The following is a 57,282-nucleotide window of genomic DNA, read 5'->3' as shown; positions in this document are numbered from 1 at the left end:
AGCGTTCAGGCCTGAAGCTGAATGGCCGTGGTAGCTGCTTCTGTGGCGAGGGAGCTTGCTCCCGCTCGACTGCGAAGCAGTCATGAAAACTGAGTCCGCGTTACTTCCGGGCAAACGCGGCCGCTGATTTGGGGTCGCTGCGCAACCCAGCGGGAGCAAGCTCCCTCGCCACAGAGTTTAATGATCGTTGCCACTCAGAGCGTAGGAACGATCAGAGGATAAGATATGAGCCGCGCCCCAGACACATGGATTCTGACCGCCGATTGCCCCAGCGTCCTCGGCACCGTGGACGCGGTCACGCGTTTTCTGTTCGAACAGGGCTGTTACGTCACCGAGCACCACTCGTTCGATGATCGCCTCTCCGGGCGCTTCTTCATTCGTGTGGAATTCCGTCAGCCCGACGGCTTCGACGAACAGTCCTTCCGTGCAGGCTTGGCCGAGCGCGGCCAGGCCTTTGGCATGATCTTCGAGCTGACCGCGCCTAACTACCGGCCGAAAGTGGTGATCATGGTGTCCAAGGCCGATCACTGCCTCAACGACTTGCTCTACCGCCAGCGCATCGGCCAGTTGTCGATGGACGTGGCGGCGGTGGTGTCCAACCATCCGGATCTCAAGCCGCTGGCCGACTGGCACCAGATTCCCTACTACCATTTCCCTCTCGACCCCAACGACAAACCGGCGCAGGAGCGTCAGGTCTGGCAGGTGATCGAAGAGGCCGGTGCCGAACTGGTGATCCTCGCGCGCTACATGCAGGTGTTGTCACCGGAGCTGTGCCGCAAGCTCGACGGCAAGGCGATCAATATTCACCACTCGCTGCTGCCGGGCTTCAAGGGCGCCAAGCCGTATCACCAGGCCTACAACAAGGGCGTGAAACTGGTCGGCGCCACCGCGCACTACATCAACAACGATCTGGACGAAGGACCGATCATTGCCCAGGGCGTCGAGGCGGTGGATCACAGCCATTACCCCGAGGATCTGATTGCCAAGGGGCGGGATATCGAAGGCCTGACCTTGGCGCGAGCGGTTGGATATCACATTGAGCGCAGAGTGTTTCTCAACGCCAATCGCACGGTCGTTCTTTAGATCGCCATCGCGAGCAGGCTCACTCCTACAAGGGGTACGCATTCCAAATGTAGGAGTGAGCCTGCTCGCGATAGGGCCATAACTGACAACGCAAGACCAACAAGCAATACCCGAGCACTCAACGCGCTGCCCAACCGGGGCAACGCAGTTCCATAAAAACAACAGCGAGGTGAAAGCATGTCTGGCAATCGTGGTGTGGTGTATCTCGGCGCTGGCAAGGTCGAAGTACAGAAAATCGACTATCCGAAAATGCAGGACCCGCGCGGCAGGAAGATCGAGCACGGGGTGATCCTGCGTGTGGTCTCCACCAATATTTGCGGCTCCGACCAGCACATGGTACGCGGCCGGACCACGGCGCAGACCGGTCTGGTGCTGGGCCATGAAATCACCGGCGAGGTGATCGAAAAAGGCTCCGACGTCGAAAACCTGAAGATCGGCGATCTGGTCTCCGTGCCGTTCAACGTAGCTTGCGGGCGCTGCCGTTCCTGCAAGGAGCAACACACCGGCGTCTGCCTGACCGTTAACCCGGCCCGAGCCGGCGGCGCTTACGGCTATGTCGACATGGGCGACTGGACCGGTGGCCAGGCCGAGTACGTGCTGGTGCCATACGCCGACTTCAACCTGCTGAAACTGCCGGATCGCGACAAGGCCATGGAGAAAATCCGTGACCTGACCTGCCTCTCCGACATCCTCCCGACCGGTTACCACGGCGCCGTCACTGCGGGCGTTGGCCCGGGCAGCACCGTCTACATCGCAGGCGCCGGCCCGGTCGGTCTGGCCGCTGCTGCCTCCGCACGTCTGCTGGGCGCGGCAGTGGTGATCATCGGCGACGTCAATACCATCCGCCTGGCCCACGCCAAGGCCCAGGGTTTTGAAATCGTCGACCTGTCCACCGATACCCCGCTGCACGAACAGATCGCCGCTCTGCTGGGCGAGCCGGAAGTCGACTGCGCAGTCGACTGCGTCGGTTTCGAAGCACGCGGCCACGGCCACGACGGCGTCAAGGCCGAAGCCCCGGCCACCGTGCTCAACTCACTGATGGGTGTGGTGCGGGTGGCCGGCAAGATCGGCATCCCGGGCCTGTACGTCACCGAAGATCCGGGCGCCGTGGACGCCGCCGCGAAAATGGGCAGCCTGAGCATCCGCTTCGGCCTGGGCTGGGCCAAATCCCACAGCTTCCACACCGGCCAGACGCCAGTGATGAAGTACAACCGCCAGTTGATGCAGGCGATCATGTGGGATCGCATCAACATTGCCGAAGTGGTCGGCGTGCAAGTGATCAGCCTCGATCAGGCGCCGGAAGGTTACGGCGAGTTCGATGCCGGCGTACCGAAGAAGTTTGTGATTGATCCGCATAAGTTGTTTAGTGCGGCGTAACGGAACAAGGTGACAATAAGGGCGGCCGAAATGCCGCCTTTTTCATTTCCGCTAATCGTTATTCATTCGTGCTAAAGGAGCACTGAGTTAACGAAGCAGTGCATTGACCGGTTTTCGTCCAATCGCTGGATGTTGATTCGAAGTGAGCGACATCTGCTACCAAGGCAATGTTTCCATAACGACAACTTATTTGATTGACCAGGATTGGACCGGTTTCGTCTTCGTCTTCGGTAATGTGCGTAACGCTTTCAAACTCAGTGCCCCTGTTGATTTTTAGCTCGTTCGGATTCGCCACCTTCCAGATTCTACCGAAGTTGTCCTTGAGCTCAGAACCATCCCTGGCCTCTTGCATGCCTGAAAGCACGGGGCAGGTGTCTGCCTGTGCGAGGCCTGCAGTAACAGCTAAACAGAGCGGCGTGAATAGTCTTGCGATACGCATGATTTCATTTCCTTGGCGAGTTGAAGGTCAACCATGCCCCGGAAGCATTGCGACGGCTACTGTCATATATGACAGTTTATGAGAACCATTAGGAATGAATCGGGTGGGTTTTTATCGCGAGCAGTGGTCGGCCGGACTAATATCATTTCCCGGTTCTGGAACAGCTCATTGAGTCTCAGGTCAAAAGGCGCAGCTCCGCCTGTTGATGGAGCCCAAGAAATAAGAGGATGTCTGAATGAAGATTTCACGCGGTTTTGCCCTGGCATCGCTCCTGACGCTGGCCGCCGGGCCGGTGTTTGCCGGTTTCAGTCTGAATGACGTGGCCGGTGCGGTATCGGGCATGCAGGGTGGTGACAAGGCGGCGGCCGCCGCGCCGACTTCGGAGACCGCCGGTTTGCTCAGCGCACTGAGTGCACTGGATGTCACGCCGGAGCAAGCCGTCGGCGGCACCAGTGCGATGCTCGGGCTGGCGAAGAATCAACTGAGCAGCACCGACTATTCGCAGTTGGCCAAGGAAGTGCCGGGCATCGACAAGTTGTCCGGTGGCGGCGGTAATCTGGCGGCCCTGGGCGCCTTGCTCGGTTCGTCCGGCAAATCCGCAGGCCTTGAGAATGCGCTGGGCAACGTCAAAGACAGCAACGACCTGAACAACGCGTTCAGCGCGTTGGGCATGGACAGCGGCATGATCGGCCAGTTTGCTCCGGTGCTGCTCCAGTACCTCGGTCAACAGGGCGTCGGCGGTTCGCTGTTGAGTAGCCTGGGCAGCATCTGGGGCACGGGTACCGGCAGTTGATTCAACGGCGCTCGTCGCGCAGTTCGGCGATGCGCTGGTCCTTCTCGGTCCAGAGCTGGTTGACCCAGTTCTGGACGCGCTCGCGAAACGCCGGATCTTTCTCGTAATCGCCCTGCCACAGCGCCGGGTCGAGTTCGCGGGTTTTGATGTCGATGATCACGCGTGGCACGTTGCCGCTGATCAGGTCCCAGAAGCCCGGGATTTTCTCCTGCGGATAAACCACGGTGACGTCGAGCATTGCATCAAGCTGTTCACCCATCGCCGCCAGCACAAACGCCACGCCGCCGGCCTTGGGCTTGAGTAGATGGTTGAAGGGGGACGACTGCTGCGTGCTTTTCGCCCGGGTGTAGCGGGTGCCTTCCAGATAATTCACCACCGTCACCGGCTGGCGCTTGAACAGCTCGCAGGCCTGTTTGGTGATTTCCAGATCCTTGCCGGCCAGTTCCGGGTTTTTCGCCAGAAACGCCTTGGTGTAGCGCTTCATGAAGGGGTAATCCAGCGCCCACCACGCCAGGCCCAGAAACGGCACCCAGATCAGCTCTTTCTTGAGGAAGAATTTGAAGAACGGCGTACGCCGGTTGAGCGTCTGGATCAGCGCCGGAATATCGACCCAGGATTGATGATTGCTGACCACCAGATACGAGGTGTCGCGACGCAGATCGTCGCCACCGCGAATGTCCCACTGCGTCGGAATGCAGAGCTTGAAGATCAGCTTGTCGATTTCGGCCCAGGTCTCGGCAATCCACATCACCGCCCATGATGCGTAGTCACGCCAGCGCCCGGGTGCGACCAGCTTGAGCAGGGCGAACACCATCAACGGCCCGATCAGGATCAGGGTGTTGAGCAGCAGCAGCAGGGTGACGAAACAGCCGGTGAGCAGGCGGCGCATAAGCAACTCTTTGAAGTCCGGTGGGCGGGCCATGATAAGCAGCTTCACGCAGCAGGCCAAATCGGCGCTGACGAATGTTTCACTTTTTGCCGGGTATGCTTCGCTCAAGTGTTGTGTTGACTGAGTTGGCCCCTTCGCGAGCAAGCCCGCTCCCACAATTTGAAATGCGTTCACCCTGTGGGAGCGGGCTTGCCCGCGAAGGCGGCCGATGGCGAACGAATGACTTCGCTGGTGTCTAAAATCTCGCGCCTGCCGCCCATAAATTTTTCCAAGGAAGCCCCCTACGTGAAATCCCTCCTTGCTCTGTTTGCCCTTGTCGCCCTGCCGGTCATGGCCGCCGAGCCGACCCTGTACGGGCGTTACGAATACATCGCGCTGCCGGAAATCGGCGGCGAAGTGCTCAAGGCCAAGATGGACACCGGCGCGCTGACCGCCTCGCTGTCGGCCAAGGACATCGAGACCTTCACCCGCGACGGCGAAGACTGGGTGCGTTTTCGCCTCGCCACCAAGGACGCCAGCAACAAGGTCTTCGAACACAAGGTGGCGCGCATCAGCAAGATCAAAAGCCGCTCCGACGAGGACGATGAAGAGCGCGACGCCAGCGATGCCGCCAAGCGCCCGGTGGTCGATCTGGAATTGTGCCTGGGCAACGTCAAGCGCACCGTCGAGGTCAACCTGACCGATCGCAGCCACTTCAATTACCCGCTGCTGATCGGTGCCAAGGCCTTGCGCGAGTTCGGCGCGGCAGTCAATCCGGCACGGCGCTACACCGCCGACAAGCCTGACTGCTAAGTGGTCTGATTGACGTAGCGCCGGGCTTGGGGCACCGTTCGCGCATTACCTGCCACGGGCTCGGACGCCATGCCGCACATTCTCATTGTCGAAGACGAAGCGGCGATTGCCGACACGCTGATATTTGCCTTACAGGGCGAGGGGTTCACCACCACGTGGCTGAGCCTCGGCGCGGCGGCGCTGGAGCATCAGCGGCAGACCCCGGCCGACCTGATCATTCTCGACATCGGCCTGCCGGACATCAGTGGCTTCGAGACCTGCAAGCAACTGCGGCGCTTCACCGAAGTGCCGGTGCTGTTCCTCAGCGCCCGCGATGCCGAGATCGACCGCGTGGTGGGGCTGGAGATCGGCGCTGACGATTACGTGGTCAAGCCGTTCAGCCCGCGCGAAGTGGCGGCGCGGGTCAAAGCCATCCTCAAGCGCATCGCGCCGCGCCCCACCGTGGAAACCGGTTCCGCGCTGTTTCGCATCGATCCCGAACGCGTGCAAATCAGCTATCGCGGCCAGGCACTGAGCCTGACCCGTCATGAGTTCCGTCTGCTGCAATGCCTGCTCGAACAACCCGAGCGGGTTTTCAGCCGCGAGCAATTGCTCGATGCGCTGGGCGTTGCCGCGGATGCCGGTTACGAACGCAGCATCGACAGCCACATCAAAAGCGTACGTGCCAAGCTGCGCCTGGTGCGCGCCGACGCGGAGCCGATCCAGACCCATCGTGGCCTCGGCTACAGCTACAGTCCGGGGCATAGCTGATGTCGTTGGGCCTGCGCATTTTTCTGGTGTACGTGCTGTTTGTCGGCCTGACCGGTTATTTCGTACTGAACACGGTGATGGAGGAAATCCGCCCCGGCGTGCGTCAGTCCACCGAAGAGACACTGGTCGATACCGCCAACCTGATGGCGGAAATCCTGCGCGACGATTTCAAGGCCGGCACCCTCAGCGAGAACCGCTGGCCGCAATTGCTGCGTGCCTATGGCGAGCGCCAGCCGCAAGCGACGATCTGGGGACTGCCGAAGAATCAGGTCAACCATCGCATCTATGTCACCGACGCCAAAGGCATCGTCGTGCTCGATTCCAGTGGCGTGGCGGTCGGTCAGGATTACTCGCGCTGGAATGACGTCTACCTGACCCTGCGCGGCGAGTACGGCGCGCGCTCCAGCCGCAGCGACGCCGATGATCCGGGTTCGTCGGTCATGCACGTTGGCGCGCCGATCCGTGACAACGGCAAGATCATCGGCGTGGTCACCGTGGCCAAGCCCAACAGTTCGCTGCAGCCATATGTCGATCGCACTGAACGGCGCCTGCTGATTTACGGTGCCGGCCTGATCGGTCTCGGTCTGTTGTTCGGCGCCTTGCTGTCGTGGTGGCTGAGCCGCGCGCTGCATCGCCTGACCGGTTATGCACAAGCCGTGAGCGAGGGGCGGCGGGTGGAAGTGCCGCACTATCGCGGCGGTGAACTTGCGCAACTCGCCACGGCGGTCGAGCAGATGCGCACGCAACTGGAAGGCAAGGCCTACGTCGAGCGCTATGTACACACGCTGACCCACGAACTGAAAAGCCCGCTGGCGGCGATTCGCGGTGCGGCGGAGTTGCTGCTGGCGGAGATGCCAACGGTTCAGCGCCTGCGCTTTGTCGGCAATATCGACAGCGAAAGTGCGCGCATGCAACAGTTGATCGAACGCTTGCTCAACCTGGCGCAGGTCGAACAACGCCAAGGCCTGGAAGAGCGAGTGGCGGTGCCGCTTTCGGTGTTGGTCGAGCAACTATTGAGCGCCCAAGCGGCGCGGATCGAGGGGAAACAACTGCGTGTCGAGCAAGCGATCGGCAGCGATCTGCTGCTGATTGGCGAGCCGTTCCTGCTGCGCCAGGCCTTGGGCAATCTGCTGGAAAACGCGCTGGATTTCACCCCGGCGCAAGGCGTGTTGCGCTTCAATGCCGAGCGGGTCGGCGAGCAGATCGAATGTCGTCTGTTCAACCAGACCGCGCCGATCCCCGATTACGCCTTGCCGCGTTTGACCGAGCGGTTCTACTCGTTGCCGCGCCCGGACACCGGGCGTAAAAGTACCGGGCTGGGGCTGAATTTTGTCGAGGAAGTGGTCAAGTTGCATGGCGGGGGGATGCGCATTGCCAATGTCGAGGGCGGGGTTGAAGTGGTATTGCGCCTGCCCTGAGACCGTGTCGCTGCCTTCGCGAGCAAGCCCGCTCCCACACGGATTGGTGAACGACGCATAACCAATGTGGGAGCGGGCTTGCTCGCGAAGGGGCCGGAACATCTCCACACAATCTCCATATTCCGCTCACATTCCCACCACAGCGCATGACCAGACTCCCCTCATCCAAACAGGGAGAGTCCCATGAACAAGAATCTGACCATCAAGCTCGGCGCCATTGCCCTGCTGATCCTGCTGTTGCTGATCCCGTTGCTGATGATCGACGGCGTCATCGACGAGCGTCAGCAACTGCGCGACGGCGTGCTCGAAGACATCGCCCGCAGTTCCAGTTATAGCCAGCAACTGAGCGGGCCGGTGATGGTGGTGCCGTATCGCAAAGTGATCCATAACTGGAAGACCCACGATAAAACCAACAAGCGCTATGACGAACCGACTGAGGAGCGCGGTCGTCTGTATTTCCTGCCGGAGCGCTTCGAGCTCGACGGCCAGGTGCAGACCGAGCTGCGCGCCCGGGGCATTTATGAAGCGCGGCTGTTTCACGCCGATAACCGCATCAACGGTCATTTCTCGTTACCGGCGCAGTTGGGGATTAAAGAAGACTTCAGCGATTACCGTTTTGACGCGCCGTTCCTCGCGGTCGGTATCAGCGACATCCGCGGGATCGAAAACGCACTGCAACTGGAACTCGACGGCCAGCGCCTGGACTTCGTTCCCGGTACTCAGGTCGGCTGGCTCGGTGAAGGCGTTCGCGTGACGCTGCCGCTGTTGGACACCGGCAAAACCACCGAACTGAGCTTCGGTTTCGACCTGCGCCTGCAAGGCACCGGTTCATTGCAGGTGTTGCCGGTGGGCAGGACCAGCAGCGTCAGCCTGACTGCCAACTGGCCGCACCCCAGTTTTGTCGGCAACTTCCTGCCGGGCAAACGGGAAATCAGCGACGCCGGTTTCAGTGCTGACTGGCAGACCACATTCTTCTCTACCAACCTGCAAGACGCCATGAGCCGTTGCGTCAATAGCAACGAGTGCGAGGCGTTTACCGGCCGCAGCTTCGGCGTGAGCTTCATCGATCCGGTGGATCAGTACCTGAAAAGCGATCGGGCGATCAAATACGCGCTGCTGTTTATCGTCCTGACGTTCGCCGGTTTCTTCCTCTTCGAAGTGCTCAAGAGCCTCGCGGTGCACCCGGTGCAATACGCCTTGGTCGGCGTGGCGCTGGCGTTCTTTTACCTGTTACTGCTGTCGTTGTCGGAACACATCGGTTTTGCCCTGGCGTACGTGCTGTCGGCCAGTGGCTGCGTGCTACTGATCGGCTTCTATGTCAGTCATGTGCTGCGCAGCGCGTGGCATGGCTTGAGTTTTTCGGCGGGGCTGGCGGCGTTGTACGGCCTGCTTTATGGCTTGCTGAGCGCCGAGGATTACGCGCTGTTGATGGGCTCGCTGCTGCTGTTCGGCTTGCTCGGAGTGTTCATGGTGCTGACGCGCAAACTGGACTGGTACGGGATTGGGTTGAAACCGGCCAAAGCGCTTGAGTTTGATGTGGAGGCGATGGGATGAGCGGGTTAAGAGATGAGCGGAGGGAAGTCGCGGTTTTGCTGACGCTGATTGTTGCAGCGCTACCGCCGGAACCGAGGGGGTGCATTCGCGAGCAGGCTCGCTCCCACATTGGATTCGGGTATGGCACCAATCCTGTGGGAGTGAGCCTGCTTGCGATAGGGGCCGAGCAAGCGCCGCAGAATCAGGGCTTGGGCATTGTCGCAACCATGGACGGTCGCTGACTCACCTCAAAATACCAGTTGGCCAGTTGCGGGTTGGCCGCGCGCCAGTCCAGGTCGGGGAAGCGCAGGTCGAGATAACCCAGCGCACACGCCACGCTGATCGCCGCGACATCGAAATGGCTGGTCAGCTCGGCAATCGCATCCTGTTCCAACACGGCCAGGGCGCGGCGAATCTTGTCGCGCTGGGCGTCGAGCCATTCGTCCCAGTGCTTCTCTACCGGGCGTAAAACGGTTTCGTATCGCACCATCACCGAGGCATCCATGATCCCGTCGGCCATCGACGCCAGGGTCAACCGCCGCCAGCGCGCCGCGCCTTCGCGGGGGATCAGCGGGTTGCCGACGTGCTGCTGGTCGAGGTATTCGAGAATCACCCGGCTGTCATGGATGACATTGCCATCGGCCAGGCGCAGGGCGGGGATCTTGCTCAGCGGGTTGTCGGCGATCAGCGCCGGGTCCGGGCTGACCGGGCTGAGCACACAGTCCTGCAGGGCGACGCGATCCTGCTGACCGGTTTCGTGCAGCAGCACCATGACTTTGCGGACGAAGGGCGACAGGGTGTTGTGGTACAGGGTCATGCTGGGGGCGGACATGGGCAAGGTCTCGATCAGGACAATGATCGGGCAGCATAGCCTGTTACCGATCCCTTGTAGGAGTGAGCCTGCTCGCGATGACGTTGGGTCAGTCAACATCGATGTTGAACATTAGTCCGCTATCGCGAGCAGGCTCACTCCTACACGGGATTTCAGCTTCGCCGCATTAATCCCTTTATGGCCAAGACCGCCGGCACGCCAAGCCCGACCCAGCTCAACGCATCCCAGAGTCCATCCCCGAGCAACGCCGCAAACAACCCCCCGGCACTGAGCAGCGCAATCACAATCGGCGTGCTGAAGACTTTCCAGAAACTCGACTGACGCGGTTTCATGCCGAAGCCTCCGCGGTTTCCAGCACCGGTCTGGCCGCTTTACGCCGCACCACCCACAGATACACGCCGCTCGCCAGCACGATGATGGTCAGCACATCCAGCGTCGCCCAAAGGATTTTCATCGGCATGCCGCCGTAATCACCGAAGTGCAGCGGCTGCGACATGCCCATGGCGTCCATGTACCACGGGCGTTCGGCCACGGCGGTGACTTGCAGGGTCGTGGCATCGATCAGCACCGGCGTCAGCAGGTGCGAGGTCAGGTGCGTGCCGCCCTTCATGAACACCGAGTAATGGTGTTCGCTGGAAAATCGTGTGCCGGGGAAAGCGATGAAGTCGGGTTTCATGCCCGGTGCCACTTCAGCGGCGATATCGAGCAGGCGCGTGGCCGGTGCCAGTCTGGTTAGCGGCGGTGCATCGCGATACGGCGCGATCAGCGTGGTCAGCGCGTCGTTGCGCCACGCGGCGATCAGCAGGTCGGCGCAGGCGCTGATCACCCCGGTCACGCCCACCACCAGGCACCACGTCAGGGTCACGACGCCAATCAGGTTATGCAGGTCGAGCCAGCGCAGGCGTGTGGATTTGTCCTGGCGCACGGTGCCGAACTTCAAGCGGCGCATGAACGGCAGGTACAGCACCGTTCCGGAGACAATCGCCACGACAAACAGCAGACCCATGAACGCCAGCAGCAGCTTGCCAGGCAATCCGGCAAACATGTCGACGTGCAGGCGCAGGATGAACAGCATCAAGCCGCCGTTGGCCGAAGGCGTTTCCAGCGCTTCACCGGTGCGTGCATCGAGCATGAACGTGTGGGAAGCGTTCGGCTCGGTGCCCGCGGTTTTCGCCATGATGGTCAGCACGGCGTTCGGCTCATCGTCGTCGAAGCCGAAGTACTGCACGACATCATCGGGGCGATGTTTTTCAGCCGCCGCGACCAACTGTGCCAGATTCAGCCGCGGTGTGTCGGCCCGCATCTCGCGCACTTCAGGTGCATCGCCGAGCAGGTGCTCGATCTCGTGATGGAAAATCAGCGGCAGACCGGTCAGTGCCAGCATCAGCAAAAACACGGTGCAAATCAGGCTGGTCCAGGTGTGGATGAACGACCAGCGACGAATTGTTTTACTTTTCATTTCATGACCTTCAAAAGCACCAAAGCCGTCCACGGAGGACGGCCTGGTAACAGGGCCTGTTTCAGCTCACTGGCTTACCACTTGTAAGTCGCGCTGGCGACCACGCTGCGCTGGTCGCCGTAATAGCAATAGAAGCCGTCGCAGGTGGAAATGTAGTCCTTGTCGAACAGGTTGGTCGCGTTGACTGCCAGCGACGCGCCTTTGAGGCTGTTGTCCAGGCGGCCGAGGTCGTAATGCACCGAAGCGTCGAACACGGTGTAGGCGTCAGCCTTGCCCAGCCAGGTGTTGGCCTTGTCGCCGTAGGTGTTGCCGGTGTAACGCACGCCGGCGCCCACGCCGAAACCGTCGAGCACGCCGGTGTGCCAGGTGTAGTCGGTCCACAGCGAGGCTTGCTGGTTTGGCATCAATTGCAGGCGGTTGCCCTTGTCGACGCCGTTCTGCACTTCGGACTTGGCCAGGGTGTAGGCGGCGATGACTTTCAGGTTGTCGGTCACGTCGGAGACCGCTTCCAGTTCCAGGCCCTTGACCTTCACTTCGCCGGCCTGGCTGGTGATCGAGACATTGTTGACGAAGGTGTTGACCGACACGTTCTTCTGGGTGAGGTCATACACGGCGGCGGTCAGCAGGGTTTTGCTGCCCGGTGGCTGGTATTTGATACCCAGTTCCCACTGCTTGCCTTCGGTTGGCTTGAGCGAACCGGTCGAGGTGGCGTCGGCACCCGTGGTCGGCTGGAAGGATTCGGCATACGACAGGTACGGTACAAAGCCGTTGTCGAACACATAGCTGAGCGCGGCGTTGCCGCTGAATTGTTTGTCGCGCTGGGTATTTGTCGCATCGCCCTTGTTAAAGAACTCAGTGCTGGTGTGCACCCAGTCTTCACGACCGCCGAGGGTCAGGCGCCATTGGTCGAGGGCCATCTGGTCCTGAACGTAGAGACCGGTCTGGAAGGTTTTCTGGTTGTAGTCGTAAAACGCTGTGGAGCGCGCCGGGCGCACGATCGGCTGGCCGTAGATCGGCGTGATCACGTTGGTGGTCAGGCCATCGCCGAAGATTGAGGTGTAGTTGGTGTTGCTGCGCTGGTGGTCCAGGCCCAGCAGCAGGGTGTGGCGGATATCACCGGTAGAGAAGTCGGCCTGGAAGTTGTTGTCGACGGCGAACTGGCTGATGTCCTCGTCGACGCTCGTGCTGGTGCGGCCGACGTTGCCCTGCTCATCCACGGTCGTGAACGGGTAGGAACCGGGCGTCAGCGATTGGAACGACAAATCCGACTTGGTATAACGCAGGTTCTGCTTGAACTGCCAGACATCGTTCAACCGATGCTCAAAGGCGTAACCCAGCGCGTAGTAAGTGCGGTCGTAATATTCCCAGTCCGGATCGCCGAGATTTTTATGGTGAGAAATATCACCGAACGGCGATTTGATTTTGGTGCCCTGGATCGGCAAAAACTGGCTGGTGATGCCGGTGTCGTCGCGGGTGAACTGGCTCAGCAGGGTGAATTTGGTGTCGTCATCGATATTCCAGGTCAGGCTCGGCGCGATGTTGTAGCGCTTGTTGTCGACATGATCGACCTGCGTGCCGCTGTCGCGCACCACGCCGCTGATGCCGTAGAGAAACTGCCCGGCGTCATCGATCTTGCCGGTGCTGGCAAAGTTGATCTGGCGGTGATTGTCGCTGCCGTATTGCAGCTGGATTTCGCTGCTGGCTTCGGCGCTGGGACGCCGGCTGACCATGTCGAGCAGGCCGCCCGGCGGGGTCTGGCCGTACACCGACGAGGCCGGGCCGCGCAGCAGGGCGAGGCGGTCGAGGTTCCAGGTTTCCTGTTTCGGGTTGGCGTACACGCCCTTGGGCAGCGGCAGGCCATCGAGGAACTGGGTCGGTTCGAAACCGCGTACACGCAGCCAGTCAGCGCGCGTGTCGCTGCCGTAGCTGCTGGCGGTGATACCCGGCATGTAGCGCACGGCGTCATCGAGGCTGTGCACGCTGCGGTCGTCCATTTGCTGACGGGTGGCAACGGAAATCGAACGCGGTGCTTCGACCAGTGCGGTGTCGGTCTTGGTACCGGCGGCGGTGCGGGTCGCGGTATAGCCCTCGACCGGGCCCCAGGCACTTTCCAGGTTTTCCACGCCGATGATCGCGGTTTCCGGCAGGGCCATCGTGCCGTCGGGCACGGCCACCAGGGTGTAGGTACCGGCGCTGCTTTGTTCCAGTTGCAGACCGGTGCCGCGCAGCGCTGCACGCAGGGCGCCGGCAGGGTCATATTGACCGTTGACCGGCGCCGAGGTCTTGCCGGCCGCCAGCGACGGGTTCAACGACAGCGCGAGGCCGCCCTGGCTGGCGATCTGGTTCAGCGTGGTCGACAGCGGCGCCGCCGGCAGGTTGTAGGCGCGCACGCTGGACGCTTGTTCAGCAGCGAGCAGCGGGCTGCTGATCAGCGGTGTCCCGCAAGCAATGGCAATGGCAAGCAGACTGGGACGCAACAAGGTGTCTAGCGAACGGGACATACGGCGGCTCCTGAATGGAAATATTTCTCAATTGCCTGTGTGCCGGACGAGATTCGAAAAGTGATAGGGCTGGGTGGAAATTATTTCGGTTTACCGGGGCTGCCGATATCTGGGTTGAGCCTGTTTCTGGTGCTGTGGCTAACGGCCCATTCGCGAGCAAGCCCGCTCCCACAAGGAGAATGCGTTTCAAATGTGGGAGGGGGCTTGCTCCCGAAGGCGGCCGCTCAGACGCCGCATTACTCGGGTTTGGTCTCAGCCTTCGCCACAGTCACCCAATACTCTGTGTGCCGCTCGATCTGCACCGGCAGGGTCGGCAGCAATGCGCTCAGGGCTTTGTCGGTGTCATGCAACGGGAAGCTGCCGGTGATGCGCAGGTCCGCCACGTCCGGCGCCACGCCCAGATGGCCGCGCCGATAGCGTCCCAGCTCCTGCACCAGATCCCCTAGCCGCGCGTTATCCACCACCAGCATGCCGCGCGTCCACGCATCGGCGCCGGGGTCGAGCGCGACAATTGAGCCCAGCCCGTCGCTGCGCAGCAGCACTTGCTGGCCTTCGCGCAGAATCTGTTCTGCCGGGTTGCCTTGCGCCTGTGCGGCGACCGCCGACTGCAACACGCTCAGGCGCGTGCCTTGCTCTTCGCGCTTGACCAGAAACCGTGTACCCAGGGCGCGCATGCGGCCTTCGCGGGTTTCGACGATGAACGGCCGCGCATCGCCATGGCCAGTCTCGACGAGGATTTCGCCTTCCTGCAGCACGACCAAACGGCGCTGCTCATCGAAGCGCACATCCACCGCGCTGTGGGTGTTGAGATTGAGCAGGGTGCCGTCGGGCAAGCGCAGGGTGCGCTGTTCGCCGGTAGCGGTGCGCTGATCGGCGAGCCAGTAGTCCAGCGGCAGATAACGCTCACTGACAAACAGACCCAGACCGGCCACCAGCAAAACGCTGGCGAGTCCGCTGCCCAACTTGCGCACGCGCCGGCGAATGCCTTCGCGCGATTGCAGCAACGCACTGCGCGCCGGGCCCTTGGCAACGCTGAAGCGCTGATCGAGCATGCCCAACTGGCGCCAGGCGCGGGCGTGTTCTTCATGGGCCGCGTGCCATTTGGCGAACTCCTCACGTTCCAGCGCCGTGCTCGAATCGAGGGTCAACTGCCAGGCAATCGCCGCGTCCAGCACATGGGCCGGCACCGGCCTGGAACTGGCCGGGCTCATGTCGGCTCACCGTACAGCGCCACGTAACACTGGCGCATGCCTTGCGCCAGATACTGCCGCACGCGCGGCACCGAGACGCCCAGCTTGTCGGCGATTTCGGCATGGCTGAGGCCATCGAGGCGGTTATAAAGGAAGGCGGCGCGGGCCTTGGTCGACAGCTTGCCGAGCAGGCGGTCGATGGCCTTGAGGTCGTCGAGGATCATCTGCTGTTCCTCCACCGACGGTTGTTCGCCTGCGGGGATCAGCATCAACTCGGTGAGGTAGGCCTGTTCCAGCGCGGCGCGGCGGAAATAATCGAACAGCAGGCCTTTGGCGATCGCCACCAGAAACGCCCGCGGTTCGCGTGGTGTCAGCAGTTCGTCGCGGTTGAGCAGGCGCACGAACGTGTCCTGGCTCAAGTCCTCGGCGCGTTGCGGGCAGGCGACATTGCGCCGCAACCACGCCAGCAGCCAACCGCGATGGTCGCGATACATCGCACCGACGAGCTCACTGCGGGGACTTGGGACTGACGACACCGGACATCACCGATTGGGAAATATTAACTAACGCGAATTGTTCGCGATTCTGGCAGAGGTGGGAATGGTTAGCAATTGGCCACTGGTCAGGTGATATGAGGCAACGCGCTGCCTTGTGGGAACGAGCCTGCTCGCGAAGGCGGTCGGACAGGCGTCGAAAAGCTAAAAGGACGGTGCCTGCTGCCGTCGCTTCCACTGACCCAGCCGCTGCTGCAGATTCAACGGACTGTGAATCTGCTGCGCCCGCGCCCGGCTGAACAGAATCAACGCCAGTTCCGCCGTGGCCAGCGCATCGGCACCCGCGTTATGCCGCTCGAACACTTCAAGCCGGAACCACTCGATCCATTCATCGAGGCCGGCTTCGCGAATGTTCGCTTGTGGACACAGCAATGGCGCGATATCCGCCACGTCCAGAAACACATGCTGCAACTTATGCCCCAGATGTTCCTTCAACGCGCGCCCGAGCATGTGCTGATCGAACGGCGCATGGAACGCCAGCAACGGGCTGTCGCCGACAAACTCCATGAACTCCAAGAGGGCCTCGGCCGGGTCACTGCCGGCGGCAATCGCATTTGGCCCCAACCCATGAATCAGCACGCTTGGGCTGACCTTCAACTCACTACATTGCAAGGTGCGCTCGAACTGCTGGCTGAAATCGATCGCGCCGTCCTCGATGGCCACCGCGCCAATCGACAGCACGCGGTCCTTGTTGATATTGAGGCCGGTGGTTTCCAGATCCAGCACCACCCAACGCTGCTCGCGCAGGCTGCATTCGCTCAGCCCGGTGATGACTGGCAACTTTGCCAGACGCTGTTGCAGCGCCGCCGGCACTACAGGACTGGCCGGGCGCAGCCAGGAAAACAGGCTCATAGCTGATACCGCAAGGTCAGGCTGCTTTGCAGACGCTGCGCCTGGCGCAGGGATTCACGCAGGATGCGCCGGTCCAGATGATTGAGGCTGTCGGGATCGACGCGGTTGGAGTACGGCAGATTCTCGCGGGTCTGTAATTGATGCTGTTGCATCCGCGTTTGCTGAATGAAGTGATAGGCCTCTTCATACGCCGCGCCGTCTAGCGGTTCGATCACCTCTTTGTCCACCAGTTGGCGGAAGCGTTCGAGGGTGTTGTTGGCGTCGATGCCGTTGGCCAGCGCCAGCAATCGAGCGCCATCCACGAACGGCGTCAGGCCCTGGATTTTCAGATCCAGCGTGGCTTTCTCGCCATTCTTGCGTGCCAGCACGAACTCACGGAATCGGCCCACCGGCGGGCGATTGCGCAGCGCGTTTTCAGCCAGCATGCGCTGGAACAAACGGTTATCGCCGACCTGCTCGAGAATGCCTCTGCGCAATTGCTCGCAGCCTTGCTCATCGCCCCAGACCACGCGCAGGTCGAAATAAATGCTTGAGCCCAACAGGTTCTCTGGCGTCGCTTCTCGAATAAATGCCGCGAAGCGCCGCGCCCATTCGGCCCGCGACAGACACAGCTCGGGGTTGCCGGCCATGATGTTGCCCTTGCACAGGGTGAAGCCACACTGCGCCAGACTCTGGTTGATCTGCTGGGCAATCGGCAGCAACTTGCCGCGAATCTCCGCTGCGTGCACCGCATCGCGGGCGTCGAACAGGATGCCGTTGTCCTGATCGGTGTGCAGCGTTTGTTCGCGGCGACCTTCGCTGCCGAAGCACAACCAGCTGAACGGCACGCCGGGATCGCCTTTTTCGGCGAGGGTCAGTTCGATCACCCGGCATACGGTGTGATCGTTGAGCAAGGTGATGATGTGAGTGATCTGCGTTGAGGATGCGCCGTGGGCGAGCATGCGTTCGACCAGTTGGCCGATCTCACCGCGCAGGATTACCAGTTGTTCAACCCGCTGGGCACTGCGAATCGTTCGGGCCAAGTGGACCAGATCGACCCGTTGCAGACTGAACAGGTCGCGCTCGGAGACCACGCCACACAGGCGCTGATCCTTGACCAGGCAAACGTGCGCAATGTGCCGCTCGGTCATGGCGATCGCTGCGTCGAATGCGCTGTGATCCGGTGACAGATAGAACGGTGCGCGGGTCATGTGCTGTTCGATGGCATCGCTGAAATCGCCGGCACCTTCGGCCACCACATGGCGTAGATCGCGCAGCGTAAAAATCCCCAGCGGCGCCTTGTGCTCATCCACCGCGACGATGCTGCCGACCTGTTGCTCGTGCATCAGCTTTACCGCCTCGCGCAATGGCGTGTCCGCGCTGCACGTTACCGGATGCCGCATCGCCAGCTCACCCAGACGGGTGTTCAACGAATATTGCGTGCCGAGGGTTTCCACGGCTTTTTGCTGCACCTGCTGGTTGACCTGATCGAGCAGGCTGCTGACCCCGCGCAAAGCGAAATCACGGAAGGTGCTGGACAGGGCGAACAGTTTGATGAACGCCAGTTTGTTCAGTTGCAGGCAGAAAGTATCTTCGCCCGCCAGATGTTCGGTGCGTGTGGCGCGCTCACCGAGCAGGGCCGCCAGCGGAAAGCATTCGCCGGTGGTGATTTCAAAGGTGGTTTCGGTGCCGGGTTTGGTGATGTGCTGGCGTTCGCCGACCACGCGACCCTGCTTGACGATATGGAAATGTTCGACCGGGCCGTCGGCGGGTTTGATGATGCTCTCGCCCTGGGCGAAAAAACGCAGCTGACATTGCTCCACCAGATAAGCGAGGTGGGCGTGTTCCATCTGATTGAAGGGCGGGAAGCGCTGGAGGAATTGCAGGGTGCCCTGAATATTCTGCAAAACCGCGGTTTTCCCTGCCTGGGTGAAGGCGTCCGCTTTACTCATAACCATTACCGCAGTCTTTTTCGAATTGTTGTTGTCGGATCGTGGCAACCATGGTCTTCCCCCACAGGCGGGGTGCCCATTGGACGTAAGTCTAGGTTTTGCCACCATTGGCAACATTTCGGAAATACCCTACGCAAAAGCCCGGAAAAGCGTGCCGTTGCCCCTTGGAAAAAAATCCGACGAAGTGCACATTGAAGCGCTGTCTGGCGATGTCTGACGACTTGCCAGATGATTGTTTGGAACACTTAGAGAACGCCATGTCCGACCACGATATTTTGAGCGATGCCGAGCGTGAAGCGCTCAGCGCAGTGATGCTCGAACCCGATCTGCCGCCGCAGCGTGTCTTGATCGTCGATGACGACAAGGATGCCCGGGAACTGTTGTCGGAAATTCTCGCGCTGGACGGGATTCGCTGCATGACCGCGGCCAGCGGTGAAACCGCGCTGAAAATGCTCGACGAAAAGCCTTCGATCGGGCTGGTGATTACCGATCTGCGCATGGGCAACGTCGATGGCCTGGAGCTGATCCGGCAGGTTCGCGAGTCGGTGCGGGCAGCGATGCCGATCATCATTGTCTCCGGCGATGCCGACGTGAAAGACGCGATCGAGGCGATGCATCTGAGCGTGGTGGATTTTCTGCTCAAGCCGATTGATACGCAGAAGTTGCTGGGGTTGGTGAAACACGAATTGGGCATTGAACCCTGACATTGCGAACCAACGAAAATCCAATGTGGGAGCGGGCTTGCTCGCGAATGCGGACCGGCATTCAACATTGATGTCGACAGACAGGGCGCTTTCGCGAGCAAGCCCGCTCCCACATTGGCTCTCGAGTGATAGTGGAATTTCGGTTCTCCAATGAAAAAGGCCCTGATCTTCCAATCAGGGCCTTTTCATTTCCAGCATCAACGCACGTTACAGACCGTTGGCCTTCTTGAACTCACGACGACGACGGTGCAGCACCGGCTCGGTGTAGCCGTTCGGCTGTTTGGTGCCGTCGATCACCAGTTCGACCGCCGCCTGGAAGGCGATGTTGCGGTCGAAATCCGGGGCGAGCGGACGATACAGCGGGTCGTTGGCGTTCTGACGGTCGACCACCGGCGCCATGCGCTTGAGGCTTTCCATGACCTGGTCCTGGGTGACGATGCCGTGGCGCAACCAGTTGGCGATGTGCTGGCTGGAAATACGCAGCGTCGCACGGTCTTCCATCAGGCCGATGTCATTGATGTCCGGCACTTTCGAACAACCGACGCCCTGATCGATCCAGCGCACCACGTAGCCAAGAATGCCCTGGGCGTTATTGTCCAGTTCGTGCTTGATCTGCTCTGGCGTCCAGTTCGGGTTCACTGCCAGCGGGATGGTCAGGATGTCGTCCACCGAGGCGCGGGCGCGTTTGGCCAGTTCGGCCTGACGGGCGAACACGTCGACCTTGTGGTAATGCAGCGCGTGCAGCGCAGCGGCGGTTGGCGATGGCACCCAGGCGGTGTTGGCGCCGGCCAGTGGGTGAGCGATTTTCTGTTCAAGCATCGCAGCCATCAGGTCCGGCATCGCCCACATGCCTTTACCGATTTGCGCGCGACCTTGCAGGCCGGTGCTCAAACCGATATCGACGTTCCAGTTCTCATAGGCGCCGATCCACTTCTCGGCCTTCATGTCAGCCTTGCGCACCACTGGGCCGGCTTCCATGGAGGTGTGGATTTCGTCGCCGGTGCGGTCGAGGAAACCGGTGTTGATGAACACCACGCGCTCGCTCGCGGCCTTGATGCAGGCCTTGAGGTTGACCGTGGTGCGGCGTTCCTCGTCCATGATCCCGACTTTCAGGGTGTTGCGCGGCAAGCGCAGGACATCTTCGATGCGCCCGAACAGCTCGTTGGTGAACGCGGCTTCTTCCGGGCCATGCATTTTCGGTTTGACGATGTAGACCGAACCGGTGCGGGTGTTGCGCCGCGAAGTATTGCCGTTGAGGTTGTGCACCGCCGCCAGGCAAGTGATCAGGCCGTCGAGGATGCCTTCCGGCACTTCGTTGCCGTGCTTGTCGAGGATCGCGTCGATGGTCATCAGGTGACCGACGTTGCGCACGAACAACAGCGAACGGCCGTGCAAGGTGACTTCACCGCCATTGGGCGCGGTGTAGGTGCGATCCGGGTTCATGGTGCGGGTGAAGGTCTGGCCGCCCTTGGCGACTTCTTCCGCCAGGTCGCCCTTCATCAGGCCGAGCCAGTTGCGGTAGATCACCACTTTGTCGTCGGCATCGACGGCGGCCACGGAGTCTTCGCAGTCCATGATGGTGGTCAGCGCCGCTTCCATCAGGATGTCTTTGACGCCGGCGGCATCGGTCTGGCCGACCGGGGTGCTGGCATCGATCTGGATTTCGAAGTGCAGGCCGTTGTGCTTGAGCAGAATCGCGATCGGCGCGTTGGCGTCGCCCTGGAAACCGATCAGCTGAGCGTCATCGCGCAGGCCGCTGTTGCTGCCGCCCTTCAGCGTTACCACCAGTTTGCCGTCAGCGATTTTGTAGCCGGTCGAATCGACGTGGGAACCGGCAGCCAGCGGTACCGCTTCGTCGAGGAAGGCCCGGGCGAAGGCGATGACTTTGTCGCCACGCACCTTGTTGTAGCCTTTGCCTTTGCCTTTTTCGGCGCCACCTTCTTCGCTGATCGCGTCGGTGCCGTAGAGGGCGTCATACAGCGAACCCCAGCGAGCGTTCGAGGCATTGAGTGCGAAGCGAGCGTTCATCACCGGCACCACGAGTTGCGGGCCGGCGGTACGGGCGATTTCATCGTCGACGTTTTGCGTCGTGGCCTGGAAATCAGCCGCTTCTGGCAGCAGATAACCGATCTCTTGCAGGAAAGCCTTGTACGCCACGGCGTCGTGAGCCTGGCCGGCATGCTGCTGGTGCCAGGCATCGATGCGCGCCTGGAAGTCATCGCGTTTGGCGAGTAGGGCTTTGTTCTTCGGCGCCAGGTCGTGAATGACCTTGTCGGCACCGTCCCAGAATTGTTCGGCGGTGAGGCCGGTACCGGGAATGGCTTCGTTGTTCACGAAGTCGAACAGGACTTTGGCGACCTGCAGGCCACCGACTTGAACGTGTTCAGTCATTGCTTGCCTCACTCTGCTCAGCTATTTCGCTTTTCAGCTCTTCAATTTGGCAATGAAGCCTCGGGCCATTTAAACCACAAACCTGCCGACCAGTACATGCCATTGCGGGCGGCTGGGCTGGGACCCATCAACGGCTTGGGGGCCTTGCTGACAGGGCTTTCAGGGTTGCGGACGGGCCTTGGGCAGACATCGATCCAGCGTTATGTAGTGCGCGCTGCGGCATACTACATGATGAGTTGCGCTTGTGAAAATCAGACTAATTACGTCGTTCTGCGACCTCATGTCGCATTGCGGTCACATCGCGGAACGGGATGTTCTCAAAAAACTGTTGGATTGTTCCAGCTAAATATCGAAAGTTGTACACATAAATGCTGTTTGGCTGCTATGGCGCAGTTTTGGCGTCTCCACCTTTGGGGTGAGGGAATCTGTGGCGAGGGGATTTATCCCCGTTGGGTGGCGAAGCCGCCCCTGCGCTCTGGCAGGCAGACCCAATTGGCAGGATTTGCGACTGCTGCGCAGCCGGACGGGGATAAATCCCCTCGCCACAGGTCATCGTCTGCAGATGGTTTCCAATTCCAGCACCGGGTCGGGCTGAATCAACGCCCTTGCCTATACTTGCCCTTCGGTAACAAAAGTCATGACAAGAGGGCTGCGCCATGGACCATCTCGTACTCACGGTTTTCGCCCCGGACAAGCCCGGGCAGGTCGAGCGCATCGCCCAGTGCATTGCCGAGCACGGCGGCAACTGGCTGGAAAGCCGCATGTCGCGGATGGCGGGGCAATTCGCGGGGATTCTGCGTGTGGGTGTGCCGGCGGAGGCTTACGACGAATTAGTCGATTCCTTACAGGCGCTGGCGGCGCACGGTATCCGCGTGCTGATCGCCGAGAGCGGTGTCGAGCAATCCTGCACCTGGAAACCGATCGCCATGGAACTGGTTGGCAATGATCGCCCCGGCATCGTGCGCGACATCACACGGTTGTTGAGCGAGCAGGGCGTGAATCTGGAAAGGCTGGTGACGGAGGTGCGTCCGGCTCCGATGAGCAGCGAATCGCTGTTTCACGCCGAAGCAACACTCGCGGTGCCGCTGACGTTATCGCTGGACGTGTTGCAAGCGCGGCTGGAAACCCTGGCCGATGACCTGATGGTCGAGTTGGTGTTACGCACAGACGTTTAACGGCCGTTGAGGTTATCCAGTTTTAACGTGCACCTGCCTGTGGATAACCTGTAGAGACAGCCCGCAACCCCATAGTGGCCGTGGCTTTGCCAAGGTTGATCAAAAAACCGCCAGTTATCAGTGAGTTGCACACAAACGGCGGGGATCACGCTGTGGATAACCTTGGGAAGGAACGGTGCAGGCCACGAGAACCGTGGCCTGTGGAGGTTTGTGCGTTTTTTGATCAGCTGCGCCGGCGCAGACTTATCCACGCATCGACGCTGTAAACGGCCAGACCGGCCCAGATAAACATGAACGCCACCAGCGTGCTGGACGACAAGTGCTCGCCGAACAGCAGCACAGCTTGCAGCAGCACCAGCGTCGGCGCGATGTATTGCAGGAAACCGATGGTGGTGTAGGGCAGATGGCGGGTGGCGGCGTTGAAACACACCAGCGGCACCAATGTCACCGGCCCGGCGGCCACCAGCCACCAGGCCTCGGAGGTGGTCCAGAATGCCGGTTGCACGCTGGTCGCGGTCTGGTTGAACAACAACCAGGCGATAGCGATCGGCACCAGCATCCAGGTTTCCACCACCAGCCCCGGCAATGCCTTGACCGGCGCCTGTTTGCGGATCAGCCCGTAGAAACCGAACGTCAGCGCCAGGGCCAGCGACACCCACGGCAAACTGCCGACCTGCCACACCTGCTGCGCCACGCCAACGGCCGCCAGGCCGACCGCCACCCACTGCATGCGCCGCAGACGCTCACCGAGAATCACCATGCCCAACAGCACATTGACCAGCGGATTGATGTAGTAACCCAGGCTGGCCTCAAGCATGCGGCCGTTATTCACCGACCAGACGTAGGTCAGCCAGTTGGCCGCGATCAGCGTGCCGCTCAAGGCGAGAATCGCCAGACGCTTGGGATTGTCGAGCAACTCGCGCAGCCAGCCGGGGTGCTTCCACACCATCAGCAACAGCGCGCCGAACAGCGCCGACCACAGCACTCGATGAATGATGATCTCGACGGCCGGCACTTCGGCGATGGCTTTGAAATAGATCGGGAACAGGCCCCAGATGATGTAGGCGCTCAGGCCCAGAATGTACCCGCGACGCGGGTTGGCGGCTTGCATGCAGAATCCTTGCTCAGGCAACTGACAAAGGAGGGATTGTAAGGAGATTTGTCTGCAAATGTCGTAGCCCAATGTTCATGGAATCGTGACACCGGAAAATGTGGGAGGGGGCTTGCTCCCGAAAGCGGTGTATCAGCCAACATCAATGTTGAATGTCGACCGCTTTCGGGAGCAAGCCCCCTCCCACATTAGCCAAGCGTTGAATCAGAACAGTTTCAGCGGCTCTTCATTGAGCGCCGACAACTGCTCACGCAGCGCCAGCACCTGATCGCCCCAATACCGTTCCGTACCAAACCACGGAAAGCTGTGCGGAAACGCCGGGTCATCCCAGCGCCGCGCCAGCCAGGCGCTGTAGTGCATCAGGCGCAGGGCGCGCAGCGGTTCGATCAGCGCCAGTTCGCGCGGGTCAAAATCGTGGAATTCGTTGTAGCCGTCCATCAACTCCGACAACTGCCCCAGACATTCCTGACGATCGCCAGCGAGCATCATCCAGATGTCCTGCACCGCCGGACCCATGCGGCAGTCGTCGAGGTCGACGATGTGGAACATCTCGTCGCGGCACATCATGTTGCCGGGGTGGCAGTCGCCGTGCATGCGGATGTTCTGGTGCGGCGTGGCGGCATAGACGTCTTCGACGCGCCTGAGCAGGTCGCGGGCGACGGACTCATAGGCCGGCAGCAGGCTTTTCGGAATGAAGTTGCCTTCGAGCAGGGTCTTCAGCGAAGCATGACCGAAGTTCTGCACGGCGAGGGCTTCACGGTGTTCGAATGGCTTGGTGCCGCCCACCGCATGCATGCGCCCGAGCAACTGACCGAGACGATAGAGCTGATCGAGATTGCCCGGCTCCGGCGCGCGGCCACCACGGCGCGGGAACAGAGTGAAGCGGAAACCGGCATGTTCATGCAGGGTTTCGCCGTTGTGGATCAACGGCGCCACTACCGGAATATCGATGTCGGCCAGTTCGAAGGTGAACTGGTGTTCTTCGAGGATGGCTTCGTTGGTCCAGCGCTGCGGACGATAGAACTTGGCGATCAGCGGCTCGGAATCTTCGATGCCGACCTGGTAAACGCGATTCTCGTAGCTGTTGAGCGCCAGAATGCGTGCATCGCTCAGAAACCCGATGCTTTCAACGGCATCGAGGACGAGGTCGGGTGTGAGGGTTTCAAACGGGTGGGCCATGCTGACTCCTGCGCGCAGCAGGCTGCTGCGTCCGGCCCGGCATGGTAGCGCAGACTGTAGCGGTTGAGGGTTTTGCCTTGGATATGGACTACCCGCCAAGGCCTCTTCGGGAGCAAGCCCCCTCCCACAATGGATCTGCAGTGTGCCAATCATCTCATTCACACTGGTGATCAAATGTGGGAGCGAGCCTGCTCGCGAAAGCGATCTGTCAGGCGCCGACGATCCCGCCATCCTCACGGGTAATTGCCATCACCGACGAGCGCGGCTTGCCATTGGGCAGATGCTCGGGGAACGTCGAACCACCGTTTTCGCCCGGATGCTGAATCCCGACAAACAGGGTTTTCTGATCCGGCGAGAAGCTGATGCCGGTGACTTCGCAACCTACCGGCCCGACCATGAAACGGCGAATTTCACCGGTCTTGGGATCCGCGCAAAGCATCTGGTTGTTGCCCATCCCGGCAAAGTCGCCGGCGTTGCTCGAATCACCGTCAGTAAGAATCCACAGCCGCCCCGCCTTGTCGAAACCGAGACCATCGGGGCTGTTGAACATGTTCTGCGGGGTGATGTTGGACGAGCCAGCCTTTGGCGTCCCGGCATGTACGCCCGGGTTGCCGGCGACCACAAACAGGTCCCAGGCAAAGGTCTTCGAGCCATGATCGTCGCGGTCGGTGCGCCAGCGCAGGATCTGCCCGTAGACGTTTTTCGCGCGCGGGTTCGGTCCGCCCACCGGCTGCCCGTCTTCGCCGCGCTTGGCGTTGTTGGTCAGGGTGCAATAGACCTGCCCATCCTTGGGACTGACGACGATCCATTCCGGGCGGTCCATGCGCGTCGCGCCCACTACGCTGGCGGCGAGGCGTGCGTGAATCAACACTTCGGCCTGATCGGCAAAACCGCTGCTGGCGTCGATGCCATTCTTGCCGTGGGTCAGTTCGACCCACTGGCCCTGGCCTTTCGGGTGATCAGGGTTGTTGTCGCCGGCATCGAATTTCGCCACGTACAAGGTGCCGTGATCGAGGATGTCGCGATTGGCCTTCTGGTTGCGGTGGTTGATGCGGTCGCGGCTGACGAACTTGTAGATGAACTCGCCACGCTCGTCGTCGCCCATGTACACCACGGCGCGACCGTCGCTGGTCTCGGCCAGTGCGGCGTTTTCGTGTTTGAAGCGGCCCAGTGCGGTGCGCTTGACCGGGGTCGATTGTGGATCGAACGGATCGATCTCGACCACCCAGCCATGACGGTTGAGTTCGTTGGGGTTTTTGGCCATGTCGAAGCGCGGATCGTGCGGGTGCCAGTTGATGTCTTTGCTGGTGGCAACGACGCCGTAGCGTTTTTGCGCGGCATCGAATTGTTGTTGCGCGTTGCTGCTGCCGAAACAGTCGGTGAAGTTTTCTTCGCAGGTCAGGTAAGTGCCCCACGGCGTCTTGCCGTTGGCGCAGTTCTGGAAGGTGCCGAGGACTTTTTTGCCATGCTTGTCGGCGGCGGTTTTCATCAAGTCGTGGCCGGCGGCCGGACCGCTGATGCGCAGCGGCGAGTTGCCGTGGATGCGGCGGTTGTAGCGCGAGCCCTGAACGAACTGCCACTGGCCGTTCCTGCGCTGTACTTCGATTACCGACACGCCTTCGCAGGCCAGCGCCTTGCGCACGTCTTCGGCTGATTGCGGCATGCCGCCGTGCGGGTACAGATAACGGTAGTTGGTGTATTCGTTGTTGATCGCCATCAACGCGCGGTTTCGGTCGTCAGGGAAAGCGAACAGGCTCATGCCGTCGTTGTTGTCGCCGAACTGTACTTCCTGCGCGGCGGCCGTGCCGTTGCCGCTCGGATCGAAGGCCGGACCGTTCTTGTGCAGCGGCTGGCCCCAACTGATCAGCACCGAGGATTTGTAGCCCTTCGGCAGGCTGATGGCGTCAGTGGTTGCCGCCGGGATGCTCTCGAAACCGAGCAAGCGGCTGGTACCGGCACTGACGCTGGCGGCCAGCGCGCTGCGGCTCAGCAGGTTGCCGCCAAGAAACATCGCCGCGCCGCACAAGGCACCGGCGCCGATGAAGCCGCGACGGCTGAGGCCGACGATTTTTTCCAGATCGGTGGATTGGTTTTCTTCTAACAGGCTCATCTCAGGCTCCCTGCATGGTTGTGGCGAACACCTTAATGCGGGGCGATGACGTTTTTGTTGCAAGGCCGGATCAGAGCGGCGTGCCGATCAGTACGTTGGACGGCGAAAACTGCACCTGCGCGGGTTGCCCGATGGCCAGGCCCTGACGATGCAAATGCAGCGGTTCGGCCAAGGCGCAAAGAGTGTGGCCGTTGGGCAAAGAAATGCGAACCTCGCTGGGGCCGTCCTCGGCATCAAGGACCGCTTCGATGATGCCGCGCAGGACATTGTGTCCGGGCGCTGCCGGTTGGTCGTTGCCCAGCAATTCGAGCCAGCCGGCCTTGATCAGCGCTACCACTTCCGTGCCGTTTTGCAATTCCAGATGCACGGTGCTGTCGTGGGTGATCTGCGCGTCGAGGCCCAGCCCTTCAGCGAGTTCGAGGCGAATCAGGTCATTGCGACCCTGTGCCTGAATCGACACGACCCTGCCATGCAACTGATTGCGCGCACTGGTCCGGAGCATCAGCCGCCCGAGCAAATCGAGATCGCTGGCGTCTTCCGCCGCTTCCAGCACCTGCGCCTGCAAGGCTTGCAGCTTCTGATACAGGCGCAGCACACGCTCGCCCTCAAGGGTCAGCCTGGCGCCGCCGCCACCCTTGCCGCCGACGACACGTTCGACCAGAGGTTTCTGCGCAAGGTTATTCAGCTCATCAATCGCATCCCATGCCGCTTTGTAACTGAGCCCGGCGCTCTTCGCCGCACGGGTGATCGAGCCCTGTTCGGCGATGTGTTGCAACAGAGCGATGCGCTGCGGGCGGCGGACGATGTGTTGGGACAAGAGAGAAAGCATGGACATATCTGCGGCGCTTTTGACTTGGGCGGTGAATTGGACGTTGGCCACTTGCAACGCATGAGTCAAGCCGAACACAAAACCTGTAGGAGTGAGCCTGCTCGCGATGACGGTGGATCAATCAGCATAGATGTAAGCAGTGCCGACGCTATCGCGAGCAGGCTCACTCCTACAGGGGATATTTTGGGCTTCAGGCGCCGGGTTTCGGCGTGCGGGCGAGGCAATACACATCTACCCGCGCCGCACCTGCATCCCTCAACAACCGCGCCAGCGCCTGAGCAGTCGCACCGGTGGTCAGCACATCATCCACCAACGCCCAATGCCGTCCCTTCACATCGGCATCGGGCGCCAACGCAAAGGCGTTGCGCAAATTGCGTTGGCGCGCCTTGGCATCCAGATCCTGCTGCGCATCGGTGTCCACGATCCGCCGCAAAATCTGCTCTTCATACGGCAAGTCCAGCGAAACACTCAACCAGCGCGCCAGCATCGCCGCCTGGTTGAAGCCGCGTTGACGCAGGCGTTTGCGCGCCAGCGGCACCGGCAATAACCCGTCAGGACGAGGCAGGCCTTCATCGAAGCGATGTTGCAGGTATTGCCCGAGAACGTCGGCGAGCAAGTGACCAAACGGCCATTTCGCGTTGTGTTTAAAGCGGGTGATCAGGCTGTCCACCGGGAAGCCATAAACCCAGGGTGCGGCGACCTGTTCAAAGGCCGGCGGCTCTAGCAGGCACTCTGCGCATGTCAGCCCGTCTGCGGCCAACGGCAAAGCGCAGCTCTGGCAATGGCTACCGAGCCAGGGCAGTTCGCTTTCACACGCCACACACATTGGCATTTGTGCTTCGGCGGGCTCATCGCAGAGCAAGCAGGTCTGTATGTTTTTTAAACAGATGTAAACCGTACCTTCGTAACGTGGTTGACAGTGCATGCGTCTTCCTTAAATATGCCGAACATCCGTGTAGCGCCTGTGGGTATTCCATTCCCGCAGCGCCAGCCAAGCATAACCAAGGAACTCCCCATGAGCGCGAGCACCACCGCCACCCTGCGTCACGACTGGTCACTGGCCGAAGTCAAAGCACTCTTCGTACAGCCATTCAACGACTTGCTGTTCCAGGCGCAAACGGTGCATCGAGCCCATTTCAACGCCAACCGCGTACAGGTCTCGACCTTGCTGTCGATCAAGACCGGTGCCTGCCCCGAAGACTGCAAGTACTGCCCGCAGTCCGGGCACTACAACACCGGTCTGGAAAAAGAAAAGTTGATGGAAGTGCAGAAGGTCCTTGAAGAGGCGGCACGCGCCAAGGCCATCGGCTCGACGCGCTTCTGCATGGGCGCGGCGTGGAAACATCCGTCAGCCAAAGACATGCCGTATGTGTTGAAAATGGTTGAGGGCGTCAAGGCCCTGGGCCTGGAAACCTGCATGACCCTCGGCCGTCTCGATCAGGAACAGACCGAAGCGCTGGCCAGGGCCGGTCTCGATTACTACAACCACAACCTCGACACCTCGCCGGAGTTCTACGGCAGCATCATCACTACCCGCACGTACAGCGAGCGCCTGCAGACGCTGGCCTATGTACGTGAGTCAGGGATGAAAATCTGCTCCGGCGGCATTCTCGGCATGGGCGAATCGCTGGATGACCGCGCCAACCTGCTGATCCAGTTGGCCAACCTGCCCGAGCATCCGGAATCGGTGCCGATCAACATGCTGGTGAAAGTCGCCGGAACGCCGCTGGAAAACGCCGACGACGTCGATCCGTTCGACTTTATCCGCATGCTCGCCGTGGCGCGCATTCTCATGCCGCAATCCCACGTGCGCCTGTCCGCCGGCCGCGAGGCGATGAACGAGCAGATGCAGGCCCTGGCGTTTTTTGCTGGCGCCAACTCGATTTTCTACGGCGATAAATTGCTGACCACCGCCAACCCGCAGGCGGACAAGGACATGCAGCTGTTCGCACGTCTGGGCATCCAGCCGGAAGCTCGCGAAGAACACGCCGATGAGGTTCACCAGGCCGCGATCGAGCAGGCACTGGTCGAGCAGAAGAGTAGCGAGCAGTTCTATAACGCTGCGGTTTAAGAACTGCGCGGATTCCTCTGAAGGAATGCAAAACCCCTGTGGGAGCGGGCTTGCTCGCGAAAGCGTCAGTCCAGTCGACATCACCGTTGAATGAGACAGCATTCGCGAGCAAGCCCGCTCCCACAGGGACCTGTGTCATTTGAACATCGAGGCCTGCATGTCTTTCGATCTCGCCGCACGCCTTGCTGCCCGCCGCGCGGAAAACCTCTATCGCCAGCGTCCGTTGCTGGAGTCCCCTCAGGGGCCCGAAGTGGTAGTCGACGGTAAGCCGTTGCTCGCCTTTTGCAACAACGACTATCTGGGCCTGGCCAATCATCCGCAGGTGATCGAAGCCTGGCGCGCTGGCGCCGAGCGTTGGGGCGTCGGCGGTGGCGCGTCGCATCTGGTCATCGGTCACAGCGGCCCGCATCACGCCCTGGAAGAAGCGCTCGCCGATCTCACCGGCCGGCCCCGTGCGCTGCTGTTCACCACCGGTTACATGGCCAACCTCGGCGCCGTCACGGCACTGGTCGGGCAGGGCGATACGGTGCTGGAAGACCGCCTCAATCATGCATCGTTGCTTGACGCCGGTCTGTTGTCCGGGGCGCGTTTCAATCGGTATTTGCACAACGACGCGACAAGCCTGGCCAAGCGCCTGGAGAAAGCCACAGGCAACACGCTGGTGGTCACCGACGGTGTGTTCAGCATGGACGGAAACCTCGCCGACTTGCCGTCGCTGGCGCGAGAGGCCAAGGCCAAAGGCGCGTGGCTGATGGTCGACGATGCCCATGGCTTCGGCCCGTTGGGCGTCAACGGAGGTGGCATCGTCGAGCATTTCGGCTTGAGCCAGGACGATGTACCGGTGCTGGTCGGCACCCTCGGCAAAGCCTTCGGTACGGCCGGAGCGTTTGTGGCCGGCAGCGAAGAACTCATCGAAAGCCTGATCCAGTTTGCCCGCCCGTACATCTACACCACCAGCCAGCCGCCCGCGCTGGCCTGTGCGACGCTGAAAAGCCTCGAACTGCTACGCACTGAACACTGGCGTCGTGAGCACTTGCAGACACTGATCCGCCAGTTCCGCCAAGGCGCCGAGCAGATCGGGCTTGCGCTGATGGACAGCTTCACGCCGATCCAGCCGATCCTGGTCGGCGACGCGGGCCGTGCGCTGCGGCTGTCGCAAATGCTGCGCGAGCGCGGGCTGATGGTCACGGCCATTCGTCCACCGACCGTGCCTGCCGGCAGCGCACGGTTACGGGTGACCTTGACCGCCGCCCACAGCGAGGCGCAGGTGCAGCTATTGTTAGAAGGACTGGCCGATTGCTTTGCCCAACTGTCATCGGAGCCCTGCCATGCGTAATCGCCTGATTCTGCTGCCTGGCTGGGGCCTCGGTGTCTCGCCGATGGAACCCTTGGCGGCGGCGCTGCGGGGACTCGATGAACATCTGCAGGTCGACATCGAACCGTTGCCGGATCTGGACTCCAGTGACCTGCAGGACTGGCTCGATGAACTCGATGAGCGCATCCCTCAGGATGTCTGGCTCGGTGGCTGGTCGCTGGGCGGCATGCTCGCGTCAGGGCTGGCGGCGCGGCGCGGCGAGCGCTGCTGCGGCGTGGTGACGCTGGCGAGTAATCCGTCCTTCGTCGCTCATGAACAGTGGCCGAACGCGACGACCGGGGCGACATTCGAGGCGTTTCTCGCCGGGTGCAGCGCCGATCCTCGGTTGACCCTCAAACGTTTTGCGTTGCTGTGCACCCAAGGTGCGGAAGACCCGCGGGGCTTGTCGCGCTTGCTCCTCGGCGGCGCTCCGAACACCACGGCAAATGTGTTGCTGGCGGGGTTGGAATTGCTCGCGCAACTCGACACCCGTGCAGCGTTGCAGGGCTTTCGCGGCCCGCAGTTTCATCTGTTCGCCGGCCTCGATGCGCTGGTGCCGGCCGAGGCGGCGGCAGCGTTGTTCGCCTTGTTGCCCGATATTGAAATCGGTCTGATCGAACAGGCCAGTCATGCGTTTCTCCTGGAGGACCCACACGGAGTGGCGGGTGCGATCCAGGCTTTTCTACACGAGTGCGGTGATGACTGATTTGTCTTTTGGACAACCGGGTGGCTTGCCTGACAAGCGCCAGGTGGCGGCTTCTTTTTCCCGTGCGGCGGCCAGCTACGACAGCGTCGCCGAGTTGCAACGTGATGTCGGTACCCAGTTGCTGCGGCGTCTGCCGGCGGCATTGCAGCCGTCGCGCTGGCTGGATCTGGGCTGTGGCACCGGTTATTTCACTCGCGCGTTGGCCTCGCGTTTTGCCAAGGGTCACGGTTTGGCGCTGGATATTGCCGAGGGCATGCTCAGGCATGCGCGGCCTGTCGGCGGCGCCGAGCATTTTATCGCAGGGGATGCAGAGCGATTGCCCTTGTGCGACTCGACCTGCGATCTGGTTTTTTCCAGCCTCGCGGTGCAGTGGTGCGAGGATTTCGAGGCGGTACTCGGCGAAGCGTTTCGCGTGCTGAAACCGGGCGGGATCTTTGCCTTTACCAGTCTTTGTACGGGGACGTTGATTGAGTTGCGCGATAGCTGGCGGCAAGTCGATGGGCGGGTGCACGTCAATCGCTTTCGCGAATTCGCTCGCTATGAGCAACTGTGTGCGGCCAGCGGCTTGCGCACGTTGGAACTGGATAATCAGCCTCACGTGTTGCACTACCCGGACGTGCGCAGCCTGACCCATGAATTGAAAGCCTTGGGTGCACACAATCTGAATCCGGGGCGGCCGGGTGGGTTGACGGGGCGAGCCCGAATTCTCGGTCTGGTCGAGGCTTATGAACGTTTCCGTGAGGCGTCGGGATTGCCGGCGACTTATCAGGTGGTCTACGCCGTGTTGGAGAAACCGCTATGAGCGCAGCCTGGTTCATCACTGGCACTGATACCGATGTCGGCAAGACCACCGTCGCCGCCGGGTTGCTGCACGCCGCGCGTGCGGCAGGATTGAGTACCGCAGCGGGCAAACCGGTGGCCTCCGGTTGTGACGTCACGCCAAAAGGCCTGCGCAATGCCGATGCGCTGGCGCTGCTGGCCGAATGTTCGATCCCGCTGACTTATCAACAGGTCAATCCGGTGGCGTTCGAACCGGCGATTGCTCCCCATCTGGCGGCGCGGGAAGCGGGCGTGGCGCTGACCGTGCAATCGCTGCTGGCGCCGATGCGCGCGATTCTCGCAATGAATGCCGACTTCACCCTCATTGAAGGCGCGGGGGGCTGGCGGGTGCCGTTGGCGGACCAGGATAATTTGTCGGATCTGGCGATTGCGCTGAAGCTGCCGGTGATTTTGGTGGTAGGCGTCAGGCTGGGCTGTATCAGTCATGCGTTGCTGACGGCCGAGGCGATTGCCCGCGACGGCCTGCAATTGGCGGGATGGGTGGCGAACATCATCGATCCGAAGGCTTCGCGGTTGGAGGAAAACCTTGCGACTCTGGCCGAGCGCATTCCCGCACCTTGCCTGGGCCGGGTGCCGAAACTCAAGGCGCCGAGTGCCGAAGCGGTGGCCGAGTATTTACAGCTGGATCTGCTCGACTAAGGTTTTCGCTATGAACAGGCACTGTGCCATTAGTGTTTTTGACGGGCGTTTTTCTGGCGCGTCTGCTTCAATGGCCGCCAGTGATCCTTTACAGGGATGAGAGCGACGATGGAAATCTCCGGCAACACCGCTTTTTATGCAGGGCTGAGCTCGATTCAGTCGGGACAGAACCGCGTCGATCAGGCCGCCAGCCAGATTGCCAACAACACCCTCGAACGCTCGGTGACCAGCCAGTCGTCCGAAGTGCAGGTCGATCGCCTGCGCGGTGTGGATCGTGCGCAACAGTCGGACCTGGCCAGCAACGTCATCGAGATGTCCCAGGGCAAGCTCCAGGCGGAGCTGGGTGTCAAAGTCGTCAAAGCCTCTGACGAAGTGCTGGGTACGATCATCGATACGTTTGCCTGACGTTTCGTCTGCTGCTGATTGAACGCCGCGCCTTGTCGCGGCGTTTTTCGTGGTAAGTCCTTCTTGCTCAACTAATCTTCTCTCTGCGCCCGTGGCTCGTCCGAGCCTGCGGCGGTTTGCTGTGTCCGGCGTTTGAAAAAGGCGAAGACGAACGGCAAAAGATCGACGCTTGACAAGATTTCGGCGTAAACGTATGTTTCAAACAACTGTTTGACCGTCACAACAAATCAACGCGGTCGTTCATTCCCGGTTACATCAGCAGAGGTTTATCGCTATGCCTGACTACAAGGCCCCCTTGCGTGATATTCGCTTCGTTCGTGACGAACTGCTCGGCTACGAAGCGCACTATCAGAGCCTTCCGGCTTGCGCAGACGCAACTCCTGACATGGTTGACGCCATTCTCGAAGAAGGCGCCAAGTTTTGTGAGCAGGTACTGGCACCGCTGAACCGCGTGGGCGACCTTGAGGGTTGCACTTGGAGCGAATCCGGCGTGAAAACCCCGACTGGCTTCAAAGAGGCTTACAAGCAGTTCGTCGAAGGCGGCTGGCCAAGCCTGGCGCACGACGTCGAGCACGGGGGGCAGGGCCTGCCTGAGTCGCTGGGCCTGGCCGTCAGCGAAATGGTTGGCGAAGCCAACTGGTCGTGGGGCATGTACCCAGGCCTGTCGCACGGCGCGATGAACACCATTTCCGAGCACGGCACCCCTGAGCAGCAGGAAGCCTATCTGACCAAGCTGGTTTCCGGCGAATGGACCGGCACCATGTGCCTGACCGAACCGCACTGCGGCACCGACCTGGGCATGCTGCGCACCAAGGCCGAACCTCAGGCCGACGGTTCCTACAAAGTCTCCGGTACCAAAATCTTCATCTCGGCCGGTGAACACGACATGGCCGACAACATCGTCCACATCGTGCTGGCGCGCCTGCCGGATGCACCGGCCGGCACCAAAGGTATTTCGCTGTTCATCGTTCCCAAGTTCCTGCCGAATGCTGACGGTACCGTTGGCGCACGCAATGCTGTGACCTGCGGTTCGCTGGAACACAAGATGGGCATCCACGGCAACGCCACGTGCGTGATGAACTTCGACGGCGCCACCGGTTACCTGATCGGCCCGGCGAACAAAGGCCTGAACTGCATGTTCACCTTTATGAACACCGCACGTCTGGGCACCGCGCTGCAAGGTCTGGCTCACGCCGAAATCGGTTTCCAGGGTGGCCTGAAATACGCTCGCGATCGCCTGCAAATGCGCTCGCTGACGGGCCCGAAGGCGCCGGACAAGGCCGCTGACCCCATCATCGTGCACCCTGATGTGCGCCGCATGCTGTTGACCATGAAGGCGTTCGCCGAAGGCAACCGCGCAATGGTGTACTTCACCGCCAAGCTGGTCGACATCGTCAAATACGGCGTCGACGAAGAAGAGAAAAAGAAAGCCGACGCACTGCTGGCGTTCATGACGCCGATCGCCAAAGCGTTCATGACCGAAGTCGGTTTCGAAGCCGCCAACCACGGCGTGCAGATCTACGGCGGCCACGGCTTTATCGCCGAGTGGGGCATGGAGCAGAACGTTCGCGACAGCCGCATTTCGATGCTGTACGAAGGCACCACCGGCATCCAGGCACTCGACCTGCTGGGCCGTAAAGTGCTGATGACCCAGGGCGAGGCTCTGAAAGGCTTCACCAAGATCGTCCACAAGTTCTGCCAGACCAACGAAGGCAACGAAGCCGTTCAGGAATTCGTCGCGCCGCTGGCTGCACTGAACAAGGAGTGGGGCGAGCTGACCATGAAGGTCGGCATGGCGGCCATGAAAGATCGCGAGGAAGTCGGCGCGGCCTCCGTGGACTACCTGATGTACTCCGGCTATGCCTGCCTGGCTTATTTCTGGGCCGACATGGCGCGTGTGGCAGCCGAGAAGCTGGCAGAAGGCACAGGCGACGCGGCGTTCTACACCGCCAAGCTGCAGACCGCGCGCTTCTACTTCCAGCGCATCCTGCCACGTACCCGTACCCACGTGGCCACTATGCTGTCGGGCGCCAATAACCTGATGGACATGAAGGAAGAAGACTTCGCACTGGGCTACTAAGCCTTAGCGCTGTCTCATGAAAACCGCTGCTCCCACTGGGGGCAGCGGTTTTTTTTGTTGATGAATCGCTCAGATAGTCAGCTTTTCGGCCGTTAAAGAGGCTGCATGTGATCTGCATCACATTGTATGTGCTTAACTGCGCTTTGCAGGCACAATGCCATCTCTTTGATATGACGGGTCGGAGCTTACCCTTGCCGCGTTCTTCCGCTGTACGTTTCAGCCATTTCCTACCATCGCTGCTGTTATTGCTCGCGGGGCTGGCGGCTGCGTACGTCAAAGACCTCAGCGTGTTCTTCACCTCTCTATTCAACGTGCTGCCGACGCTGGTGTTGCTGCTGGGTGGTGCGTATTGCGCGGTCTACCGACGCCAGCGCGAGCTGTTTCTGATGCTCACCGTGTACATTGCCTACTTTTTGCTCGACACCCAGACTGACTTTTATCGTGATCACGGCAAGGTCCGCGAAGACGCGGCGGTGGTTTTTCATCTGGTCTGCCTGCTGTTGCCGTTATTGTTTGGCCTGTTCGCGGCATGGCAGGAACGCACGCATCTGTTCCAGGACATGGTCGCGCGGTTCGCTGTGCTGTTGGCATTCGGCAGCGTTGCGTTGGGACTTGAGCAGAGTTACCCGCAGGCGTTGCTGCTCTGGCTTTCGGAGATTCGCTGGCCGGCGCTGCATGGGGCGTGGATGAGCCTGATCCAGCTTTCCTATCCGGTGTTCATTTCGGCATTTCTGCTGTTGGCCTGGCAATACTGGCGCAACCCGCGCCCCCTGCATGCAGCCCAACTGGTGGGCTTGCTCGGGGTGTTCTGGATGCTGCCGAAAACCTTCATCCTGCCGTTCACCCTGAACATCATGTGCAGCCAGGTGATGTTGATGATCGCGGCGGCCGTGGCGCACGAAGCCTATCAAATGGCCTTCCGCGACGAGCTCACCGGTCTGCCGGGACGTCGCGCCCTCAACGAGCGTATGCAGCGCCTGGGTCGCAACTACGTGCTGGCGATGAGCGACGTCGACCACTTCAAGAAATTCAACGACACCCACGGCCACGATGTCGGCGATCAGGTCCTGCGTCTGGTCGCCAGCAAGCTGTCGAAAATCAGCGGTGGCGGTAGGGCGTATCGCTATGGCGGCGAGGAATTTGCCCTGGTCTTTGCAGGCAAAACTCTTGAGGAGTGCATGCCGCATCTGGAAGTGATTCGTGAGTCGATTGCGTCCTACAGCATTCAATTGCGTAATCAGGAAAACCGCCCGCAGGATGACCAGCAAGGACGCCAGCGCCGCAGTGGCAGCGGGGCCAGCGCCGTGTCGGTGACGGTCAGCATTGGCGTTGCCGAACGCGTCGAGCAGCGCACTCCGGAAGAAGTGCTCAAGTCGGCCGATCAGGCGTTGTACAGCGCCAAGGGTGCCGGGCGAAACTGCGTGATGGCCTTCGGGCAGAACCGCCGCGGCGCGGTGCGCATGGACACCGCTGCGGGTTGAGTGATGACGGCGCATTCAGCGTCCGCACAGTGATTGTGGCGCGTGGTGGCCGGCAGTAGGTTGGAAAAATCTGCTGACGGAGAATCCACCATGCCCGAGTACAAAGCGCCTCTGCGCGACATGCGTTTTCTGATCGACCACGTCTTCGATTTCCACGCCAACTACGCCAATCTGGGCGCGCATGACGCCAGCCCTGACATGATCAGCGCGATCCTCGAAGAGGGCGCGAAGTTCTGCGAGAACGTTCTGGCACCTATCAATCGCAGTGGTGACGAGGAAGGCTGCCATTTCGACAACGGTGTGGTGACGACGCCTACAGGCTTCAAGCAAGCCTTCGCACAATACGTCGAGGGCGGCTGGCACGGCCTGGCCGCTGATCCGACCTACGGCGGTCAGGGCCTGCCGAGTTCGCTGGGGCTGGTGATCAGCGAAATGGTCGGCTCCAGCAATACCTCATGGGGCATGTATCCGGGCCTGACCCATGGCGCGATGTCGGCGATTCACGCCCACGGCACCGCGGAGCAGAAAGACACCTACCTGAGCAAACTCACCGCCGGACAATGGACCGGCACCATGTGCCTGACCGAAGCCCATTGCGGCACCGATCTGGGCATTATCAAAACCCGCGCGGTACCACGGGCCGATGGCAGCTACGCGATCACCGGCAGCAAGATTTTCATCTCGGCCGGCGAACATGATCTGAGTGACAACATCATCCATCTGGTGCTGGCCAAGCTGCCGGATGCGCCGGCAGGAACCAAGGGCATTTCCCTGTTTATCGTGCCGAAATTCTTGCCGGATGCGGCAGGCGAAGCGGGCGAGCGCAACGGCGTTTCCTGTGGCTCGATCGAGCACAAAATGGGTATCAAGGCTTCGGCCACCTGCGTGTTGAATTTCGATGCCGCCACCGGTTATTTGATCGGCGAGCCGAACAAAGGCCTCAACTGCATGTTCACCATGATGAACCACGCGCGGCTCGGCACCGGCATGCAGGGGCTGTGTCTGGGCGAGGCGAGTTTTCAGGGCGCAGTCAGATACGCCAACGACCGCCTGCAGATGCGCTCGCTGACTGGCGCCAAGGCTCCGGATAAACCCGCCGACCCGATCATCGTCCACCCGGACGTGCGCCGGATGTTGCTGACGATGAAAGCTTTCAACGAAGGCAACCGCGCACTGACCTACTTCACTGCGCAAATGCTCGATGTCGCCCATTTAAATGCAGATGCCGAGGCGCGTCAGGACGCTGAAGACCTGTTGGCGTTCCTCACGCCGATCTGCAAGGCGTTCATGACCGACACCGGCCTGGAAGTGACCAACCTCGGCATGCAGATTTTCGGTGGCCACGGTTTCATCCGCGAATGGGGCATGGAGCAACTCGTACGGGATTGCCGCATTGCACCGATCTATGAAGGCGCCAACGGCATTCAGGCACTGGACTTGCTCGGGCGCAAAGTGCTGGGCAGTCAAGGCAAGTTGCTGCGTGGCTTTACCAAAATCGTTCACAAGTTCTGCGCGGCAAATGCCGGACATCCGCAACTGGGCAGCTTCGTTGCGCAGCTTGATACGCTGAATCAGCAGTGGGGCGACCTGACAATGAAGGTCGGCATGGCGGCCATGAAGAATCCGGACGAAGTCGGCGCCGCGTCGGTGGATTACCTCATGTACAGCGGCTACATCATCCTCGGGTATTTGTGGCTGCGCATGGCGCTGGTGGCACAGGTTCAGTTGGAGACAGGCGAGGGGGCGGCGGATTATCTGCGCGGTAAATTGGCGACCTGCGAGTTTTACTTCAAGCGCTTGTTGCCGCGTACGGCTGCGCATCAAGCGGCGATCGAGGCGGGAAGTGATTGCCTGATGACTTTGCCGGCGGAGTCGTTTGCGCTCTGACACCGTTTTGTGTGGCGAGGGAGGTTGAGTGCGCAGCGCTCACTGGTTGGCGGCTGCTACGCATCCGAGCGGCAGCAAGCACCCTCGCCCCAGGTTTCCTTGCAGCACTTCAATGTCGCTCAAAGTTGATGACTAAAAATAACAAATCAGTCACCGGTTGACCCTATGTGTCGCAAAAGTTGTTGGGGTACACTCAGGCTCAACGAAAACATCATTCCACGAACCACCTGTTTAGATCTTGCGAGGTTTGCCATGGCTGACTACAAAGCGCCGCTGCGTGATATGCGCTTCGTCCTCAATGAAGTGTTCGAAGTCGCCAAACTCTGGGCCGAATTGCCGGCGCTGGCCGAGACGGTCGATGCGGAAACCGTTGAAGCGATTCTCGAAGAAGCGGGCAAGGTCACCAGTAAAAGCATCGCGCCTTTAAGCCGCGCCGCTGACGAAGAAGGCTGTCACTGGGCCGACGGCGCCGTCACCACACCGGCCGGTTTCCCACAGGCCTACCAGACCTATGCCGAAGGCGGCTGGGTCGGCGTTGGCGGCGATCCGGCCTACGGCGGCATGGGCATGCCCAAAGCCGTGTCGGCGCAGGTCGAAGAAATGGTCAACTCCGCCAGCCTGGCCTTCGGCCTTTATCCGATGCTGACCGCCGGCGCCTGCCTGTCGATCAACGCCCACGCCAGCGAAGAACTGAAAGCGGCGTACCTGCCAAACATGTATGCCGGCGTCTGGGCCGGTTCCATGTGCCTGACCGAGCCGCACGCCGGCACCGATCTTGGCATCATTCGCACCAAGGCCGAACCTCAGGCTGACGGTTCCTACAAGGTCAGCGGCACCAAAATCTTCATCACCGGCGGCGAACACGACCTCACCGAAAACATCATTCACCTGGTACTGGCCAAGCTGCCGGACGCCCCGGCCGGTCCGAAGGGCATTTCGCTGTTCCTGGTGCCGAAGTTCATGGTCAATGCCGATGGCAGCCTGGGCGCGCGCAACCCGGCCAATTGCGGTTCGATCGAGCACAAGATGGGCATCCAGGCTTCGGCGACCTGCGTGATGAATTTCGACGAAGCGGTCGGTTATCTGGTCGGCGAGCCGAACAAAGGCCTGGCTGCGATGTTCACCATGATGAACTACGAGCGTTTGGGCGTCGGCATTCAGGGCCTGGCAACCGGCGAGCGCTCTTATCAGAACGCCGTCGAATACGCGCGCGACCGTCTGCAAAGCCGTTCGCCGACCGGTGCGCAAAACAAGGACAAAGTCGCTGACCCGATCATCGTCCACCCGGACGTACGGCGCATGCTGTTGACCATGAAAGCCTCGAACGAAGGCGGCCGTGCGTTCTCCACGTATGTGGCGATGCAACTCGACACCGCGAAGTTCAGCGAAGACCCGACCACCCGAAAGCGTGCCGAGGATCTGGTGGCATTGCTGACGCCCGTCGCCAAGGCATTCCTGACCGATCTGGGACTGGAAACCACGGTTCACGGTCAGCAGATCTTTGGCGGCCACGGTTACATCCGCGAGTGGGGCCAGGAGCAACTGGTGCGTGACGTGCGCATCACGCAGATCTACGAAGGCACCAACGGCATCCAGGCGCTGGACCTGGTCGGGCGCAAGATCGTCGGCAGCGGCGGTACGTTCTACAAGCTGTTCGCCGATGAGATCCGCCACTTCACCGCAACCGCCAGTGCCGATCTGGGCGAGTTCACCAAGCCGCTGAACGACGCTGTCGATACCCTCGACGAGCTGACCGCGTGGCTGCTGGACCGGGCGAAAAACAATCCGAACGAAATCGGCGCGGCATCGGTCGAATATTTGCAAGCGTTCGGCTACATCGCCTACGCCTATATGTGGGCGTTGATGGCCAAGGCTGCGCTGGGCAAGGAAACCCAAGACGATTTCTACGCCAGCAAGCTCGGCACCGCGCGCTTCTATTTCGCCCGTCTGCTGCCGCGTATCCACTCCTTGAGCGCGTCGGTAAAGGCTGGTAGCGAATCTCTGTTCCTGCTGGATGCGGCGCAGTTCTGAGCCCGTGCGCGTCATGTAAGCATTTTCTTACATGACGTGCTGCTTTTCTCCCATAGGCGGAGATTGGATCCAGAGCTACTCTACATTTCATGGACGTCGCGCAGGAAGCGCAAAGTAACAACACGGACACGTAGGATTCTGCCAGGGTGGCGGAGTGAAATGGATGTCAGGGAAACAGTCTGCAAAGCCCCGCTTCGGCGGGGTTTTCTTTTATCTGGAAAAAAGTGTTCAGACCCGTGGATCAAGCGCCGGCTTCACTTCGCGGCTCATCACTTCTTCGAGTAACGTGCGCAGCAGTGCCAACGAGGCCTGCTGGCGTTGTACGTCGCGGCACACCAGGCCGACTTGCAGCGGCACCCGTGGCTCGCTCAGCGGTTTCCACAGCAGCGCCTGATCGTCGTACTCTTTTTGCGAGCGTCCCGGCAGCACGGTCGCCAGTTTGGTGTGAGGCAAACTGTCGAGAATCCCCAGCATGTTATTCAGCTCCGCCTGCACTTGCGGGCGGCGCCCGAGGCTGCTCAGTTGCGCCTGCCAGATCTGACGGATCTGGAATTCTTCACCCAGCAACAACATCGGCAGTTCCGCCGCCTGACGCATCGAGACTTTCTTGAATTCGCGCAAAGGATGATCGGCCGGGATGACGAGTGTCAGTTCGTCTTCGTAGAGCTGCACGCCATGCAGACCCGGTTGGCGCGGCGGCAGATAGCTGATGCCGATGTCCAGTGAACCGTTGAGCAAACGCCGCTCGATCTCCAGCCCGGTCAGTTCATAGATTTGCACCACCAGATGCGGCTGCGCCTTGCGCACGCGTTCAAGCATCTGCGGCACGAGGCTGGTGTGCACCGTTTGCAGCACACCGATGGCCAAGGTGCGCAATGCCTGCCCCTTGAAATTGCCCAACGCCTCGCGCGCCCGCTGCAAGCCATCAAGCAGTGGCAACGCGTGGTTGTACAACGTGTGCGCGGCGAGGGTCGGCAAGAGGCGCTTGCTGCTGCGTTCGAACAGACTGACATCGAGGTTTTGTTCGAGTTGGCGGATCTGCTGTGACAGCGCCGGTTGCGAGATCGAGAGGCGTTCTGCGGCGCGGCCGACATGACCTTCCTCGTAGACCGCGACGAAATAACGCAGTTGCTTGAAATCCATAAGTAATGCTTATCGAAAATGCTGGGAAATCGAAATGGCCTGAAGCCGCCCGTGAGCCTAGTCTAACCGCATTCGTAAGGCTTACAGGGCCAGAAAGCGCGATGAATAGCGTTCGCATACCGAGTCTTTACATAGGCAGTTCAAAAAACCTCAAGCGAGGTTTTTATCCATGAATCTGTTCAGTTTGCGGCGTCAGGCGCCGAGTCTTGATGACCTCGCCAGCGAGGTTGCGCAATCGGCAGACAGCGATACGCTGAGCGCCGAGCGGCTGATGCCCAGCGTCGAACGTCCCCGACAGGTCTTCGTTCGCGGGCAGGGCTCCTGGCTGTGGGACAGTCACGACCGTGCCTATCTGGATTTCTCCCAGGCCGGCGGCGCGAACAGCCTTGGCCATAGCCCTTCGGCACTGGTCAAGGCGATCGCCAGCCAGGCTCAGGCGCTGATCAATCCCGGTTTCAATCTGCACAATCGCGGCATGCTCAGCCTGGCCGAACGCCTGTGCGCCAGCACCGCCAGCGATCAGGCGTATCTGCTCAACAGCGGCAGCGAAGCCTGTGAAGCCGCGATCAAACTGGCGCGCAAATGGGGGCAACTGCACCGCGGCGGTGCCTCGCGCATCATCGTCGCGAAGCAAGGTTGCCATGGGCGCAGCCTGGCGACGCTCTCGGCATCGGACAGCGACAATCTGCACAATCGTTTTGCGCCGTTGCTACCGGGTTTCGATCCGGTGCCCTTCAACGACTTGCCGGCGCTGCATGCCGCTGTCGATGCACAGACCGTGGCGATCATGCTTGAGCCGATCCAGAGCGATGCCGGTGTTGTACCGGCGACCGGGCACTACCTCAAAGGCGTCGAGCGACTGTGCCGCGAGTTGGGCATTCTGTTGATACTCGACGAAGTGCAGACCGGCATCGGGCGTTGCGGCACCCTGCTCGCCGAGCAGTCCTATGGCGTACGCGCCGATATCGTCGTGCTCGGCAAAGGCCTGGGCGGCGGTGTGCCGTTGGCGGCACTGTTGGCCCGGGGCAAGGCCTGCTGTTTCGCCGTCGGCGAACTGGGCGGCACGCATCACGGTAACGCACTGATGACCGCGGCCGGCCTGGTGGTGCTCGACAGCGTGCACGACCGTAGCTTCCTCCAGCAGGTCAACGACAACGGCGAGCATCTGCGCGCGGGTTTGGTGCGATTGGCGCAGCGCTACGGCCATGGCGAATTGCGCGGCCAGGGCCTGTTTTATGGACTGACCCTGTCCGAAGACTGCGCCGACGCCGTCGTCCACGCCGCGCTGCACGAAGGCCTGATACTCAGCGCCGCACAAGCCGATTGCCTGCGCTTCACTCCGGCCCTCACCGTCAGCAAAGCCAACATCGATGAAATGCTTCTGCGGTTGGGGCGCGCTTTTTCCCGCGTACGCACGGCACAGCTGCAATGCCGCAAGGGGATAGCCGTCTGAGCTGGCAAGCACTGCCGAACTGAAAGAACCGTCTCGCGGTATAACGCACGCCCCACGCCTGATTCTTTTGGCGTGGGGCGTTTTTTTGTGGCCGGGTTTTGCAGATGGGATTTAGAGCTTGAGAGATTGTGACGCGAATGGTCTTTTAGAAAACGCCAGCAAAGGATGCGGGCGCGGCCCACTCGAAATTGACGAAAAGCTGTTTTGCGATATGTACCACTAGGTGGTATGTTTTTGGAAGGGATACCTATGTCATTCAGGCTGTTCAAGACCAAACGTTTTGCCTTACAGGCCGGCAGGGCATGGATTACCGACGAGGAGTTGCAAGGAGCGTTTCTCCAGATGCTTCAGGGGCAAGCGGACGATCTTGGCGGGGGCGTGTGGAAGAAGCGTTTGAATGCTAACCGTCACCGTTCGATTGTCTTGGCAAAGGGCGGGCATTATTGGATCTATCAGGTACTGTTCGCCAAACAGGATCAGAGCAATATCACCCCAATTGAATTAAGGGATTTACGTAAGTTGGCGAAGGCCTATGCGCAACTGACCGAAGAGCAAATCGGAGATTTGTTGGCGATGAAGGAATTTGTGGAGATATTTCATGAGCAAGAAATTCAAAAGTGAAGTCTTTGAATCGATACACGAATCAGCCGGTGCGTTACTTGCTGTCGGAGCCATTAGCAAGGCAACGATGCGGGAGTTCGATGAGTCCTGTCTGGCATCGGTACCTGCAGCGATCCCGGCCGAGGAAATAAAGGCACTCCGCGAGCGCAACAAAGTCAGCCAACCGGTGTTTGCACGGTATCTGAACACCAGTGCATCGACAGTAAAACAATGGGAGTCGGGTGACAAACATCCCAGCGGAATGGCTCTGAAGTTGCTGAGCATCGTGCAGAAACATGGACTGAAAATTCTGGCTTGAGTCTGGTGCAGCTATTGCAGTGAACCCTGACGAACGGCGCTGGTCGATTAGCTTGTATGGCTCAGGCGAGCCAACCCCCATTCAGGAGCTGCCCCATGGATTTCATTCGCATCATCATCGCTATTCTGTTGCCGCCACTGGGCGTGTTTTTGCAGGTCGGGTTTGGCGGGGCGTTCTGGTTGAACATTTTGCTGACGTTGTGTGGCTACATTCCAGGCATCGTGCATGCGGTGTATATCATCGCCAAGCGTTGAGTCCGGTAGCGTCTATTAGATAGCTTTCGCGAGCAGGCTCGCTCCCACACTGGATCTGTGTTGTATACAAATTCTATGTGGGAGCGAGCCTGCTCGCGAATGAGGCACCGCTAGTTCTGAGCAAGCTCTGATCCCATTACCCGCCGATAAAATGTCCACTCCTGTTCCAGCGCATGCGCCTGATTGGCCGCGCGGCGAAAACCGTGGCGTTCGTCGGGGTAGTAATGCGCCTCGACACCAATACCGTTTTGCTCGAGCGCCGCAACCATATCGCGGGTCTGTTGTGGCACGACCACAGCATCCAGCTCACCTTGAAAGAAAATCACCGGCACGCGAATGTTGTTCGCATGCAACAGCGGGGTGCGGGCGGCGTAGCGTTCGGCGTCCTGCTCGGGATCGCCGATCAGCCAGTCCAGGTAATCGCCTTCGAACTTGTGCGTGGCCCGGGCCAATGCGACCGGGTCGCTGACGCCGTAGAGGCTGGCGCCTGCGCGGAAAATCTGCCTGAACGCCAGTGCGCACAAGGTCGTATAGCCGCCTGCGCTGCCACCGCGAATGAACGCGCAGTTGCCGTCGATCAAACCCTGTTCGGCCAGGTAGCCGACCACCGCGCAAGCATCCTCGACATCCACCTCGCCCCAGCGCAGGTGCAACGCTTGACGGTACTCGCGGCCATAGCCGCTGCTGCCGCGATAGTTGAGGTCGGCGACGGCGAAGCCACGTTGTGTCCAGTACTGAATGCGCGGATCGAGTATCGGGTAGCAGGCCGACGTCGGGCCGCCGTGGATGAACACCACCAGCGGCGGTTTTGGCTCATCGCCCATGGCCGGATAAAAGAAGCCGTGCGCCTCACCCGAACCGCTGGGATAGCGCAAGGTTTGCGGGCGGCTGATGCGTTCGTCGGGCAATGGAGCCACGCCACCCGCCAAAACGTTCACTGCGCCCGTCGCTCGATCAATGGCAATCACCGCAGAAGGGCTGAGCGGTGACGCGGCGATGCAGTAGATGAACTGCTCATCCAGCGCCAGATGGCGGAAGCGGCTGTAATCGCCGGTGAAGTCTTGATTGCCGAGAGTCAAACGCCCAAAGCCGCCTTCGCTCCAACTGGCTAACACGCGATCGCCGACAGGTAACCAGGTGCAACCGCCCAGTTGCCACGGCGCGGGTGCATGGTCGGCTGTGGCACTGGACAGCGCTTGCAGCCCGTCGCACGTTTCGCCCCACGGTTGCCAGAATCCGCCACGATCGGTCAGGCAATACAAACGGCCATGGGCGTCAAAACGCGGCTGCTGGATCGACTCTTCCATCGGGTCGCCGGCGACACAGCGAGGCACGGAAAAATCACCGTCAGCGATCATCAGGCGTGTCGAGGTCCACGGCTGATGCGGCCGGCTCCACTCGACCCATGCCAGACGCTGGCCATCCGGGCTGAGCGTCGGCGCCGCATAAAAATCGGCGCCCTCGGCCAGGACCTGCCGTGCGCCGCTCACCAAATCGATTGCCACCAGGCGATGCTGATCCTGCTGCTCCTCGACCGCCAGGATCCAACCATTGGCGAAATGCAGATCGCCATAACGGCAATCAGCCGAAGTCAACGCTTGCGGCTCACTCTCCAGCGTCTGCCGATACAGCTGTTGATCCGCTTCATTGACGAAAACAACACCGTCAGGCGTCAGACAAAACGCTCCACCGCCGTATTCGTACACACGGCTGCGTACGCTGAAACCATCGGGTGTCAGACGTTTCGCCACGCCGTCGCGCCAATGCCAGATGCGACAGGCCGCATCTTCGGGGCGATATTCATTCCAGAACAAGCCGTGGGCGCCGAGCTGCAATTCGGCGAAGTCGGTCCCGGCGGCGACGGCTTGGGCGGCGCTGAAAGGCTCAGCCCTTGGCGATGAGGCGCGAGTTTCGTTCATTGCGAAAGGCCAGTTGTTCAATGGTTTGAGTGGCGTGCTCGGCTTCTTCGCGGGCCTTGAGAATCACGCCATGATGTTCCGACTTGCTGCACACCGGGTCGGCATTGCTGGCATCGCCGGTGAGCATGAAGGCCTGGCAGCGGCAGCCGCCAAAGTCTTTTTCTTTCTCGTCACAAGAGCGGCAGGGCTCGGGCATCCAGTCGTAACCGCGAAAGCGGTTGAAGCCGAACGAGTCGTACCAGATGTGTTGCATGCTGTGATCGCGCACGTTGGGAAACTGCACCGGCAACTGACGGGCGCCATGGCAGGGCAGGGCGGTGCCGTCCGGGGTCACGGTCAGGAAAATACTGCCCCAGCCGTTCATGCAGGCTTTCGGGCGTTCTTCGTAGTAGTCCGGAGTGACGAAAATCAGCTTGCACGGATGCCCTTCGGCTTCCAGTTTCGCCCGGTATTCGTTGGTGATGCGTTCGGCGCGGACCAATTGTTCCTGAGTCGGCAACAGGCCGACACGATTGAGCTGTGCCCAGCCGTAGAACTGGCAGGTGGCGAGTTCGACGAAGTCGGCTTCCAGCGCAATGCACAGCTCGATGATGCGGTCGATCTTGTCGATGTTGTGCCGATGGGTGACGAAGTTCAGCACCATCGGATAGCCGTGGGCCTTTACCGCCCGGGCCATTTCCAGCTTCTGCGCGAAGGCTTTTTTCGAGCCGGCGAGCAGGTTGTTCACTTGCTCGTCACTGGCCTGGAAGCTGATCTGTATGTGATCGAGCCCGGCCTTTTTGAAATCGCTGATTTTCTGCTCGGTCAGACCGATGCCAGAGGTGATCAGGTTGGTGTAGAAACCCAACTGCCGCGCTTCGCGAATCAGCTCGGCGAGGTCCTGACGTACCAGCGGTTCGCCACCGGAAAAGCCCAGTTGCGCGGCGCCCATTTCCCGCGCTTCGCGAAAGACCTTGATCCACTGTTCGGTCGTCAGCTCTTTGCCCTGCTCGGCGAAATCCAGTGGATTGGAGCAGTAGGGGCATTGCAACGGGCAGCGATAAGTCAGCTCGGCGAGCAGCCACAGCGGCAGGCCGACTTCAGGTTTTGCCGGCAGATCAGTCAAGGGTGATCCAGTGCTCTGCACGGGCAACCTCCATGAATTGCTCGATGTCATCACCAAGCTCAGGCACGTCGGGGAACTGCTCTTCGAGCTTGGCGATGACCGCGGCAACATCGCGTTCGCCATCAATCAAGCCACCGATCAGCGCGGCGCTGTCGTTCAGTTTGATCATGCCCTCCGGATACAACAGCACATGACCTTTCTGCGCCGGCTCGTACTGGAAGCGGTAGCCGGGACGCCAGCTCGGCACTTTGCTGCGGTCGAAACTCATAAGGTGATTCCTTTATGCCAGACCCGTTGTTCGGTCACGCTGTGATACGGCGGACGGTTCAGTTCGTAGGCCATGCTCATGGCATCGAGCATGCTCCAAAGGATGTCCAGTTTGAACTGTAGAATTTCCAGCATGCGCTCCTGGCCTTCGCGGGTCTTGTAGTGTTCCAGCGTGATCGCCAGACCATGCTCGACGTCACGGCGCGCCTGACCGAGGCGGGTGCGGAAATATTCGTAGCCGGCCGGGTCGATCCACGGGTAATGCTGCGGCCAACTGTCGAGGCGCGATTGGTGGATCTGCGGCGCGAACAGCTCGGTCAGCGAGCTGCTGGCGGCTTCCTGCCAACTGGCGCGGCGGGCGAAGTTGACGTAGGCATCGACGGCGAATCGCACGCCGGGCAGCACCAGTGCCTGAGAGCGCAACTGGTCCGGATCGAGGCCAACGGCCTGGCCCAGACGCAGCCAGGCTTCGATACCGCCGTCTTCACCGGGCGCGCCGTCGTGGTCGAGCAAGCGCTGAATCCACTCGCGGCGGATTTCCCGATCCGGGCAGTTGGCGAGAATCGCCGCGTCTTTCAGGGGGATGTTCACCTGATAGTAGAAACGGTTGGCGACCCAGCCCTGAATCTGCTCGCGGGTCGCCCGGCCTTCGTACATCGCCACGTGGTAGGGGTGGTAGATGTGGTAATAGGCGCCTTTGGCGCGCAGGGCCGCTTCGAATTCGGCGGGGGACAGCGGGGTGTCGGTCATTGCGGTTCTCCGGGGAACAACCGTTGAAATCTTGGGTGTCTATTCGGACGTCTTCGCGAGCAAGCCCGCTCCCACAGGGGGTGTGTACGCCACAGATCCAATGTGGGAGCGAGGCTGCTCGCGAAGGGGTCATGCGCTACAGCACAATACTCATGCCATCAAACGCCACCTCAACATTACGCCGAGCCAGCTCCGCACGCTCCGGCGAATCCTCGTCAAGAATCGGGTTGGTGTTGTTGATGTGGATAAGCACCTTGCGCTGTTCAGGCAATTGCTCCAGCACTTCGAGCATGCCGCCGGGGCCGTTCTGCGCCAGGTGGCCCATTTCGCGACCGGTGCGGGTGCCGACGCCACGGCGCTGCATTTCGTCGTCGTCCCACAGCGTGCCGTCGACCAACAGGCAATCGCTGCCCGCCATGGTTTCCAGCAGCGGCGCATCGACCTTGCCCAATCCCGGCGCGTAGAACAGCTTGCCACCTGTGTTGAGGTCTTCGACGATCAAACCGATGTTGTCACCCGGATGCGGATCGAAACGGTGCGGCGAATACGGCGGTGCGGCGCTGCGCAGCGGCAGCGGCGTGAAGCGCAGGTTCGGGCAGGCCGCGACGGTGAAGCTCTGATCGAGTTCGATACGGTTCCAGTTCAAACCGCCGTTCCAGTGCGTGAGCATCTTGAACAGGGGGAAACCGGTGCTCAGGTCTTCGTGGACCATGTCTGTGCACCAGACCTGATGCGGGCAGCCTTCGCGCAGGCTGAGCAGGCCGGTGGTGTGGTCGATCTGGCTGTCCATCAGGATGATCGCGCTGATGCCGGTGTCACGCAGGGCGCGGCCCGGTTGCATCGGGGCAAAGCTTTGCAGTTGCGCGCGGATGTCCGGCGAGGCGTTGCACAGCACCCAGTTCACACCGTCATCGGAAAGGGCGATGGACGATTGGGTGCGGGCCTTGGCATTCAGGCTGCCGTCGCGAAAGCCTGCGCAGTTGACGCAGTTGCAGTTCCACTGCGGAAAACCGCCACCGGCGGCCGAACCCAGAATCTGGACGAACATGAACGCTCCATCATTTCAACGCGGAAAATAAAACGCCCCGGCGAGCCGAGGCGTTGCACTGCAATTCTACGTAAGCAGAACTCAGCGGCTGGCGAAGTACATGGTGACTTCGAAGCCGATACGCAGGTCGGTGTAAGCAGGTTTGGTCCAGGCCATGAGGTGTCTCCTTCTGTGGGTTGGGATAGCGCTATCCATAGGTATAGTCCACGGCAGCGCGACGATGTTCCAATTAGTTAGGCGGCTATGTTACTCAAAATTTCAGCGCGATGACCCCTGAATCTTTGAGAAAGCTCTTTGCGGCCTCGGTAATGATCAGTTTGCCGCTTGCCACGGCGCGTCCGGCATCGATTCATTGGCCAGGCAATGCCAACCGCCCTCGGCATTGATCAGACGTTGCGCAGCATCGAGCAAAGCCTGGCGATTCAGCTGCTGGATCGCCGCGACCAACTGCTCACGGTAATCCGACGAATGGCCAGCGAGTTTGCCCTGCCACAGCAACTCGGCAGCATCCTTAGGGGAAAGCGTGGCGTCGTCGAACTGATCGGCGAGGCTTTGGCGCTGCTGCTTGAGGCTTGCTTCATCGAGCGTTTCGATCAACGCGGGAATGCCGTTGAAAAACTCCTGAATGTATTCGAGGAACTTGCCCGCCGCAGTCGTCGGCGATTGCACGCCAAAGACAATCGCAGTCTTGCCGTACAACTGGCGCAGCGCGCTGAATACGGCGTAACCCAATTGCAGTTCGACACGCAGGCGCTGATAAAAAGGCGTCTGGCACAACTGAGCCAGAAGGCGCCATGCTGCTTCATCAGCGATGTCGCGGCTGGCAGTCGGGCAGATCAGCAGCAAGGCGTGTTCGCTGGAGGCCGTGTTGATCTGGCTCCATTGGTACTGGCCTTGGGTGATCGGTGTCACCGGTAGCTGAGTGTCCGGCGTGCCGGGAATGCGGCTCAGCGCCAGACCCATGGCTGACTGGGTCTGTTGATTTTGCCCTAGAGCGAGGCCGTCCCAGCGCGAAGTTGTCCACAGCTGATTGGCGTCATCGCTGGTTTCAGTCGTGGGCAGGCATTTTTCCGGCAACGCTTCGAGTAGTTGGCGGATCGGCATCGACGGTATCTGTAGCTCATCGCGCGGCGAAACGGCTTCGATCATCGTCAGACATTTCAGCGCATGCTCAAGGATGCTAGGCATCGGTTCCTGAAGTCCGGTCATCTTCAGCAGCCATTGGTTACCTGCGGCGCTGAAAGACAACTCCACGCCGGCTTCGGACGCGTCTTGCCGGGTTTGCTGCAGACTGCGCTGTAATCTTGAACGCAGATCGACGCTGGCTGCCGCCTCGACCTGCCAACGCAGATAAATCGCGCCTTCATCGCCGCAGTCCGGCAGCGTCTGGCTGAACTGCATAGGCGACCGTTCGCGACGGCTGCGCGAGCGATCCTGGGCGAAGGTGCGCAGGCCACGGTGGGCGCTGGTCTGGCCGCGAATCAGCCCGGCGTTGGCCAGCGGTTCACTGGCGCGCAAGAAAGGATTGGCTGCGGGCAGGTGCCACTGATCGCTGAAGTTATCCACAACGCCGATTTCCCGCAGGATGCGCTCAAGCGCGGCGGCAGCCGATTCGGACAGGCCGAATGCATGCTGCTCGACGTCGATTCGCGCCAGTTGCAACGCGCCGCGGACTTGCTGCTGGCGCTGAAGCAGGGCGGCGTATTCCTCGCGCAACGGCGTCCAGTCCTGACGGGCGAAGAAGCTCAGCCAATCCAGCAGCTGTTCGTGAATGGCGTTCAAGTGCTCGCCGTCGGCATGGAATTGAAGATGCAGCAGCGCTTGCCCGGCAAACTGGTAGATCGGCGTGGCTTTCAAACCATCGGCCAGTTTTTGCTGGCGCAAATGCGCGAGCAATCCACCGGTTTTGGCGCTGTTCAACCAATGGCAGAGAAAGGCCATCGCCTCGGCGGATGACTGGGGCAAAGCCTCGAAAGCGAATAACAGGTTCGCGTGAGCGCCAACCTGTTGATAACTTTTCACCGTCAGCGGTGGCGGTGCGGCCTGGGCCACTTTATCCCCAACCGGCAACACCGCTGCGAATTGCCGCGCCAACTCCCGCAATTCATCAATACTCTGCGGACCGACCAGACTGAGGCTCATTTGCCCGGTTCGATAAAACCGCTGATGGAAATCTTTCAGCGCCGACTGAAACCCAGGCGATTCGACCTGCAAGCTGTCCCGATTGCCCGCATGAAAACCGCGCAACGGATGCTCCGCTGGTAAACCTTCATACAAGGCAAACTGCTGTTGCGCTGTCGGATCCTGCGACCAGGCGACGAATTCGGCCTGCAGCACTTCCCGTTCACGCACTTGATCGTCCAGATTCATACGTGGCCGGGCGAGCATGTCTGACAGACGCTCGAGCCCCGCGCTGAGGGACGACACAGGCAACTCGAAGAAAAAATCCGTGGTGCGTTCGCGGGTGCTGGCATTCACCTGCCCGCCGTGACGTTGCACGTAGGCCATCAGCCCTTCGTCTGTGGGAAAACGCTCGGTGCCGAGGAACAGCAAGTGCTCAAGAAAATGCGCCAGCCCCGGCCATGCCAGCGACACGTCGTGACTGCCAGCGGCCACCCGCAATGCGGCGGCACTGCGCTTGAGGCCCGGCACATGGCGCAGGGTCACGCGCAGGCCGTTGGCCAGGGTTTCAATGTGGGGGCGGGGGTGAGTCGGCGCAGGCATGGGCACTTCCAGAACAGTGAAGTGCTCATGCTAGCGGATTAGCGCCGGTTGAGCGCGCCGTAAAGCTCTGGACGGCGGTCGCTGAGATAGCGGTTGGCCTGGCGTGAGTCGTTCATCAGTTGTCGGTCCAGTTCGCCAACGATCAACGCTTCGTCCAGACCTGCCAGAGCGATACGGCTGCCGTCCGGCGCGGCGAGGCTGCTTTGCCCGCAGTACTGAATATCGCCTTCATGCCCGCAGTAATTGGCGTAAGCCACATAGCAATGGTTTTCGAAGGCGCGGGCACGCACGGTGACATCGGCGACGAAGTCGAACGGAATCATGTTTGCCGTCGGCACCACAATCAGCTCGGCGCCGGCCAAGGCCAGACGACGAGTGTTTTCCGGAAATTCCAGGTCGTAGCAGATCAGGAATCCGAGCTTCCAGCCGTTCAGTTCAACCACCGGCAACTCCGCATCGCCAGGGCTGAACATAGACCGGTCGAGGTCGCCGAACAGATGCGATTTGCGGTAGTTGCACAGCCGCTCGCCGTGCGCGTCGATCAGTTGCACAGCGTTGTAAATCTGCCCGTCAGCGGTGCGCTCGGGGTAACCGTAAACGATCGCCAGGCCGGCAGCCTTGGCGATCCGGCCGATCTGCTGCGCCCATTCACCGTTGTAGACCTCGGCCAGGGTGCTGACCGCTTCGGCGCCGATGTTGTAGCCGGTCATGAACATCTCCGGCAGCACCAGCAGATCAGCGCCTTTGGCCTCCATCGCCACTTGATGCAGGCGATGCAGGTTGGCGACGGGGTCGAGTGGTAACGGCGGACATTGGTAAACGGCTACACGCATCAGGGATTCCTCTTACTCGGGCAGGGCGATAGGGCCGATGTCTTTGAACACATCACCCGGGCCGGGGTTCTCTTTATGTGTGGACCCGCCGAAGTGGTTCATGATTCCCCATACCGCATTGAGCGAAGTCTGCACCGCGCCTTCGACCCATGCCGGTGTCCATGACACATCGTCGCCGGCGATGAAAATCCCGCGCTGCTCGGCCGGCATCTCGTCCTGCATGAAGTGCGCGTACATGCGCTGGTTGTAGCGGTAATGGCCCGGCAGCGCGCCTTTGAAGGCACCGAGGAAATACGGATCGGCCTCCCAGGACACGGTGATCGGATCGCCGATGATGCGCGCGGCGATGTCGACTTTCGGGTAGATCTTTTTCAACGCGTTCAACGCCAGCTCAACGCGTTTTTCCACCGGATGCGGGAGCATTTTCAACGCGTCGCTCATCCATGAATACGACAGGCAAATCACCCCCGGCTTGTCGTCGCCGTTGTCGAACAGGTAGGTGCCACGGGTCAGACGATCGGTGAGGGTCATGCTCATCAGGTCGCGGCCGGTCTCGGGGTCCTTGTCCTTCCAGAACGGCCGGTCGACCATCACGAAAGTCTTCGACGACTGCATGTAGCGCGTGCGGTCGAGAGCCATCCACATCTTCTGCGAGAACAGGGTTTCGTCGCATTCGATCTGCGTGGTCAGCAGCCAGCTCTGGCAGGTGGTCAGCACGGCGGCGTATTCGCGGGTGTCACCGTTGTTGTCGGTAACGGCGAAGCGGCCACCCGGGGCATGAGCAATTTTTTTCACACCGGAACGCGGTGCGCCACGGTGCAGGGATTTCAGGCTGGTGCCCGCGGGCCAATGCACGCAGCGCTCCGGCACATGCCGCCAGATGCCTTGTGGCACCTGCTCGACACCGCCGACCACCAGGTGTTGGTGATCGTCGCAGTTGGTCATCACTACGCGGAAAATTTCCAGCATGGAGTTGGGAAAGTCAGAATCCCAGCCGCCGGTGCCGAAGCCCACTTGGCCGAACACTTCACGGTGCTGGAACGACAATTTGGCGAAGGCTTTCGAGGTCGCGACGAAGTCGTAAAAGGTCCGGTCGTCCCACAGCGGCACGAGCTTGTTCCACAGTTCCTTCAGGCGCGGCACATCGCGGTCGCGAATGGCTTGCTGGATATCGGAGAACTGCGAACCGGCTTCCAACGCATCCGCCCAAGCGTCTGCCACTTCCTGAAACAATGCTGGAAGATCCTTCAGGCTTTCTGCGTAATAGGTCTCGCCTTCCAGGTCGATCACGGTGCTGCCTGAGGCACCCGTCAGCGGGTTCGGGAAAGGTTTGGTTTCCAGACCGAGCTTGTCGACGTAGTGATAGAACGCCGTGGAAGACACCGGGAAACGCATGCCGCCGAGTTCCGCGACGATGGCGTCGGTGCCGTTGAAGGCTTGCGAGCGCAGACGGCCGCCGAGCTTCGATGCCTCGTACACCACCGGCTTCAAACCGAGTTTCATCAGTTCATACGCAGCCACCAGACCGGCAATGCCCGCGCCGACAATTGCCACTTCGGCGCCATGGTTATGCTCAGGAATACTGCCCAGGCCGGCGGGGTGCTCGATCCAGTCGTCAAACGCGAAAGGAAAGTCCGGGCCGAAAATCGTGACTGGTTTCTTGCCGTCTGCAGGATGGCGATTGTTCTTGTTCATTGGCTGACCTTACTGGCGACCCGACGCAGGATTCGCGTCTGAGTATAGGAAAAGATGCCAGCCATTCTAGGGAGGGTAGAACACGTTAATAAGGCGCAAAGTGTCGTCGTTTTGCCAGCCAATCAATCAAAGTGACGATCGATGACTACAGACCGACCAGATTGTAGGCGCGAGCCTGCTCGCGAAGAGGTCCTGTCACCCACCCGGGAGTCCTGCCAATATCTTAAACCGGCTGTCCCCGATCAATCTTGCTACTTAAAATAATCGAAGTCGTGGTTTTCTCCACCCCATCGACACTGCCAATCTGGTCCAGCAACTGATCGAGCTGCTCCGGCGAATCCGTCCGTAGCCAAGCCACATAATCAAACTCGCCACTCACCGCACAGAGCTGTTGCACCTGCGCCATCGCACTCAAGCGCCGCAGCACTTCCTTGCCGGAGCGCGGCTGCACCTTGATCCCGACGTATGCCTGCAAGCCGCCGTCGACCACGCGCTGGCCGAGGCGTACGCCGTAACCGGTAATCACTTTGGCTTTTTCCAGGCGTGCCAGACGCGAAGTGACGGTGGTGCGAGCAATCCCCAGTTGCCGAGCGAGCATGGCCACGCTTTCGCGGGCATTGATCTGCAGAGCGGCGATCAACTGGCGGTCGATTTCGTCGAGGATGGGGGGGCGGGTGTCTGGCAAGGGAAGCTCCATAAGCGTTGGGTCGGAACGGGGCGCACTTTACAGGCAAACGACGATAGGCTTTTGAGCGATAACAAAGTGGCTATGTGTGGCTCCGCTGAAACAAATGTTCTGACAATTGATTTGACTTGTCTGCCCTGTTTCCCAAGAATGCCAACAAGAGCGCGAAATCTGTTGCCTTGCAGGGCGATAGCAGACGTAGGTACCTCAGCGATGCTGCAACATCGGTGTCAGGTGAGACCTCTTCATCCCATTTCCTGGGGATGCAAATATCGGGATTTAGATGTTATGGGCGGCCCGATGGCTGCCCTTTTTTTGTCCGTAAGAATGTACCGCTTATACAAAAGCAGGCCTTTTCGATGCCTGTTCATCGCTCTCGCCGGAGCGTGCATGAAATTCCATAAAACGTGTCCATTGCGAATGTCCACAACCACAAGCATGTCGTTTTTTGCCTCATAGGCATTGATGAATGCCATTCGATGTCCGCCGTTATCGTAACGAATTCTCCATATTTCAAAGGGACCCGTTAAGGTATCGATAGCGTGTCGAACATAGCGCTCGCGGGAATCCGGGCGTTTCTCAACGATGTGGGCCAGTTTTTCTCTCGCAACCGCAACGTTTCCAATAGGCGTCAGGATGGTGACGGCCATGACTGATTCATCAATGAATCCGAAGTATTCAAGGAGTATTCCCAAGGCACCCGCGGCATCGTCAGCCCTCTTTATTTCCTCGATTGCGGCTGATCGAAGTTCTTTCGAGAGCGTTCGCAAGTCGGGTAAAGCAAGATCGGTCCAAGTTGCTTGGCCGGCTGCTTCCTTTGTTGTTGGAGCAGCATTTGTGAGCATGGAAACAATCCTGGGCGGCGATGGCGTCCGGAGATTACTAGCTCGCAGGAGAACCTAACAACGCTGCAAACGTGCCAGAAACATCACTTCAGAATCTTCCTACAGATATCGCAGCTGTCTTCCGAGCGTCGCGATTAGCAAGACTGAGAAATTAAACGCCAAAAAAAACCGCGCATTCACAGACTGTGTGAAAACGCAATCTGCCCCGGTTAAATACAAATGCCCCGACTTGTCGGGGCATTTGTATTTCTGAAAA

Annotated in this window: 52 protein-coding genes (1 of these 52 only partly in view); 24 read left to right on the top strand and 28 right to left on the bottom strand. The window is 60.5% G+C overall.

Annotated elements, in window-relative coordinates; genetic code table 11:
* The 3 genes from HU755_RS08510 to fdhA form a co-directional block, all read left to right on the top strand.
* Positions 1–15: the final stretch of a sarcosine oxidase subunit gamma gene (locus HU755_RS08510; protein ID WP_186622723.1), read on the top strand. Its footprint begins 618 nt before the window's first position; 15 of the gene's 633 nt are visible here — the last part of the coding sequence; the start codon falls outside the window, past its left edge; the stop codon is at positions 13–15.
* A 210-nt stretch (positions 16–225) separates the two neighbouring features.
* Positions 226–1,083, top strand: coding sequence for a formyltetrahydrofolate deformylase (gene purU, locus HU755_RS08505; RefSeq protein WP_007959808.1), 858 nt, complete (start codon positions 226–228; stop codon positions 1,081–1,083).
* 177 nt (positions 1,084–1,260) lie between these two features.
* Complete coding sequence (gene fdhA, locus HU755_RS08500) at positions 1,261–2,460, top strand: formaldehyde dehydrogenase, glutathione-independent (RefSeq protein WP_186631529.1); 1,200 nt, start codon at positions 1,261–1,263, stop codon at positions 2,458–2,460.
* A gap of 58 nt (positions 2,461–2,518) precedes the next feature.
* On the opposite strand, the gene HU755_RS08495 is transcribed toward fdhA, so the two are convergent.
* The gene (locus HU755_RS08495) at positions 2,519–2,899 is read right to left on the bottom strand and encodes a hypothetical protein (RefSeq protein ID WP_071173848.1); all 381 of its coding nucleotides are present in this window, start codon (positions 2,897–2,899) and stop codon (positions 2,519–2,521) included.
* A 235-nt stretch (positions 2,900–3,134) separates the two neighbouring features.
* Here HU755_RS08495 and HU755_RS08490 point away from each other — a divergent pair, with 235 nt between their 5' ends.
* Positions 3,135–3,692, top strand: a complete 558-nt coding sequence (locus tag HU755_RS08490; RefSeq protein ID WP_186631526.1) for a DUF2780 domain-containing protein — start codon at positions 3,135–3,137, stop codon at positions 3,690–3,692.
* 1 nt (position 3,693) lies between these two features.
* Here the strand turns inward: HU755_RS08490 and HU755_RS08485 are convergent, their stop codons facing one another.
* Positions 3,694–4,581: an acyltransferase gene (locus HU755_RS08485; protein ID WP_186631858.1), complete on the bottom strand. Its 888-nt coding sequence runs from the start codon at positions 4,579–4,581 to the stop codon at positions 3,694–3,696.
* A gap of 285 nt (positions 4,582–4,866) precedes the next feature.
* Between HU755_RS08485 and HU755_RS08480 the strand changes: the two genes are divergently transcribed.
* The 4 genes from HU755_RS08480 to creD all read left to right on the top strand — a co-directional run bounded on the left by HU755_RS08480 (position 4,867) and on the right by creD (position 9,095).
* Entirely contained in the window at positions 4,867–5,373 is a 507-nt protein-coding gene (locus HU755_RS08480) for an ATP-dependent zinc protease (protein WP_186549203.1), read from the top strand.
* A 69-nt stretch (positions 5,374–5,442) separates the two neighbouring features.
* A complete protein-coding gene (creB, locus tag HU755_RS08475; protein WP_186631523.1) occupies positions 5,443–6,123 on the top strand; it encodes a two-component system response regulator CreB in 681 nt (226 codons plus the stop codon).
* A complete protein-coding gene (creC, locus tag HU755_RS08470; RefSeq protein ID WP_186631520.1) occupies positions 6,123–7,541 on the top strand; it encodes a two-component system sensor histidine kinase CreC in 1,419 nt (472 codons plus the stop codon). Before creB ends, creC begins: the two co-directional genes overlap by 1 nt.
* Before the next feature lie 183 nt (positions 7,542–7,724).
* The gene (gene creD, locus HU755_RS08465) at positions 7,725–9,095 is read left to right on the top strand and encodes a cell envelope integrity protein CreD (protein WP_186631517.1); all 1,371 of its coding nucleotides are present in this window, start codon (positions 7,725–7,727) and stop codon (positions 9,093–9,095) included.
* A gap of 181 nt (positions 9,096–9,276) precedes the next feature.
* On the opposite strand, the gene HU755_RS08460 is transcribed toward creD, so the two are convergent.
* From HU755_RS08460 to HU755_RS08425, 8 genes are all read right to left on the bottom strand, one after another.
* Positions 9,277–9,906, bottom strand: a complete 630-nt coding sequence (locus HU755_RS08460; protein ID WP_186631514.1) for a glutathione S-transferase — start codon at positions 9,904–9,906, stop codon at positions 9,277–9,279.
* A 152-nt stretch (positions 9,907–10,058) separates the two neighbouring features.
* Positions 10,059–10,238: a hypothetical protein gene (locus tag HU755_RS08455; protein ID WP_186631511.1), complete on the bottom strand. Its 180-nt coding sequence runs from the start codon at positions 10,236–10,238 to the stop codon at positions 10,059–10,061.
* Positions 10,235–11,365: a PepSY domain-containing protein gene (locus HU755_RS08450; protein ID WP_186631508.1), complete on the bottom strand. Its 1,131-nt coding sequence runs from the start codon at positions 11,363–11,365 to the stop codon at positions 10,235–10,237. The genes HU755_RS08455 and HU755_RS08450 overlap by 4 nt, the downstream gene beginning before the upstream one ends.
* 74 nt (positions 11,366–11,439) lie before the next feature.
* A complete protein-coding gene (locus HU755_RS08445; RefSeq protein ID WP_186631505.1) occupies positions 11,440–13,866 on the bottom strand; it encodes a TonB-dependent siderophore receptor in 2,427 nt (808 codons plus the stop codon).
* A gap of 236 nt (positions 13,867–14,102) precedes the next feature.
* Positions 14,103–15,077, bottom strand: a complete 975-nt coding sequence (locus HU755_RS08440; RefSeq protein ID WP_186631502.1) for a FecR domain-containing protein — start codon at positions 15,075–15,077, stop codon at positions 14,103–14,105.
* Positions 15,074–15,550: an RNA polymerase sigma factor gene (locus HU755_RS08435; RefSeq protein ID WP_189663999.1), complete on the bottom strand. Its 477-nt coding sequence runs from the start codon at positions 15,548–15,550 to the stop codon at positions 15,074–15,076. The genes HU755_RS08440 and HU755_RS08435 overlap by 4 nt, the downstream gene beginning before the upstream one ends.
* Positions 15,551–15,754: 204 nt before the next feature.
* A complete protein-coding gene (locus HU755_RS08430) occupies positions 15,755–16,462 on the bottom strand; it encodes a PolC-type DNA polymerase III (RefSeq protein WP_186631495.1) in 708 nt (235 codons plus the stop codon).
* The gene (locus HU755_RS08425; protein ID WP_186631492.1) at positions 16,459–18,399 is read right to left on the bottom strand and encodes a DUF294 nucleotidyltransferase-like domain-containing protein; all 1,941 of its coding nucleotides are present in this window, start codon (positions 18,397–18,399) and stop codon (positions 16,459–16,461) included. The genes HU755_RS08430 and HU755_RS08425 overlap by 4 nt, the downstream gene beginning before the upstream one ends.
* A gap of 251 nt (positions 18,400–18,650) precedes the next feature.
* On the opposite strand from HU755_RS08425, the gene HU755_RS08420 reads away from it, so the two are divergent.
* Complete coding sequence (locus tag HU755_RS08420) at positions 18,651–19,097, top strand: response regulator (RefSeq protein ID WP_186631489.1); 447 nt, start codon at positions 18,651–18,653, stop codon at positions 19,095–19,097.
* Positions 19,098–19,304: 207 nt separating this feature from the next.
* On the opposite strand, the gene HU755_RS08415 is transcribed toward HU755_RS08420, so the two are convergent.
* Positions 19,305–21,488, bottom strand: a complete 2,184-nt coding sequence (locus HU755_RS08415) for a malate synthase G (RefSeq protein ID WP_186631486.1) — start codon at positions 21,486–21,488, stop codon at positions 19,305–19,307.
* 656 nt (positions 21,489–22,144) lie between these two features.
* On the opposite strand from HU755_RS08415, the gene HU755_RS08410 reads away from it, so the two are divergent.
* Positions 22,145–22,663: a glycine cleavage system protein R gene (locus HU755_RS08410; RefSeq protein ID WP_186621058.1), complete on the top strand. Its 519-nt coding sequence runs from the start codon at positions 22,145–22,147 to the stop codon at positions 22,661–22,663.
* 223 nt (positions 22,664–22,886) lie between these two features.
* On the opposite strand, the gene rarD is transcribed toward HU755_RS08410, so the two are convergent.
* From rarD to HU755_RS08385, 5 genes are all read right to left on the bottom strand, one after another.
* The gene (gene rarD, locus HU755_RS08405; RefSeq protein ID WP_186549172.1) at positions 22,887–23,774 is read right to left on the bottom strand and encodes an EamA family transporter RarD; all 888 of its coding nucleotides are present in this window, start codon (positions 23,772–23,774) and stop codon (positions 22,887–22,889) included.
* Between the two features lie 204 nt (positions 23,775–23,978).
* Positions 23,979–24,953 carry a serine/threonine protein kinase gene (locus HU755_RS08400; RefSeq protein WP_186631483.1) on the bottom strand — a complete coding sequence of 325 codons (975 nt, stop codon included), beginning with the start codon at positions 24,951–24,953 and terminating at the stop codon, positions 23,979–23,981.
* Between the two features lie 208 nt (positions 24,954–25,161).
* Positions 25,162–27,063: a PhoX family phosphatase gene (locus HU755_RS08395; protein WP_186621052.1), complete on the bottom strand. Its 1,902-nt coding sequence runs from the start codon at positions 27,061–27,063 to the stop codon at positions 25,162–25,164.
* A 70-nt stretch (positions 27,064–27,133) separates the two neighbouring features.
* The gene (locus HU755_RS08390; RefSeq protein WP_186631480.1) at positions 27,134–27,898 is read right to left on the bottom strand and encodes a TOBE domain-containing protein; all 765 of its coding nucleotides are present in this window, start codon (positions 27,896–27,898) and stop codon (positions 27,134–27,136) included.
* A 184-nt stretch (positions 27,899–28,082) separates the two neighbouring features.
* Entirely contained in the window at positions 28,083–28,817 is a 735-nt protein-coding gene (locus tag HU755_RS08385; protein WP_186631476.1) for a ComF family protein, read from the bottom strand.
* 90 nt (positions 28,818–28,907) lie between these two features.
* On the opposite strand from HU755_RS08385, the gene bioB reads away from it, so the two are divergent.
* The 10 genes from bioB (at position 28,908) to HU755_RS08335 (ending at position 41,386) form a co-directional block, all read left to right on the top strand.
* Positions 28,908–29,963, top strand: a complete 1,056-nt coding sequence (gene bioB / locus HU755_RS08380) for a biotin synthase BioB (protein WP_186550843.1) — start codon at positions 28,908–28,910, stop codon at positions 29,961–29,963.
* A gap of 157 nt (positions 29,964–30,120) precedes the next feature.
* On the top strand, positions 30,121–31,299 hold the full coding sequence (gene bioF / locus HU755_RS08375; protein ID WP_186631473.1) for an 8-amino-7-oxononanoate synthase: 1,179 nt from the start codon (positions 30,121–30,123) through the stop codon (positions 31,297–31,299).
* Positions 31,292–32,023 carry an alpha/beta fold hydrolase gene (locus tag HU755_RS08370; RefSeq protein ID WP_186631470.1) on the top strand — a complete coding sequence of 244 codons (732 nt, stop codon included), beginning with the start codon at positions 31,292–31,294 and terminating at the stop codon, positions 32,021–32,023. Before bioF ends, HU755_RS08370 begins: the two co-directional genes overlap by 8 nt.
* Complete coding sequence (bioC, locus tag HU755_RS08365; RefSeq protein ID WP_186631467.1) at positions 32,016–32,825, top strand: malonyl-ACP O-methyltransferase BioC; 810 nt, start codon at positions 32,016–32,018, stop codon at positions 32,823–32,825. Before HU755_RS08370 ends, bioC begins: the two co-directional genes overlap by 8 nt.
* Positions 32,822–33,502, top strand: coding sequence for a dethiobiotin synthase (gene bioD, locus HU755_RS08360; protein WP_186631463.1), 681 nt, complete (start codon positions 32,822–32,824; stop codon positions 33,500–33,502). The genes bioC and bioD overlap by 4 nt, the downstream gene beginning before the upstream one ends.
* Before the next feature lie 108 nt (positions 33,503–33,610).
* A complete protein-coding gene (locus HU755_RS08355) occupies positions 33,611–33,907 on the top strand; it encodes a pyrroloquinoline quinone biosynthesis protein PqqE (RefSeq protein ID WP_186631460.1) in 297 nt (98 codons plus the stop codon).
* Positions 33,908–34,181: 274 nt separating this feature from the next.
* Complete coding sequence (locus HU755_RS08350) at positions 34,182–35,987, top strand: phenylacyl-CoA dehydrogenase (RefSeq protein WP_186550855.1); 1,806 nt, start codon at positions 34,182–34,184, stop codon at positions 35,985–35,987.
* A 191-nt stretch (positions 35,988–36,178) separates the two neighbouring features.
* Positions 36,179–37,468 carry a GGDEF domain-containing protein gene (locus tag HU755_RS08345; RefSeq protein ID WP_186631457.1) on the top strand — a complete coding sequence of 430 codons (1,290 nt, stop codon included), beginning with the start codon at positions 36,179–36,181 and terminating at the stop codon, positions 37,466–37,468.
* 90 nt (positions 37,469–37,558) lie between these two features.
* Positions 37,559–39,355 carry an acyl-CoA dehydrogenase C-terminal domain-containing protein gene (locus HU755_RS08340; protein ID WP_186631454.1) on the top strand — a complete coding sequence of 599 codons (1,797 nt, stop codon included), beginning with the start codon at positions 37,559–37,561 and terminating at the stop codon, positions 39,353–39,355.
* 252 nt (positions 39,356–39,607) lie between these two features.
* The gene (locus HU755_RS08335; RefSeq protein ID WP_186631451.1) at positions 39,608–41,386 is read left to right on the top strand and encodes an acyl-CoA dehydrogenase C-terminal domain-containing protein; all 1,779 of its coding nucleotides are present in this window, start codon (positions 39,608–39,610) and stop codon (positions 41,384–41,386) included.
* Between the two features lie 228 nt (positions 41,387–41,614).
* On the opposite strand, the gene HU755_RS08330 is transcribed toward HU755_RS08335, so the two are convergent.
* Positions 41,615–42,529, bottom strand: a complete 915-nt coding sequence (locus HU755_RS08330; RefSeq protein ID WP_186631448.1) for a LysR family transcriptional regulator — start codon at positions 42,527–42,529, stop codon at positions 41,615–41,617.
* A 169-nt stretch (positions 42,530–42,698) separates the two neighbouring features.
* Between HU755_RS08330 and HU755_RS08325 the strand changes: the two genes are divergently transcribed.
* The 4 genes from HU755_RS08325 to HU755_RS08310 all read left to right on the top strand — a co-directional run bounded on the left by HU755_RS08325 (position 42,699) and on the right by HU755_RS08310 (position 45,155).
* On the top strand, positions 42,699–43,982 hold the full coding sequence (locus tag HU755_RS08325; protein WP_186631446.1) for an aspartate aminotransferase family protein: 1,284 nt from the start codon (positions 42,699–42,701) through the stop codon (positions 43,980–43,982).
* 249 nt (positions 43,983–44,231) lie between these two features.
* Positions 44,232–44,603 (top strand): type II toxin-antitoxin system RelE/ParE family toxin, encoded by a 372-nt coding sequence (locus HU755_RS08320; protein ID WP_186621032.1) that lies wholly within the window; start codon positions 44,232–44,234, stop codon positions 44,601–44,603.
* On the top strand, positions 44,581–44,901 hold the full coding sequence (locus HU755_RS08315) for a DNA-binding transcriptional regulator (RefSeq protein WP_186621031.1): 321 nt from the start codon (positions 44,581–44,583) through the stop codon (positions 44,899–44,901). Before HU755_RS08320 ends, HU755_RS08315 begins: the two co-directional genes overlap by 23 nt.
* Before the next feature lie 95 nt (positions 44,902–44,996).
* Positions 44,997–45,155, top strand: coding sequence for a YqaE/Pmp3 family membrane protein (locus tag HU755_RS08310; protein ID WP_003228885.1), 159 nt, complete (start codon positions 44,997–44,999; stop codon positions 45,153–45,155).
* A 110-nt stretch (positions 45,156–45,265) separates the two neighbouring features.
* On the opposite strand, the gene HU755_RS08305 is transcribed toward HU755_RS08310, so the two are convergent.
* From HU755_RS08305 to HU755_RS08255, 11 genes are all read right to left on the bottom strand, one after another.
* Positions 45,266–47,074 carry a S9 family peptidase gene (locus HU755_RS08305; RefSeq protein ID WP_186631443.1) on the bottom strand — a complete coding sequence of 603 codons (1,809 nt, stop codon included), beginning with the start codon at positions 47,072–47,074 and terminating at the stop codon, positions 45,266–45,268.
* Positions 47,040–48,200, bottom strand: a complete 1,161-nt coding sequence (gene pqqE, locus HU755_RS08300; RefSeq protein WP_186631440.1) for a pyrroloquinoline quinone biosynthesis protein PqqE — start codon at positions 48,198–48,200, stop codon at positions 47,040–47,042. The genes HU755_RS08305 and pqqE overlap by 35 nt, the downstream gene beginning before the upstream one ends.
* Entirely contained in the window at positions 48,172–48,447 is a 276-nt protein-coding gene (pqqD, locus tag HU755_RS08295) for a pyrroloquinoline quinone biosynthesis peptide chaperone PqqD (RefSeq protein WP_186631437.1), read from the bottom strand. The genes pqqE and pqqD overlap by 29 nt, the downstream gene beginning before the upstream one ends.
* Positions 48,444–49,196 carry a pyrroloquinoline-quinone synthase PqqC gene (gene pqqC, locus HU755_RS08290; RefSeq protein ID WP_186631434.1) on the bottom strand — a complete coding sequence of 251 codons (753 nt, stop codon included), beginning with the start codon at positions 49,194–49,196 and terminating at the stop codon, positions 48,444–48,446. The genes pqqD and pqqC overlap by 4 nt, the downstream gene beginning before the upstream one ends.
* Positions 49,197–49,332: 136 nt before the next feature.
* Positions 49,333–50,244 (bottom strand): pyrroloquinoline quinone biosynthesis protein PqqB, encoded by a 912-nt coding sequence (gene pqqB, locus HU755_RS08285; protein ID WP_186631431.1) that lies wholly within the window; start codon positions 50,242–50,244, stop codon positions 49,333–49,335.
* 81 nt (positions 50,245–50,325) lie between these two features.
* The gene (gene pqqA / locus HU755_RS08280; RefSeq protein WP_003444522.1) at positions 50,326–50,400 is read right to left on the bottom strand and encodes a pyrroloquinoline quinone precursor peptide PqqA; all 75 of its coding nucleotides are present in this window, start codon (positions 50,398–50,400) and stop codon (positions 50,326–50,328) included.
* A 156-nt stretch (positions 50,401–50,556) separates the two neighbouring features.
* The gene (gene pqqF, locus HU755_RS08275; RefSeq protein WP_186631428.1) at positions 50,557–52,968 is read right to left on the bottom strand and encodes a pyrroloquinoline quinone biosynthesis protein PqqF; all 2,412 of its coding nucleotides are present in this window, start codon (positions 52,966–52,968) and stop codon (positions 50,557–50,559) included.
* Between the two features lie 38 nt (positions 52,969–53,006).
* The gene (locus HU755_RS08270) at positions 53,007–53,801 is read right to left on the bottom strand and encodes a carbon-nitrogen hydrolase family protein (RefSeq protein WP_186631425.1); all 795 of its coding nucleotides are present in this window, start codon (positions 53,799–53,801) and stop codon (positions 53,007–53,009) included.
* Between the two features lie 12 nt (positions 53,802–53,813).
* Positions 53,814–55,496, bottom strand: coding sequence for an NAD(P)/FAD-dependent oxidoreductase (locus tag HU755_RS08265; protein ID WP_186631422.1), 1,683 nt, complete (start codon positions 55,494–55,496; stop codon positions 53,814–53,816).
* A 223-nt stretch (positions 55,497–55,719) separates the two neighbouring features.
* Positions 55,720–56,181 (bottom strand): Lrp/AsnC family transcriptional regulator, encoded by a 462-nt coding sequence (locus HU755_RS08260; RefSeq protein ID WP_186550886.1) that lies wholly within the window; start codon positions 56,179–56,181, stop codon positions 55,720–55,722.
* Between the two features lie 245 nt (positions 56,182–56,426).
* Positions 56,427–57,026, bottom strand: coding sequence for a PBECR2 nuclease fold domain-containing protein (locus HU755_RS08255; protein ID WP_186631419.1), 600 nt, complete (start codon positions 57,024–57,026; stop codon positions 56,427–56,429).
* Positions 57,027–57,282: the final 256 nt, after the last annotated feature.

Origin of the sequence: Pseudomonas sp. SWRI111, assembly GCF_014268555.1 — a bacterium.
GTDB classification, from domain to species: domain Bacteria; phylum Pseudomonadota; class Gammaproteobacteria; order Pseudomonadales; family Pseudomonadaceae; genus Aquipseudomonas; species Aquipseudomonas hamedanensis.
The sequence above is the reverse complement of the archived record's forward strand: the minus strand, read 5'-3'. Positions and strand labels throughout refer to the sequence as shown.

Bases quoted from the DNA above. Each gene is read 5' to 3' on its own strand.
- HU755_RS08265 (WP_186631422.1), bottom strand. From the start codon at position 55,496: ATGAACAAGAACAATCGCCATCCTGCAGACGGCAAGAAACCAGTCACG.
- HU755_RS08455 (WP_186631511.1), bottom strand. From the start codon at position 10,238: ATGAAACCGCGTCAGTCGAGTTTCTGGAAAGTCTTCAGCACGCCGATT.
- purU (WP_007959808.1), top strand. From the start codon at position 226: ATGAGCCGCGCCCCAGACACATGGATTCTGACCGCCGATTGCCCCAGC.
- HU755_RS08255 (WP_186631419.1), bottom strand. From the start codon at position 57,026: ATGCTCACAAATGCTGCTCCAACAACAAAGGAAGCAGCCGGCCAAGCA.
- creD (WP_186631517.1), top strand. From the start codon at position 7,725: ATGAACAAGAATCTGACCATCAAGCTCGGCGCCATTGCCCTGCTGATC.
- HU755_RS08325 (WP_186631446.1), top strand. From the start codon at position 42,699: ATGAATCTGTTCAGTTTGCGGCGTCAGGCGCCGAGTCTTGATGACCTC.
- fdhA (WP_186631529.1), top strand. From the start codon at position 1,261: ATGTCTGGCAATCGTGGTGTGGTGTATCTCGGCGCTGGCAAGGTCGAA.
- HU755_RS08305 (WP_186631443.1), bottom strand. From the start codon at position 47,074: ATGAACGAAACTCGCGCCTCATCGCCAAGGGCTGAGCCTTTCAGCGCC.
- HU755_RS08420 (WP_186631489.1), top strand. From the start codon at position 18,651: ATGTCCGACCACGATATTTTGAGCGATGCCGAGCGTGAAGCGCTCAGC.
- HU755_RS08310 (WP_003228885.1), top strand. From the start codon at position 44,997: ATGGATTTCATTCGCATCATCATCGCTATTCTGTTGCCGCCACTGGGC.
- HU755_RS08410 (WP_186621058.1), top strand. From the start codon at position 22,145: ATGGACCATCTCGTACTCACGGTTTTCGCCCCGGACAAGCCCGGGCAG.
- HU755_RS08440 (WP_186631502.1), bottom strand. From the start codon at position 15,077: ATGAGCCCGGCCAGTTCCAGGCCGGTGCCGGCCCATGTGCTGGACGCG.
- HU755_RS08425 (WP_186631492.1), bottom strand. From the start codon at position 18,399: ATGGTTATGAGTAAAGCGGACGCCTTCACCCAGGCAGGGAAAACCGCG.
- HU755_RS08390 (WP_186631480.1), bottom strand. From the start codon at position 27,898: ATGTCCATGCTTTCTCTCTTGTCCCAACACATCGTCCGCCGCCCGCAG.
- HU755_RS08490 (WP_186631526.1), top strand. From the start codon at position 3,135: ATGAAGATTTCACGCGGTTTTGCCCTGGCATCGCTCCTGACGCTGGCC.
- rarD (WP_186549172.1), bottom strand. From the start codon at position 23,774: ATGCAAGCCGCCAACCCGCGTCGCGGGTACATTCTGGGCCTGAGCGCC.
- HU755_RS08330 (WP_186631448.1), bottom strand. From the start codon at position 42,529: ATGGATTTCAAGCAACTGCGTTATTTCGTCGCGGTCTACGAGGAAGGT.
- HU755_RS08445 (WP_186631505.1), bottom strand. From the start codon at position 13,866: ATGTCCCGTTCGCTAGACACCTTGTTGCGTCCCAGTCTGCTTGCCATT.
- pqqD (WP_186631437.1), bottom strand. From the start codon at position 48,447: ATGAGTTTCGACCGCAGCAAAGTGCCGAGCTGGCGTCCCGGCTACCGC.
- HU755_RS08355 (WP_186631460.1), top strand. From the start codon at position 33,611: ATGGAAATCTCCGGCAACACCGCTTTTTATGCAGGGCTGAGCTCGATT.
- bioD (WP_186631463.1), top strand. From the start codon at position 32,822: ATGAGCGCAGCCTGGTTCATCACTGGCACTGATACCGATGTCGGCAAG.
- bioF (WP_186631473.1), top strand. From the start codon at position 30,121: ATGTCTTTCGATCTCGCCGCACGCCTTGCTGCCCGCCGCGCGGAAAAC.
- pqqF (WP_186631428.1), bottom strand. From the start codon at position 52,968: ATGCCTGCGCCGACTCACCCCCGCCCCCACATTGAAACCCTGGCCAAC.
- HU755_RS08400 (WP_186631483.1), bottom strand. From the start codon at position 24,953: ATGGCCCACCCGTTTGAAACCCTCACACCCGACCTCGTCCTCGATGCC.
- bioC (WP_186631467.1), top strand. From the start codon at position 32,016: ATGACTGATTTGTCTTTTGGACAACCGGGTGGCTTGCCTGACAAGCGC.
- HU755_RS08270 (WP_186631425.1), bottom strand. From the start codon at position 53,801: ATGCGTGTAGCCGTTTACCAATGTCCGCCGTTACCACTCGACCCCGTC.
- bioB (WP_186550843.1), top strand. From the start codon at position 28,908: ATGAGCGCGAGCACCACCGCCACCCTGCGTCACGACTGGTCACTGGCC.
- HU755_RS08460 (WP_186631514.1), bottom strand. From the start codon at position 9,906: ATGTCCGCCCCCAGCATGACCCTGTACCACAACACCCTGTCGCCCTTC.
- HU755_RS08450 (WP_186631508.1), bottom strand. From the start codon at position 11,365: ATGAAAAGTAAAACAATTCGTCGCTGGTCGTTCATCCACACCTGGACC.
- HU755_RS08335 (WP_186631451.1), top strand. From the start codon at position 39,608: ATGGCTGACTACAAAGCGCCGCTGCGTGATATGCGCTTCGTCCTCAAT.
- HU755_RS08370 (WP_186631470.1), top strand. From the start codon at position 31,292: ATGCGTAATCGCCTGATTCTGCTGCCTGGCTGGGGCCTCGGTGTCTCG.
- HU755_RS08385 (WP_186631476.1), bottom strand. From the start codon at position 28,817: ATGCACTGTCAACCACGTTACGAAGGTACGGTTTACATCTGTTTAAAA.
- HU755_RS08430 (WP_186631495.1), bottom strand. From the start codon at position 16,462: ATGAGCCTGTTTTCCTGGCTGCGCCCGGCCAGTCCTGTAGTGCCGGCG.
- HU755_RS08320 (WP_186621032.1), top strand. From the start codon at position 44,232: ATGTCATTCAGGCTGTTCAAGACCAAACGTTTTGCCTTACAGGCCGGC.
- HU755_RS08395 (WP_186621052.1), bottom strand. From the start codon at position 27,063: ATGAGCCTGTTAGAAGAAAACCAATCCACCGATCTGGAAAAAATCGTC.
- HU755_RS08315 (WP_186621031.1), top strand. From the start codon at position 44,581: ATGAGCAAGAAATTCAAAAGTGAAGTCTTTGAATCGATACACGAATCA.
- HU755_RS08435 (WP_189663999.1), bottom strand. From the start codon at position 15,550: ATGTATCGCGACCATCGCGGTTGGCTGCTGGCGTGGTTGCGGCGCAAT.
- creB (WP_186631523.1), top strand. From the start codon at position 5,443: ATGCCGCACATTCTCATTGTCGAAGACGAAGCGGCGATTGCCGACACG.
- HU755_RS08350 (WP_186550855.1), top strand. From the start codon at position 34,182: ATGCCTGACTACAAGGCCCCCTTGCGTGATATTCGCTTCGTTCGTGAC.
- creC (WP_186631520.1), top strand. From the start codon at position 6,123: ATGTCGTTGGGCCTGCGCATTTTTCTGGTGTACGTGCTGTTTGTCGGC.
- pqqC (WP_186631434.1), bottom strand. From the start codon at position 49,196: ATGACCGACACCCCGCTGTCCCCCGCCGAATTCGAAGCGGCCCTGCGC.
- pqqB (WP_186631431.1), bottom strand. From the start codon at position 50,244: ATGTTCGTCCAGATTCTGGGTTCGGCCGCCGGTGGCGGTTTTCCGCAG.
- HU755_RS08415 (WP_186631486.1), bottom strand. From the start codon at position 21,488: ATGACTGAACACGTTCAAGTCGGTGGCCTGCAGGTCGCCAAAGTCCTG.
- HU755_RS08340 (WP_186631454.1), top strand. From the start codon at position 37,559: ATGCCCGAGTACAAAGCGCCTCTGCGCGACATGCGTTTTCTGATCGAC.
- HU755_RS08485 (WP_186631858.1), bottom strand. From the start codon at position 4,581: ATGCGCCGCCTGCTCACCGGCTGTTTCGTCACCCTGCTGCTGCTGCTC.
- HU755_RS08495 (WP_071173848.1), bottom strand. From the start codon at position 2,899: ATGCGTATCGCAAGACTATTCACGCCGCTCTGTTTAGCTGTTACTGCA.